This is a genomic window from Protofrankia symbiont of Coriaria ruscifolia (genome assembly GCF_900634745.1).
GTDB classification, from domain to species: domain Bacteria; phylum Actinomycetota; class Actinomycetes; order Frankiales; family Frankiaceae; genus Protofrankia; species Protofrankia californiensis.
Genome location: NZ_CAAAFR010000015.1, coordinates 1 through 53306, shown reverse-complemented (window position 1 = coordinate 53306; position 53306 = coordinate 1). Strand labels below are relative to the sequence as shown.

Genomic DNA, 53306 nt, shown 5'->3' with positions numbered 1-53306 from the left:
CCGGGTTGGCCGTGAGCACTGCCTGCCCCCACCACTTGTCGACTACTGCGGCGATCGGGTCGAGGTCGAGGGTGTCATCGGCCTCTGCCAGCGCGATCCGCAGTTCCGCCACGAACACGTCGCGGTCGTCCGGACGGAGCGCGTCACGGATCGCGGGTCCGTTCTTCTCGATGCGGTTGCGGACTCCATAGATCGGGATGGTGTCGGCCATGCGATCCATTGTCCCTACAGCCCACATCCTCGACAACGACGACAGCGCGTGGCGTGGCTGTCGGCTCGGCGCCCGCAGCTCGTGGGGAGACGAGCCACGGTGGTGGTGACGCATGCGCGCGTAGAAGCTGGACCTAGTTGCGGCTCTGTGGTAATCGCGCGCACGTGGCGGTCAACACGGGGGACCGTCCGAACCCTCCGGAGAATGTCGTCCCGGAGAATCATTTCTCGGGTGGTGCAGCCCATCCTTTGGCGTCGGGGTTCCATATAGGCGTTCAGGTAGACCTGCGTCGTTTCAATGGACTCGCGGCCGGGCCGGAGCGCGATGCTGGTGATGTCGACGCCAGCATGGAAACCGGTTGCGAACGGGTGCCGCAGACGACGCGGGTCGACGTAGACCTGGCCGTCACCGAATCGAGTACGAACCTCGTGCGCCCAGCGGGTTGCCGAGGCGGACTTTCCGGCCCCGGGCATGCCCGTCACGACCACCGCCCGCGGCATACCCGCCACGGCGACCGTTCGGAATCCACGGCGGCTGTCCGGTATGGAACGTCCGGCAGCTGCCTATAGTGGGCGAGGCGGGTCGCCGGTTACGGCGAGAACTCGCCAGATCATGGTCCGGGTGGGGGTCCAACCATGCAGCCACTGAGGTCGGACGATCCCGCTCAGGTCGGCCCGTACAAGCTGGTGGGGCGGTTGGGCGCCGGCGGAATGGGCCGCGTCTACCTGGGACGCTCACCGGCCGGGCGCGCCATAGCGGTGAAGGTCGTCCGGCCCGAGCTCGCCGACGACCCGGAGTTCCGGGACCGGTTCGCCCGAGAGGTGCAGGCCGCTCAGGCCGTCAGCGGCGCGTACACGGCCGCGGTCATCGACGCCGACCCGACAGCCGACCGCCCTGGCTTGCCACCGCCTACGTCCCCGGACTGTCCCTCGCCGAGACTCTCCGCCGGACAGGCCCGCTCCCCCAGGCGTCGGTGAAAACGCTCGCCGCCGGGCTCGCCGAAGCACTCGCCGCCGTACACAGGGCCGGGCTCGTCCACCGCGATCTCAAACCGTCGAACGTGCTGCTGGCCACCGACGGCCCGAAGATCATCGACTTCGGGATCTCCCGCGCGGCCGACGCCACCGGGCTCACCCAGACCGGCGGCGTTCTGGGCTCACCCGGTTTCATGGCACCCGAGCAGATAACTGGCGGTGAGATCGGCCCGCCATGCGACGTGTTCGCCCTCGGCGCGCTCATCGCCTTCGCCGCGACCGGTAGAGAACCGTTCGGCACCGGCCCCACCCCGGCGCTGGTCTACCGGCTGGTCCACAGCGAGCCGACGCTTGACGGCATCGACGGCGACCTGCGCGAACTCGTCACCGCCTGCCTGGCGAAGGACCCCGCCGCCCGGCCAGGGCTGGCGGACGTTCTGGCGCGGCTCACCGACCAGGATGAGGAAACGACCGTCCTGCGGCCCGGCCCGGGCTGGCTGCCACCGCCGGTGGTCGACGTTCTGCTTACCCACGCGGCGGCCACCGCCGCGGCCCACCCGTCCGACGCCGGCCAGCCGCCTCCAGTTGTGCCCACGCCTTCAGCCCCAGCCGCGTCTGCGTCCGGGGACGACCGAGGTCGCGGGAGTGATGAGGCTGCCGCGCCCGCGCCCGCAGCCGCATCCGCGCCCGGAACGAGCGAGGACGGGCCCCACGCACACCTTGGCCCCGGTGACGTCGGGCCATCGGCCGAGGCAGCCACTGCCCAAGCCGAGGCAGCCACCGCCCGACCCGTAACGCGTGGACCCGCCGCGGCAGCCGCGACGTCGCAGACCCGGCGCCGTCGCAGGACCCCGCTGGCGATTGGGGCCTGCGCGCTCGTCGCAGCCCTTGTCGCAATCAGCATCGGCCTGGCCATAGCCACGAGCGGACCAGGTCGGCAGCTCGCAGCAGCCGGCGACGCACAGCCGGGACCCACGACGTCCGTCGCGCACCCCGCCGCGACTGCCGGCTCGCCGCTGCCGGATCCGTCAGCGAATATATCCGCGGGTGCGTCCCCGGATATGTCCCCGACGGCAGCGACCGCACCGGGGGCCCTGGCAGGCGGCGAACAGCCGGCCACCGCAGACGGCAGAGCAGCAGGCCAACCCGCACCGGCAACAACGCCCAGGGCGGGCACCGACCGTGGCTCCCCGGGCGGCAACATGCCGCCACCACCGCCGGTGGCCAGCCAACCGCTACCGGCCGCCCACTCGTTCAGCTTCGCCGGGAACCTCAGCCGGTACTCGTGTGCGGACGAGGGACGCCTGGCCTCCGCCCGCACCACGGACGGCGTCCAGGTCACTTTCGACGACCAGAGCCCCGAAACCGTACAGATCTACTGGCTGGACTTCGACGGCTCCCGAGTGGCCTACGCCCCGTCCCTTGCGACGGGAAACGCCTACTCGAGCAACACCTACGTCAATCACCTGTGGCTCGTCGCCAACTCGAACGGCCGCTGCCTGGGTATCTTCACGGCCGGCAACACGGGCGGAAGAATCACCGTGTATTAGCTCACCGAACAACCACGGAGCACGCGAAACACATCGGGCAAGAGCGTGCGCAGCACGATGCTGTGACGCAGTACCCAAACCGGCAACATGATTCGCAGCGTCTTTTCCGCCACGGCGGCATATCGTCCACATTTAGGGACCCCGCAGGCCCAATATCTGGCGCCCACAAGGTGTTTCGGTAGAGGTCATTCGTCCGTGCCAGCGGACTCATCGTCCAGGTGCTGACTCAGCCGCCTGACTGCCTGTTCCAGGTCGGGCAGATCGCGGTCGACGGTGGCCTGGAGGATCGCATGAGAGGTGTCGAAGTAGCGGTGGGCCAGGTGGTCGCGCATCCGTGCGATCTGCTTCCAGTAGGTCACAGCGCCACCTGTTCGCGCTCAACCCGCGCGCGGACCTCGGGCTTGAGGTCCCATGCCGGGACCAGGTCGACCCGGACACCGAGGATGGTCTCCAACCCGTCCTGCACGCGACCGAGTCCGAGCAGTCCCAGGTCGGCAGGCAGGTCGGCAAGCAGGTCCACATCACTGTCGGGGCGGTCCTGGCCGCGGGCCACGCTGCCGAACACCCGCAAGTTCGACACCCCATGCGCTGCAGCCGCCGCAATCAATTCCCTCCGGTGGCGACGGACCGCACGCCCGACCGGCCCGGACAACATCTGTAGCCGGCACGGCAGCGGACGAACTCCCACGGTGAGCTCGAACCCGGTCGCCTCAATCAGCGCGGCCAACGTCGACACAGCCGGCTGCCGGCGCCCGGACTCATAGGCACTGATCACGCTCTGCGGCACTCCCGCGCGGGCGGCCAGCTCGACCTGAGTCAACCCCGCCCGGCGACGCGCGTCCCGAAGCACCGTCGCCGCCACATCACCGCCAGGGAGCACGTCCTCGACGATATCGCGCATCGTCGATATTGAACAAGCATCCGAAACGCTGTTGGTGCCTAAAACTTGGTCTGGGATTGTGACTTGGGACTTCTCGCGGGTGCGGGATCCCGGTCCATGTCTGACAGGGTCGGCGACACAGCCAGGGCCGGATGCGGACGATGCTGTGGCCGGATCCAGACGAGTGAGCAACCTGTTGGAGATCGTCGTCCTGCTCCTGGACGACGGCACAGATTTGATCATCCATGCGATGCGGATACGGTCGAAGTACCGAGATCTCCTATCTTGATCATCAAGAGGCGTGTCATGGCAGGACAGCAGTGAAGACGTCTACATCGAACAGCGTGCTGGCGATCGACGAGCCGGTGGATCGACTGAGGCCGGTCGAGGTCGGACATCCACGGCTGTGACCTGCCTTCCAGCCGCCGGAAGAAAATCCCGCGCACCCTACCTTCCTGACATCCGACCGGTCACAGACGGCTGGCATGCTTCATTCGACCAAAAAGCCGATGGGGTCCGGCTGAGCAGGGCGTGGCGTGGCGTGGCGGATCAGCTACTCGTCGGGCGATTCGTCCGGTTTGCGGATCGTGACATCGCCGGGACGAGGCTCCCGACCGAGGACAAGGCGGTGATGCTTTCGGCCATGCTCGACACAGGTCGGGAGGCGTAGATGTCCGTCGACAAAGGACCGGTCACCGGGCAGCGGGCTGTCTGCCGGTACAGAACCGAACGCTGCCTCCCCGCACCTGCTCACGCCGCACTCGCCTTCATCAGTCATCGATACCCGATCCTTCTGCGACTGAAGTCCCTCAGACCAGGCGATGGCGCACTCCACGGAGTCTGCCATCGCCTGATGGTAGCTATCCCGCCCAGGTGAGTCCGAGCTTTTCCCATGCGTGGAACGGGGACGTCCCCTGAAGATCAACCAGGAATGAGGCTGCCAGCGGTCAGCGGCGTAGTTTTCGGCAGCGCTATGTGGCGCTGTAGTGTGTCGTAGACGGCAGTATACGGGGGATCCTGGCGTTCTCACCTCCAGACAGCGATATATGTCTCGATCATGTTTGCGCGATCTGCCACCTCCCCTCGCGGGATATCCACCAGTTCATAGCCCAGCGCGAGATAAACCTCCTCGTGCAGACGTTCGAACTTCAGAGCGTCCACAAATGTGATCTTCCGGGCGGCGGTAGGCTCAATGAATCCGATGTTGCGGACAAAGAACACCCGGCGGTCATAGACGCGCTCACGCGTGATCCTGTCGATTTCTTCGGTGAGCACCGCCGATGGCGGGTAGCCGAGATACAGGCTCAGCGCGAGGGTACAGACGGGAGAGCGGTCGAAGACCTGTAGCCCAAGTCGGGACGAACCGATCCGACTTGCCACTGTCGCTGCAGGCCGACGACCTTATCGATGAAGGTCGACCGCACCCACGGCTCAGTATCACCCTGCGCCTGCTCTGCCGCGATGACAGCTGTTGCCGCTTCATCGACCACTTCGTGGCCGCGATCCCATAAGGTTCGCAAAATTGTGGTCTTCCCAGCGCCGGGAGCCCCCGTCAGAATGTACCGCTTCATCAATGAAGTCGTACTACGGTTTGACGGGTTCGGATTGGTTCGATCACCTTGGGATACGCCAGGCGATTCACCGGGGGACCGGCAACAACCGGAAGAAGGCTCGGACCTCGTCCACGAAGATGGCTGGCTGCTCGAACGCCGCGAAGTGGCCGCCGCGGTCCGGCTCGTTCCAGTAACGGAGGTCCCGGAAACGGGTCTCGACCAGGCGGCGGGACAGCCGGAACAGCTCCCGCGGGAAGATCGAACATCCGGTCGGGACGGTCACCAGCCCCTCGGGACGGTTCCGGAAGCTCTCCCAGTACAACCGTGCCGAGGACGCGCCGGCGGCCGGTAGCCAGTACATCATCACGTTGTCGAGCAGTTGGTCCCGGGTGAGGACCTTCTCCGGATGCCCGTCACAGTCCGTCCAGCCGTGGAACTTCTCCACGATCCAGCCGGCGAGCGCGGCCGGTGAGTCCACCAGGCCGTACCCCACGGTCTGCGGCCGGGTGGACTGCTGGGTCGAGTAGCCCGCCTCTTCCTTCCGGTAACGCCTGCCCGCATCAAGCGACACCCGGTCCCACTCGTCCAACTCCCCCAGCTCGGCCATGGCCACGCGGATGTTCACCGACGGCAGTGTCAGGTGCAGGCCGAGCACGGCGCCCGGATGGCGGACGGCGAGCGCGGTCGACACCATCGCTCCCCAGTCACCACCTTGCAGCGCGTACCGGTCGTAGCCCAGCACGATCATCAGTTCCGCCCACGCATCAGCGATCCGCGGCACCCCCCAGCCGGTGCCGGTCGGCTTGTCGCTGAATCCGTATCCCGGCAGGGACGGCAGGACGAGGTGGAACGCGTCGGCGGCCGAACCGCCGTGCGCGACCGGGTCGGTCAACGGCCCGATGACGTCCAGAAACTCCACGATCGACCCGGGCCAGCCGTGCGTCATCAACAGCGGCACCGCGCCGACGTGCGGCGACGTCACGTGCAGCACGTGGATATCCAGCCCGTCGATACTGACCTTCACCTGGTCCAGCGCGTTCAACCTGCGCTCGGTAGCCCGCCAGTCGTACTCTTCCGCCCAGTAGGAGACAGCTCGCGCAGGTACCCCAACGGGATGCCCTGGGACCAGTCGGGCACGGTCTCGCGGTCGGGCCAGCGGGTCCGGCGGAGCCGGTCACGCAGGTCGTCCAGGTCGGCGTCTGGGATCTCGATGCGGTACGGGGTCACCTCGGCCATGAGGTTCTCATCCCTTCGTCGGCCCGTCTGCTCGTCACGCGGAATGTGGTTCACGATGCTGGACACGGTGTCGGGAAGGAGTCGGCGACCGGTCTCGACAATACGCGTATTCGGTATCCCGACGCCGGACGACGACGGCTGGATGAACGACGTGCAGGTTCCCGGTCGCCCGCCACAGACAGGAACGTCGATCATGATGTGTGACGATCGATTGACGCGGAAACCTCCGCCCAGCCTTACTTGATCTTTGTCCGGCGAAAGTGGTCCTTTCTCACCGAGGTGCCCCCGGCCCGATCGTTCAAGCCGGGGTACGAGTGGGAAGATGGACCGTATGCGCATGATATTGAACCTGATATGGCTGGTGCTGTGCGGGTTCTGGATGGCGCTGGGCTACGCCCTCGCCGCACTGATCTGCTTCATCCTGATCATTACCATTCCGTTCGGGGTCGCCTCGCTACGCATCGCCAACTTCGCATTGTGGCCATTTGGCCGCCGGGTGATCGATCGCCACGACGCGGGCGCGCCATCACTGATCGGAAACGTGCTGTGGATCGTGTTCGCCGGCTGGTGGCTGGCGCTCGGTCACCTAACGACCGGCCTGCTGCTGTGCCTCACGATCATCGGCATCCCACTGGGGCTCGCGAACTTCAAGCTGATCCCGGTCTCGCTGCTGCCGCTGGGCCGGGAGATCGTCCGGATCGACGACCCCTACAACGCCGACCGCCTCGCCTTCCGCTGAGCGTCCGGGACGGACCTGGGTCTCCGGGTAGATCAGCGCGGCAGTGGTGTACCGCGGCCACGAGGGCAGAGATGTCACCAGCGATGATCATACGGCGTTGCCGGCCGAGTTCTTCTTCCGCTTGACCGCTTCGTCGACCGCTTCGCGGACGTCGTCCTCGGTCACCGGACTGCGATCACCGGGCTGCCGAAATCGATATCTGGCCGGACACATCCTCAATGCCTGGCCATTCACCATCATTAAGATATAAAGAAGATTGTCAGATTCAGCCCAACGATCCCGGACGGGTGCCGCTGCTGGTACGCGCAGGGGGAAAGCGTGAAGAGCCCTCGTCGCTCGGTCAGCCCGGTGGGAATCGGTGTCGACCCACCGGTCCGGAATGATCTAGAACACGGTATACCGGTCATCGACGGCAAGCCGAGGGCACGGGTCTCCTGCCGGCAAACCAGAGTGGCAACCCACAGTAGGGAGACCATGTGAGGGCACGTGGGCCGACCAGCGGAACCCGGCTCACGCTACGCTCGGTCGCACAGAGGCTGCTGGCGGACATCTCCCCCCTGCGGGCCTATCCGACCTACCGCCGCATGTGGGCCGGTGAAACGGTCTCCGCGCTCGGCTCCCAGATCACCGCCACCGCGGTTCCCCTGCAGGTCTACGACATCACCCACTCGTCCTTCCAGGTCGGGCTCGCCAGCCTGGTGGCGCTGGTCCCACTGGTCGCCTGCGGGCTGCTCGGCGGCGCGATCGCTGACGCCGTCGACCGGCGGCGCCTCGCCCTGGTCACCTCCAGTGGACTGGCCGCGGTGTCGGCCGGGCTCCTGCTGTTCGCGCTTGTCGCCGGCGGCGCCGGCCCCGTCTGGCCGCTGTTCTGCCTGATCGCGGTGCAGTCCGCGCTGGTTTCCGTCGACGGGCCGGCACGGCGGGCGATGACTCCGAATCTGGTGCCGCTGCGGGAGCTGCCGGCCGCCACGGCCCTGCAGCAGATCGGCTGGAACACCGCGCTGACCGCTGGACCACTCATCGCCGGGATGAGCGTGACCGCCGGCGGCTACACCCTGGCCTACACGCTGGATCTGGCGACCTTCGTCGCGGCGCTGTACAGCTTGGCCCGCCTCCCGCCGATGCCACCGCAAGGTGGCGGGCGGCGCGCCGGGAGGGCCAGCATCGGGGAGGGGCTTGCGTTCCTGGGCGGGCAACCGGTCGTGCTCATGACGTTCGTTGTGGACATCATCGCCATGATTTTCGGGATGCCACGGGCGCTGTTCCCGGAACTGGCCCGGACCCAGTTCGACGGCGGGACCACCACGGCCAGCATGCTGTACTCGGCGGTCGCGGCAGGGGCGCTGCTCGGTGCCGGTCTGTCCGGCCCGCTCGGCCGGATCAACCGTCAGGGCCTGGCGGTGGTAGTGGCGATCGTCGTCTGGGGCGGCGCGATAGCGGGATTCGGGCTCACCCACACCCTCGCCGTCGGCGTGCTGCTCCTGGCCCTGGCCGGCGCGGCGGACATGGTCAGCGCGGTCTTCCGCACCTCCATCCTGAACGTTGCCACCCCGGACGCGATGCGCGGCCGGCTGCAGGGGGTGTTCCTGGTCGTCGTCGCCGGCGGCCCCCGGCTGGGTGACCTGGAAGCGGGTAGCGCCGCCGCCCTGGTCTCGCCGGCCTTCTCCGTCGTCAGCGGCGGCCTGACCTGCATCGGCGGGCTCCTGCTCGCCACGGCTGCCGTCCCGGCCCTGCGGAGATACGACGCACGGGAGGCGATCGCCAAGGCGGAAGCGACCACCTCCGCGCACGTCCACGAGCAGGCGTCCCCGGACGCCGCCGCCTCCACCCGGCCGAGCAGGCTCGAAATATCTCAACAGTAGGACGTAGGACCAGTCAGCCTGCCATGTCCTACCTCCGCTCAACGCGACTGTTCCTCTGTTCGCAGATCCCGGTACGAACAGATCCCGACCCGCGCGGGTGTCGTCGACGAACCACCGGTCTCCCGGTACGACCATGCGTAACGCAGATATCAACGTACCGCCAGGACGATCACGTCGGGAGGCAAACGGTCAGGAGAACAGCATCCGGATGTCGTCGGCGTCCAGAGTCGTGTTGAAAACACCACCCTCGTCCATGACGCTGGAGAACAGCTCGGCCTTCCGCTCCTTTAACATCATCACCTTCTCCTCGATGGTGCCCCTGGCGACAAGACGGTAGACCATGACATTCCGCGTCTGCCCGATGCGATGGGTACGGTCGACCGCCTGCGCCTCCGTCGCCGGATTCCACCACGGGTCGAGGAGAAAACAATAGTCCGCCTCGGTGAGGTTCAACCCGAATCCGCCAGCCTTGAGGCTGATGAGGAAGACCGGGGCCGACCCCTCCTTGAACTGCTCCACCACCTTGGCCCTGTTCCGCGTCCTGCCGTCAAGGTAGCAGTACTCCACGCCCGCCGCGGACAGCCGCTCACGCACCTTGCCGAGAAATCCGGTGAACTGGCTGAAGACCAACGCCCGATGCCCGCCGTCAACCACGTCGACAAGCTGCTCGAGCAACGCGTCTATCTTGGCGCACGGAAGATCACCTTTTGCGTCGTCGACAAGCCCGGCATGCAGGCTGAGCTGGCGCAGCAGCGTCAGCGAACGCAGAATGGTGAACCTGTTCCGGTTCATGTCGTCGACCAGGCCGAGGACCTTCTGCCGTTCCTTCTGCAAGTGGGTCTGATATACCTTGCGGTGTCGTGGATGCAGCTCGACCTCGAGGACCTGCTCCTGTTTCGCGGGAAGATCGGTGGCCACCTGTTCCTTCGTACGCCGTTTGACCAGCGGCTTGATCCGTCGCCGTAACTGCGCGAGGAGATCGCTGTCGCCCTGCTTCTCGATCGGCCGGGCATAGTAGTCACGGAAACGGGTCGGGTGCGGGAACAAACCCGGCACGGTGATCGACAGCAGCGACCACAGCTCCATCAGGTTGTTCTCCATCGGAGTACCGGTGATGGCGAGCTTGAACGGCACGGTCAACGACCGCACACACTGGTAGATCTTCGACTGGTGGTTCTTGACCGCCTGGGCCTCATCCAGAATCAGCCCCGACCAGGTGACGCCGGAATAGGTGTCGAAGTCGAGCCGGAGCAGCGTGTACGAGGTCACCACCACGTCCGCGCCAGCCACGATCTGATCGAGGCCCTCCCCGCGGCGGCGCAGTGTGTCGAAGATCGATACAACCCGCAGGTCCGGCGCGAAACGGGCGGCTTCCGCCTTCCAGTTCGCGACGACACTCGTCGGCGCGACGATGAGGAACGGCGGGAGCTCCGGATCGGCCTGTTTGGCATGACAGATCAGCGCCAGCGACTGCACGGTCTTACCGAGCCCCATGTCGTCGGCGAGAACCCCGCCGAGCTGGAACTCCCACACAAACGCCAACCACCGGAAACCCTCGGCCTGGTAGGGGCGCAGCCGCGCCGCGAGCGTCGCCGGTGGCTCCTTCGCGTCGACGGACTCGATCGACCGCAGCCCCGCCACCTGCCGCCGCCACGCCTCCGTCTGATGGTCGACGACACCGAGTTCGACCAGATCATCCCACAGCCCGACCTGAAACCGGCTGATCCGCGGGGGCCCGTCGGATACGTCCCGCAGCGCCCGCGCCTCCTCTATCAACGTCCACAACGTGCGCAGTTCGGGTTTCAACAAGGAGAAGAAGGTGCCATCGGGCAGAAGCATGTGCGACTGTTCCCTGCTCAACGCCAGGAACACCTCCGTGAACGGAATATCGCGTCCCGCCACGCTGATAGTCACCCCGAGATCGAACCAGTCGGTCTCACCCACCACATCGTGGGCCGACACACCGATACGCAGCGAGTTACTTTCCTCGCGATAGTCGGCAGGGCTCCCGCTGACCTCGACAGTGATCCCGGGCTGGTCCTCCGCCCACGGCAACAGTTCCGTGGAGAACCGCATCGTGTCGATGCCGCTAAGCCGCGCGCGCGACACCGAATTTCCTTCCCCACCGGCCTCACCGGCCGACAACAGCCCGAACGTCTCCAGTGGAATATCAAGCCTGTCCAGGATCTCCTGCTCCTGCGCCCTGTCCCGATATCCGGGATGCGGCGCGCTGTCGTGCAGCGACACCCGCGGCCGTGCATCGCCGACGGTGTACTCCCACCCCCAGTCGACGTCGAGGTCATGATCGGCGCCGTAGGAGGCGTGCAGCACCAGTGTGGGCGGCACGATCGTCGGAGGCACGAAGGAGTCGTCGCTGGAGATCACCGGGGCCAGTCGCCGCAGCCGCGGATAGAACTCGTCGCGGAAACGCTCCTCCTCGGCCGCCGGGATCTCCAACTGCCTGTTCTCCTGCGCCATCCGTTGCAGCTCCGGCGGCACCGGCGTGACGAGTCTGGCCAACCGCAGCCGCCAATCACCATGATTAGCCGAGGCCTGGATCTCCGCACGGTCGACGTAGACGACACCGTGACCTTCCTGCCCGATGAACGCGAACGGCGCGGCATCCGCACCCGCCCCCTCCACCCGTAACACCGGGGTGATCACAAGCGTTTCGGATCCTTCGGCGGGTCCTGTGCCGCGGGTGACGTCCAGGAAGAGTTCAGCGGAGCCGTACCGATCCACATCACCGAGCCGCTTCTTCCCGTGCACCAAGCGGAGACCGATCGCCTCGGCGTCGTCGAGCATCCGCCAGAGCAGAACACTACCGAACATGGACAGATCGATCGACTTATCCTCAGGATAAGAATAGGAGGAATAGGAGGAATAACTTGCGTAATCCTTACCCGACCGGTAAACAGCGTACATCTCCCGCAATAACCGTACATGCGAGGCAAGGTACTCGCCGTGATAGTAAGGCGAGTTCAGCCTCGACCACGACAACGCGCCGACCCAGCCGTTCCTCCCCGGCCTCACCAACCGAGCGAGAACACGCAGTGCCAGCCCACCCGCTGCCGAGCCACGTGGCGGCGGACCCGAGGACAAGGTCAGCTCGACAGCCAACGGCGTCACGCTCGCGCTGCTCTCAACGCCCTCGACCGGGGAACCCAGCAACACGTCCAGAGACCGCCGCCAAGACGACGACGGAAGATTCCGGTTCACAGCCGCCTGCGAATATTCGACTCTCATCGCCGTCCACCCCGACACCACGACACACCAACAATTGATACCCACACGACAGCCGTACCAGCCCGCGCGTGAAGACCGGCCCGACCGAGACCCTGAAACACCACAGGCAACATATGACTACGCTAGCAGCCGCATACCAGCACCTCATTCCAGCTTTATACGCGGTCAGCCTTACATAAGATCATCATTACATAAAGTAGCGAGATGTGGGGCTGGATGCGAAGAGCAGTCCGAGCCCACCCCGCCCACCAGGCACGACGGTTCATAGCCGGTCACTGGGCCGCTGAACCCTCAACTACCCTACGTAGTCGATTGCTATGGAGCCAAGCGGGGCTTGAAGCGCTCGCCGACGCCTTGGCCTACATCAATCCACACAGTTGCACCAGGGGGAGCAAATCGTTCATCGCATTCGCCCAGCTCGTCAGTTTCATCAGTTCAGCCATGAAACATCGATGCCGCCAAGCAGCCGTCCAGGACCCTGACAGTCAGATGGACGTCGGGGTCAGGGGCCATCCGGGCAGGTTGCGCACGGCCATCCAGACGAGCGCGGCGCCGGCCAGGCCGTAGGCAAGTGGTCTGGGGACGCGCGCCTGCTCGCCCAGGCTGACCGCGCGCGCCTGCCGCCAGATCAGGTACATCAGCACCGGGCTACAAAGCAGTACGAAGAGGTTGTCGTGAACCGCGGCCCGCGCATGACCGTGAAGCAGGTCGTGAACCAGACGAAGGCCTCCACACGCCGGGCAATCGAGCCCGGTGACAATCTTTGTCGGACAGACCGGCATGACCGTATTCGGATCGTGCGGGTCAGCAACGACAAGGTAGCCGACGCCCAGCGCGCACGCCGACGCGCTGAGCATCAGCCACTGGCGGCCGATGGTCCTGCCAGTACGGTTCTTCTGACTAGAGTTGCGCCGCCAGGTCGCCCGACCCCAGCTCTGCTGGGCCAGCCGTGCCATCCTGGCCGGACTGGCACGGCTGCTCCCGCTGGCGTCACGGCCGATCCTGCTGGTAAGGCCGGAGCGGGCCGCGCGGTTCCGGTTTCTCATCCGCGATCGCGATACGAAGTTCACCGCCGCGTTCGACGCCGTCCTCACTCACGAATACCGGCAGACAGCATGACCCGAACCAGGTACCTGACACCCACACCCCAGCGACTTGCCCGCGGGTATTCGACGAGCAGCTGCCCGCCTCCCACCACATCGACGCCCCGTATGCGAACAACCCGATTGAATCGGATCACAGCCGGTTGAAGGCCTCCGCCCAATGCAACCGAGCCGCCACGCCGAGATGGAACTCGGCATGGCGCCGAATCAACCAGCAGGATCACCGGTGGCCGGCGTCAAAACGACGATCAATGTGGTGGGCAACGCGCTGCTATATCCATTCGCAATATCATCACCCGCGACGGCGCCGGACTGCCCGCCGCGTGAGGAGCAGGACGACCCCGCCAGCAACCGCCCCGCCAGTGGCTCGGGGATGCCGACGGGTTTGCTGGCCCGCCGCACGAGCGGCCTTGCCGCCGGTGGCCACGGTCTTCTCGGCAGCCGCGGCAACCTGCGGATGATGATCGGCCTGGTCGCGAAGGGTCCCGACGGCCTTGTCCCGAATACCCAGCGTCTTCTCGGTCGCCGTGGCGACCTGCGGGTTCTGGCGTACCTTCTCCCGGACCGTACCAGCCGCCTTCTCAGCGGCGTCGCGGGTCCGGCCAGCGGCTGCCGCGACGTGCGGCGCGAGCCCACTTGTCGCGTCTGCGGCCTTCCGTTGGAGGTCGACGGCATTCGCGTCTTCAGCACCCGTTCCACCGATGGAAGCGGCGTCTGCCCCAGTGTCGGCGGCAGCGGGTGGAAGCACGTCCGCACAATCCGGTCGCGAGGGTTCGGACTGTTTGACCATTGAAGTTTCCTCCCAACGAATCAGCGATCTGTCGTGGTCGAATGCCACGAACAGATTGGTCTTGTGTCTACTACCCGAGTTCCGTCGTCGATAACCGGATGATTCCAACTATTGCTCTGATAGCGCTCGTAGTTCCAGCTATCCGGCGTGACAGTGAGCAGAACCTGACATGAGCGTGGAGAACCTGGCAATCAAAGATTGCTAGGACGGCGGCTGGCGCGGGCCGTGCTCGTCGGTTTCGCTGAACGCCCGGGAGCGCTCAGCCGCGTCCGGGCTACCCCCGAACAGGCGGGCGTCCGCGTGGGCCTCCTCGGGATGTGCGGGGAGGTCCAGCCGCGTACCGATGGCCGGATCGGTGGCCGGGGCCCCGGCGGTGGTCGGGTCGGACTCGCGCCGCTGTGCCGGCCCGTGCAGCCCCTTCCCATGGCCGTCATGCTCGCCGTCCCACGCCGAGCCGTCCCGCCCGTGTTCGAGCCTTGTCCTCGGCAGCGCCGCCGGGTGCTGCTGCCGCAGCCATCGCACGAGCGACTCCCGGACGTGGCAGCGCAGGTCGAACACGGTCGGTCCGTCGCTACCGCTGACCAGCACCCGGACCCGGACGCATCCGCCGACCGCGTCGGTTACCTGGAGCACCGAGACCCGGCCGTCCCAGAGGGCGGTGGCGTCCAGGATCCGGTGCATCTCCGCCCGCATCTCCTCTACCGGCACCGACCAGTCCAGGTCCAGCTCGACTACGCCGAGCACGGCCGCCTCCCGGCGCGTCCAGTTCTGGAACGGCGTGGTGGTGAAGTACGTCGATGGTAGGATCATGCGTCGGTCGTCCCAGATGTGGACGACTACGTAGGTCAGTGTGATCTCCTCGATACGCCCCCATTCCTCCTCCACGACGACCACGTCGTCCACCCGGATGGCATCGGTGAAGGCGAGCTGCAGCCCGGCGAACACGTTCGCCAACGAGGTCTGTGCGGCGAGGCCGGCAACGATGGCGACGATTCCGGCGGACGCGACGATGCTGGCACCGGCGATGCGCACGCTTGGGAACGTCATCAGCATTGAGGCCACGGCAATGACGGTGATGACGGCCACCGTGATGCGACGCAGCAGGGTCACCTGCGTATGCACCCGGCGGGCGTGCCGGTTGTCGGCGACGTCCATCCGGTAGCGGGCCAGGGCCAGGTCCTCGAGGAGGAACGTGAGCACCGCCACCAGCCAGGAGACGCCGCCGATGAAGACCAGGCCGAGCAGCCGGACGATGGCCCCGGTCCAGGTCTGTTCGGGCATGGCGTTCAGCGCGACAAGCAGGGCGACGAGGACGAGGGTGAGACGGGCCGGGTGTCGCCCGCGCTGGGCCAGGTCGGCGGCGGCTATCGAACGGCGCCCGACCCGGCAGGCTATCCGGTCGACGACCAGCGCGACCACATAGCCGATCGCGACGGCCACGACCAGCACGACCAGCACGGCGGGTGTCGAATCAGCCTCCGGTAGGGACATCTCGGCTGCATTGCGAATGACCACGCCGGACTCCTCGGATCAGTCTGGTAGCGGCAGCCCGGGCAGCGCCTTGCGCCGGGCGGCGCGCCTGTGTCCAGGGATGCCTTCCCGTGGTGGGGCGCTATAACGTGAGAGGCCCGTCACATCTGGAAGTGTCCTGAGATCTCTCTTGAGCGAGGTTGATCTGGCCCCGTACCCTCGATCCTGAGCGTGACAGGAGGGTCTGTTGCATCCGAGAGATTTTTGATCATTCATGGTGGATAGATGCGCCGACGCCCTGCCCGTTCACCAGGTTCCGCCTCCCGTCCGAGGGGACGCGTACTGGCGGCCCGCTGGCATCTCCGCTACGCCCTGTCGTATCGGGACGTCGAGGAGCTCCTCCGCGCCACGCCGAACAAGGTCTCATGGTCGATCACGTCACGGTCCACCGGTGGGTGCGGCGGTTCACCTCGCTGCTGATCGATGCAGCCCGCCCCTGCCGGCACGCCCCTGGGGACAGGTGGTTTGTCGACGGGTGTGCGAGGTGCGGCGGCGACAGCCTCGGCGACGGTGTGCTGCCCGGCCAGGCGCCCCTGCCCGGGTACCGAGCCGCCCACGCCTCGCCGCGGACCACGCATCCACGCATCCGCCGAGGTCGGGGTGGTCAGGCGGCAAGCCCGTGCTGCGCATCGGCCGCCTGGTAGCTGACGGCCAGCTCGCCATCGTGTGCGTCGACCTGCACCACACCGCCCTCGGAGACCTCGCCGCGCAGCAGCGCCCGCCCGATGCGGGTCTCGATCTCGTGGGAGATGTAGCGGCGCAGCGGCCGGGCCCCGTAGACCGGGTCGAAGCCGGCTTGTGCAATGTGGCGGCGGCCGGCGCCGGTCAGCTCCAGGGTGATCCGCCGCTCCGCCAGTCGTCGGCGCAGATCGTCGACCTGCAGGTCGACGATCTTCTCGAGCTGCGTCAGGGACAACGGCCGGAACAGAATGATGTCGTCGATCCGGTTGAGGAATTCCGGGCGGAAGTGCCCACGCAGCTCCGCCATCACCCGTGTCTCCGCCTCGGGCCTGATCCGGCCCTCGGTGTCCAGGCCGTCGAGGAGGTACTCGGAGCCGATGTTGGAGGTCATGATGATGACGGTGTTGCGGAAGTCGACCCGGTGCCCTTGGGCGTCGGTGACGCGCCCGTCGTCCAACACCTGCAGCAAGACGTTGAACACGTCGGTGTGCGCCTTCTCGATCTCGTCGAAGAGCACCACCGAGTACGGCTTGCGCCGGACCGCCTCGGTGAGCTGCCCACCTTCCTCGTAGCCGACGTAGCCGGGGGGAGCGCCGACGAGCCGGCTGACCGTGTGCCGTTCCTGGTACTCGCTCATGTCCAGGCGGATCATGCTCTCCTCGGTGTCGAACAGGGCCGCGGCCAGCGTCCTGGCCAGCTCGGTCTTGCCGACGCCTGTCGGCCCGAGGAAGACGAAGGAGCCGATGGGGCGGCGGAGGTCACGGATCCCGGAGCGAGCCCGGATGATCGCGTCGGCGACCAGGGCGACGGCCACGTCCTGACCCACCACCCGCTCCCGCAGGATCTCGTCCAGGCGCAGCAGCTTGTCCCGTTCGGTCTCGCGTAGCCGGGCGACCGGGATGCCGGTCCAGACCGCGACGATCTCGGCGATCTCCTCCTCGGTGACTACCTCACGCAGCAGCCGGTGCTCGCCCTGCTTGGCGGCGAGCTGTTCCTCCTCCGCCGTGAGTCGCCGTTCCAGCTCGCGCAGCCGGCCGTAGCGCAGCTCGGCGGCCCGGTTCAGGTCGTAGGAGCGCTCGGCCTCCTCGGCCTCCCGGCGCACCCGCTCCAGCTCCTCGCGCAGTTCCTGGACCCGCCGGATCGCCTGGCGTTCCGCGTCCCACTGGGCGCGCTTCGCGTCGGCATCGGCCCGCAGGTCGACGAGCTCCCGGCGCAGCTCCTCCAGACGGGCCCTGCTGGCCGGGTCGGTCTCCTTCGCCAGGGCGGCTTCCTCGATCTCCAGCCGGGTCACCCGCCGGGTGATCTCGTCCAGCTCGGCGGGCATCGAATCGATCTCGGTGCGCAACCGGGCGCACGCCTCGTCGACCAGGTCGATCGCCTTGTCCGGCAGGAAACGGTCAGTGATATAGCGGTTGCTCATCGTTGCCGCGGCAACGAGCGCGCCGTCCTGGATCTTCACCCCGTGGTAGATCTCGAACCGTTCCCGCAGGCCGCGCAGGATGGAGATGGTGTCCTCCACGGTCGGCTCGTCCACCATGACCGGCTGGAACCGGCGCTCCAGCGCGGCGTCGGCCTCGACGCGCTTGCGGTACTCGTCCAACGTCGTGGCGCCGATCATGTGCAGTTCGCCGCGGGCCAGCATGGGCTTGAGCATGTTGCCGGCGTCCATGGCACCTTCACCGGCGCCGGCGCCGACCACGGTGTGCAGCTCGTCGACGAACAGCAGGATGCGGCCCTGCGCGGCCTTCACCTCGGCGAGCACGGCCTTGAGCCGCTCCTCGAACTCGCCGCGGTACTTGGCGCCCGCCACCAGGGAACCGAGGTCGAGCGCGAAGATGCTCTTGTCGCGCAACCCCTCCGGAACGTCCCGGCGGACGATCCGCTGGGCCAGGCCCTCCACGATCGCGGTCTTACCGACGCCGGGGTCGCCGAGCAGCACCGGGTTGTTCTTCGTCTTACGGCTCAGGATCTGGATGACCCGGCGGATCTCGGCGTCCCGGCCGATCACCGGGTCGAGGGTGCCGGTCCGGGCCTGGCCGACCAGGTCCCGGCCATACTTCTCCAATGCCTCGTAGGCGGCTTCCGGCGTCGTGGAGGTGACCCGCTGGTGACCGCGCACCCGGGTGAGCGCGGACAGGAACGACTCCCGGGTGATTCCGTGCTCCGCCAGCCGGCGGCCGGCCGCGGTGCTGGTGCTCTCCTCGGCCAAGGCGAGGAGGAGGTGTTCCACCGAGACGTACTCGTCCTTGAGGCGCCCAGCTTCGCGTTCGGCCGCGTCCAGCAGCCCGGACAGTCGCTGGGTGACGAACACCTGTCCCGGCTGGGCACCCGGCCCGGTGACCTTCGGCCGCCGAGCCAGGTCGGCCTCGACCGCGGCGTGCAGCGTGGCGGTGTCGGCGCCGACCTGCCCGATCAGGCGCGGGACCAGCCCGTCGGGAGCCTCCAGCAGAGCGATCAGCAGGTGCTCGCCATCGACCTCGGTGTGCCCGAGCGCGGTCGCCTTGGCCTGGGCGGCGGCCAGCGCCTCCTGGGACTTCTGGGTCAGCCGGTTCATGTCCATGGTGGTGTGCTCCTCGCGGCTGTCCGCGGCCGAGCGGGTGTGCTGCTGCGCAGCGCGGCTTCCAGCGCATCGATGCGGTCGAGCAGGTCGAGGACGAGGCCGATGGCGGCGTAGTTCAGGCAGAGGCCGGCCCGCAGCCGTTGGATCCTGGCGATCGTCGCCGGGGCGTCCGGGGCGAACCACAGCGTCCCGGTGGCGTCGCGGGAGGCGTCCAGCAGGCTGAGCGCCACGAACCGGCGGAGCAGGTCGGGGTGCAGCCCGCTGCGGCTCGCGACCGTCTCCAAGGTCAACCTGCGGGTCGGCGCCAGCGGATAGCGAAGCCCGGCGGCGGGCGGCGGCGCTGCCCGCCGCTCCGACGGGGATCGGATGTTCATCCTCGGGATCCCCTCCTCGGATCAAAGGTCGACACGGCCGCCAGTTCTGCGAACAGCGCCCGCTCCCGGTCGGTCAGCTTCGGCGGCACCGACACGCTGACCTCGGCGTAGAGGTCGCCCGGCCGTCCGGAGGGATTCGGCAGGCCCTCGCCGCGCAGGCGCAGTCGGCGACCACTCGACGAACCCGCCGGGACGTGGACCTTGGCCTCGCCACCGGGGGTGGTGATCGGGACCGTTGCGCCGAGCGCCGCCTCCCACGGGGTAACCGGCAACGTCACGTAGATGTCCCGGCCGTCGGGCCGGTAACGGGGGTGCGGAGCGATCCGGACCCGCAGGTACAGGTTGCCGGGCTGGCCGCCGGCACTGCCGGTGCCGCCCTGCCCGGCCAGCCGGATGCGCTGCCCGTCAACCACCCCGGGTGGGATGGCGACCTGATAGCTGCGGGGTCCGTCCGGGCCGGTCATGGTCACCCGGCGCCGGCCACCCCGATAGGCCTCCTCGACCGTCAACTCGAGCTCGGCTTCCTGGTCTGCGCCGGGGATCGGCCCGGCCGCGCCGCGGGCCCCGAAGATGTCGCCGAACAGATCCTCGAATCCGGCTCCGCCGAACCGCGCGCCGAAGTCCGTGCCGAAGCCGGGTTCGACCCGGGCATCCCGGGACGGCCCCCGGCCGCCGCGTGCCCAGCCCCCGCCGACGCCCGCGCCGGCGGCCACCCGCTCCTCGTAGTCCTCGGGGATCCGTCGGAAGTCGTCGCCGAACCGGTCGTAGCGCGCCCTCGTCTTCGGGTCGGACAGCACGTGATATGCCTCACCGACCTCCTTGAACCGCTCCTCCGCCGCCGGATCGGAGTTCACGTCCGGGTGGTAGCGGCGGGCGAGCCTGCGGTAGGCCTGCTGCACCTCCTCGGCGCTCGCGTCGCGCCCGACACCGAGAACCTCGTAGTAGTCCCGGGCCACCGCTGGTCACTCCACGGACCCGCTGGCGTCGCGCCCGCCCCGACCCGGCTCCCGCTCCCTCGCGGACCCGCGCGTGCCTGGGGACCCCTGCCTACCGTCGTCGGCGTCGTCGGCGGGTGGCCGGCTGACGGCGACGCCGACGGGGCGCAACTGCCGGCCGCTGTCGCCGTAGCCGGGCCGGACCACGGCCACCACCGTGCCCGGCGGCATGCCGGGCTCCTCGACCACGCTCAGCACGTCGTGGCGGGCCGGGTCGAACGGCACCCCGACCTCGTCATGGCGCGGGTAGCCGAGCCGGTCGAGTACGTCGACGGCCTGGTCCCGCACGGCCCGGACGCCCGCCACGATCGAGCGGGGGTCGGCGTCGGCGTGGGCCAGCGCGAGTTCGAGGTGGTCGAGCACCGGCAGCCAGGCGCCGGCCGTACGGTCCCGCTCGGCCTCGCGGTCCCGCTCCAGGTCGCGGGCGAACCGTTTGCGCAGGTTCTCCAGATCGGCGGCGGTCCGCCGCCAGCGGTCCTCCCACTCGTCGATCCGTCCGGCGGACGCCGAGTCCTCGTCGTGGGCCGCATCGCCGCCCGGAGTCCCGGCGGCGCGCGCTTTGGTGCCGGCGAAGGCGTCCTGCGGGCCCTGATCCTGATCGGTCGACATCATGCGATCAGCCCCGGTCGAAGTCGGCGTCGATGACATCGTCGGCACCGGTCGGTCCGCCGGCGCGCGGCGGCTGTCCGGGCCCGCCCTGACCTGTCCCAGACCGGCCGGTTGCACCGGGTTGGCCGGTTGGAGCAGTCCGGCTGGCCGCGAGACTGTGGTAGACCTGCTGCAGATCCGAGGTCAGCGACCTGACCCGGTCCAGCGGCGCCTCCTCCTTGATCGCCTGACGGGCGTCGGCGACCAGCATGCCGGCACGCGCCTTCTCATGCGGCGGTGCCGCGTCGCCGACGTCGGCCAGCAGCCGCTCGACCTGATAGGCGACCGTGTCCAGTTCGTTACGGGCGTCGATCGCGGCGCGCAGCGCCTGGTCCTCGGTTCGGTGCCGTTCCGCCTCAGTGATCATCCGTTCGACCTCGTCCTTCGGCAGGTTCGAGGTCTCACTGATCGTGATGGACTGCTGCGCGCCGGTGTCCTTGTCGCGAGCGGTGACGTTGAGGATGCCGTTGGCATCGATGTCGAACGTCACCTCGATCTGCGGCCCGCCCCGCGGGGCCGGCCGGATGCTCTCCAGGCGGAAACGGCCGAGCACCCGGTTGTCCGCGGCCCGTTCCCGCTCACCCTGCAACACCACGATGTCCACAGCCGGCTGGTTGTCCTCCGCGGTCGAGAACACCTCCGACCGCCGCACCGGGATCGTGGTGTTCCGTTCGACGATCTTCGTCATGAGGCCGCCACGGGTCTCGACACCGAGCGAGAGCGGGGTGACATCCAGCAGGAGCACGTCGGAAACCTCGCCCTTGAGCACCCCGGCCTGGATCGCGGCCCCCAGCGCCACGACCTCGTCCGGGTTGACGCTCATGTTCGGTTCCTTGCCGCCGGTCAACCGGCGCACCAGCGTCTGCACCGCCGGCATCCGGGTCGCGCCACCGACCAGGATCACCTCGTCGAGGTCGTCGGCGGTGACCTTGGCGTCCTCCATCGCCTGGCGCACCGGCCCCATCGTCCGCTCGACCAGATCGGCGGTGATCTGCTCAAACGTCGACCGCATGACCGCGGTGGTCAGATGCCGCGGCCCGGACGCGTCGGCGGTGATGAACGGCAGGTTCACCTGGGTCTGGGTGACCGAGCTCAGCTCGACCTTCGCCTTCTCCGCAGCCTCGAACAGACGCTGCAACGCCTGGGCATCCTGGCGCAGGTCGATGCCCTGCTCGCGCTGGAAGGCGTCGGCGAGATGGTCGACCAGCCGGCGGTCGAAGTCGTCCCCGCCCAGATGGCTGTCGCCGGCCGTCGCCCGGACCTCGACGACCCCGTCGCCGACGTCGAGGGTGCTGACGTCGAAGGTGCCGCCGCCGAGGTCGAACACCAGCACGGTCTCGTGGCCGTGCTTGTCCAGCCCGTAGGCCAGCGCCGCGGCGGTCGGCTCGTTGATGATCCGCAACACCTCCAGACCGGCGATCCGACCCGCGTCTCTCGTCGCGGTGCGTTGCGCGTCATTGAAATAGGCGGGCACGGTGATGACCGCCTCGGTAACCTTCTCGCCGAGGTTCTTCGCGGCGTCGTCGGCGAGCTTGCGCAGCACCAGCGCGCTGATCTCCTCCGGCGAGTACAGCTTGTCCCGCACCGTGAACCGGACGGCGCCACCGGGACCGGACACCACGTCGAAGGTGACCGCCTTGGCTTCTTCACTGATCTCGTCGTAGTGCCGACCGATGAACCGTTTGGCCGAGTAGATCGTGGCCTTCGGATTGAGGATCGCCTGCCGCCTCGCCAGCTGACCGACGAGCCGTTCACCACTCTCGGTGAACGCGACCACCGACGGCGTAGTCCGCGAACCCTCCGTGTTCGGAATGACCCTGGGTTCACCGCCCTCCCAGGCGGCGATCACCGAGTTGGTCGTACCCAGATCGATACCTACTGCCTTCGCCATGACCTGCTCCCATCAGGAGCGAGCGGAACGGCCAGAAGCCGAACGCGCCCAAACGGGCCGTCCGAACCACCCGGGCTGGGAGGACCGTCCCGACTGAGCCAGCCGGACGCAGTCGGCCACACCACCCGATATCGGCCCAACGGGTATCACCCGCCGAGTGTTACGTCACCCAACCCGGTTCCCGATCCGTGCGCCTCAAAACCACGCGCGGAAATCCCTCCACGCCGTTCGACATGTCCTACCTGTCACATCGCCGCGGCTGCGGAGAAAGGGGATCCGGAGTCCTTGACGATCCCGTCCGACCTGCAACGGGCTGCGATGAACGTGCGGGCGTGGGCGGAGATGCCCTGTCAGGGGTCACCGTCGCTCTCCAGCCAGCGGGGCAGGGTGCGCAGCGTCCAGCCGTCCGGCCTTGTCCGGGCCTGCTTGAACCCCCGTCTCGGACGCTCACGTTTCGCCGTCCGGACGTTCGTGAGTAGCTGTGTGACACCGTGGTCCGTGGTGAGCGGGTTGTGGTGGGACGAGGGAGGACGCGGAGTACATCCGCCACCATTGCGACCGCTACCGCGGGGCGGCTGGCATCGAGCCGGAGGGGACGGTGGAGGCGGCTGCGGATCCTCGCCGGGTCGTCCGCAACCCCGATCCCAGGAGTCAGACCGGAGCGATCCGGCTCGTCGGCTACTCGCCGAGCGCCGGGTTCGTACTCACGGTGATCATCGATCCGGTGGACAAGGCCGGGATCACCGCATGGAAGATCCGCGAGCCAGCGCTCGGGTGAGGAGCCTGCGGGCTACGACCAGGTCGCGGTGGTCGGAGGGTCGAGAACGCCGATGACCTGGCCGTCCCGGTCGACCGCCCGGCGTCGGTCAGGCTGACGGATTCGCCCGGGCGAACGACTCCTCGGCGTCCAGCACGGACGACCCGTTGAATTCGGCCCAGGTGGTAAGCACCCGGATCGGTTCGATCAGGGTGCGGCCGAGATCGGTCAGGCCGTACTCGACCCTTGGCGGCACCTCCGCATAGGCCTTACGCCAGACCAGCCCGTTGCGTTCGAGTTTCCGCAGGGTCTGGGTGAGCATCTTGCGGGAGATGCCGCCGATGAGGTCGACCAGCTCGCCGTGGCGGCGCGGGCCGCGGGTGAGCGCATAGACCACGACGACGGTCCAGGTGTCCGCGATGATCTCGACAGCCGCCCGCGCCGGGCAGTCCGCGAGGAAAACGTCGCCAGGCGCGCTGAAATCTCCCATGGAACCAAAGGTACCGAGAAGACCTCCTGTTACCCGTGGTTCCTTAGGAACCACCTGGTTCCGATAGGGCTTCCTACTCTCACGAATGACCCTGGAAACCATAAATTCAGGGACCGTGAACTCGGGAAACGAGGAGCAGCGCTGATGACCGATCAGGCGACGACGGAGCACGCGGGCGAGGAAGGGACGCCGGCGTTGCCCGTGAGTGCCCGCCGGCTGTTCGCATCGGACCGGGAGGCGACCATCGTGACGATCGACCCTGATGGTGCGCCGCAGGCCTCGCTGGTGTGGATGGCCTTCGACGGGGGCGACCTCGTCTTCGGCGTGGAGGAGCATCGCCGGAAGGTTCGCAACCTGCGCCGGGATCCGCGAGTGACGGTCGTCGTCCACGACGACGAGCGAACCGCCGACGGGGTCGCGGACGGCCTCGTCCAGTACCTCACCGTGCGAGGCCGAGCGACCCTCCTCGGCCAGGGATCCCGGACGAGTTCACCTCGCTCATGGACACCCTCGCTCGGCGCTACCTCGGCACTGACGTCTACCCCTTCGGGAACCGCGGCTCCGAAACGGGGATGATCGTTCGGATCGCGGTCGAGCGGGTCGGCGGCGTCGGCCCGTGGGTGGCCTGACGCCCGCCCCCACCAAGATCATAACGACGCCAGGAGTTCGAAGCGGAGCTCGCCGGGTTCCGGTTCCCACCGGAGGTGGTTGTGCTTGCGGTGTGCTGGTATCTGCACTATGCCTTGTCCTACCAGGATGTCATCCTACCGGGACGTCGAGGAACTGTTTGCGGAATACATTCCGGTCATCGACCAAATGACCGTATACCGGTGGGTGTAGTGCTTCACCTCGCTGCTGATCGTCGTGGCCCGGCCCCGCCGGCACTTTCCCGGGGACCGACGGTGGCATTGTTGCATTCGCCGATTATCGGTGATCTTAACCGCAGATCTTTCCGTCGACGGAGCTCACGCGACCGCCGCACGGAGGTTTCAGACGCCCCGGAACGATTTTGGCGGACGCCTTTACCGGAGGATTGACGATCAAGATCGACTGGTCCTGAAGATAACAACAATGCTCCACGACCTCGTGCCGCAACACCAGCAACACCAGCAACACCAGCAACACCAGCAACTCCAGATCTTTTGGCGCTCTGATTACCGCTTCGGCGGGGCCTGGCATATCTTGCCTCCGCTGAACGCGACAGACCCGAATTCCCTTCCTTCCGTTGGGCTTACCCAATCGCGTCGGCCAGAAGGTCAACCTGGCCCGGTTCCGGGTTACACGGAAACAGCACCAACTCGTCGCACCCCGCCTCGGCGAAGGCGGCGACAGCATCGCGGACCGCCTTGTTATCGGTGAGCGCGCCCGCCACCACCTGTTCGGCGTACGCCCCGGCGAACGCATAATAGTGCCGGAGGTAGCTGTCAGCATGCGCGTGTGCCTCCGATCCCAGGGAGAAGTAGCCGAGTGCCGCCAGCCGTGGCCGGCCCTGGCGGCCGTGGGCTTCCCACGCAGCCTTCACCTGCGCCGCGGCAGGCCCGAACGCCTCCGGCGGCGCCCCACCGGCGATCCATCCGTCCGCGTGCTCGGCGGCCCGCTGGAAGGACCTCGGTGACTGGCCTCCGATCAGCAACCCGGGACGTACCGGTGGGGTGGGCCCGATCGCCCCCGCGTCGCCCCGCGGCTCGCCGGACCAGACTCCAAGCGCGTCCACCAACATCTTTTCGAATCGTCGCCCCCGGCCGGCAAAAGGAACACCGCCGGCCTCGTAGTCGTCCTCCCGGCCGCCCAGGCCGAGACCCAACACCAACCGGTTGCCGGAAAGATGCTGGATACTCGCGGCCTGCTTGGCGAACAACGCTGCGTTGACCCGGTATGGAAGGATCGCGATGGCGGTCAGGAGTTTGATCCGCTCAGTCGCCGCCGCCGCGGCCGCGAGCGTGATCAGAGGCTCGTCATTGGAGTAGACAAGACGATCGATGACACCGAGTGACAAGAATGCGGCGCGGTCCGCCCGTTTGGCCCACTCGAGGATCTGGCTGCCTTCGGCACCGGGAATGGTAGAGGGCAACCCAATCGAGACGTCCATTTCCTGTGCTCCCACTCTGGCGATTGCGGGTACTTTCCGGTGTCGGACATTTTGTGCGCGGCTAGGTAATCATTCGTCATCCGGAATATCCATGGGGACGCTGGCGTCAGCGTAGTGGGCGGTGACCGCATGCACAAGCGGTCGCCAGGTTCAACGCGACGAGCAGGATCGTGGTGCCGTGCCGGACGTAGTCGTGGGTGCGTTTTTCGCAGGAGTTGAACTCGATCGGCAGCAGCGGCTGGGTGCGGTCCAACGCCTGGGAAACAATGGGTATTGTAAGCTCATTGCGGGTGCGGACGTTGCGGAACTTCCTGACGGCTATAGCTGCTGCTGCTCCAGCAGCCATGACTGCTACGATCCGTATTTTCAGGCATTCTTGGATACCGGCGAAAATGTTCCGACGCGTGTTCCATGGGTCTTTTAGAGCTTGTTTCACAAAGACTGGTCAACTGCGGCGTGCTGTAACCAGTTATGCTTAGAGCATGCAGGACAGGCTGGTAGATCTCGCCGTCATACGTGATGAGGTGTTAAGCGAGGAGCTGTGGGAACGTCTGGTGTCGCCGCTCCCGGTGTGAGCCCGGCGATTCCGCCATTCGGGTCGGTTGCCGGTGGACAACCGAGCAGCGCCGGAAGGGATCCTGCGGGTGCTGCGGAACGATGTGCCGTGCTGGGAGTTGCCGACCTCACTGTTCGGAATGTCGGGGGTGACCTGCTGGCGCCGGCTGCGGGACTGGCGGGAAGCCGGAATCTGGCAGCGTCTGCACGAGGCGTCGCCGACCGAGTGCCATACCGCCGGGCTCCTCGACCTGCACCGGACATTGGTCCGCTCTTCGCACGTGCATGCACTCAAAGCGGACAGACAGGTTCGAACCCGGTCAACCGCGGCCGTCCCGACAGCACCATGTGATCACGGATGCTACCGGGGTGCCGCTAGCCGCGATCGTTACCGGTGGCAACCGGCGCGACGTCACCCAGTTGATCCCGCTGGCGCATACCACCTCGTCCACGAACCAGCGGTCCGCGAGAGAGGGCCGGCAGGGCCGGGCCGTCAATCAGCAGCGGGGTGATCCGCTGCACCCACCGCTGGATCGTGAGGTGGTCGACGACCAGGCCGCGTTCCGCGAGCAGCTCTTCGACATCCCGGTAGACAGTGCGTAACGCAGATACCAGCGCACCGCCAGCACACTTCCCCTCGGGTGGGAACCGGAACCCGGTGAACTTCGAGGCGGGGACCGGCGGACGGACGAAGCGTCGACGCACCCACCATGCCTGATTTAGAGCCCCTCGGATGCAACAGACCCGGTTCGGGGGTGTTGTCGCGGCGGGTTCGGAAAACGGGTACGTCCCCGGTTCCGAGTCTGGTAGGATTCGAAGAGTACTCGATGGTCACGCAGCGTCGTCATTGAAGGTGACGGGGTCGGGAGCCCGCGCTGGAGTGCGTGGACAGAGGATCAGTTTTTCTGTCCTCATGGTAGGCGGTTCTTGGTACAGCCCTTGCAGAGATAACCGCTTGATCGTGTACACAGACGCCGAGTAACGCATGAGGTCTGCCGGCGGGATCAACTGTGACATCGGTTGCCGGTGTCGACCGGGTATGAATTTCGAATGAGGGAGTAGGCTTATGGCATCACGTTCGCTTTTTTCATCACCACAGACTGCAGGGAAGTCAAGCACGTTGCGTCGTGTGAAGGTGACCGGCCTACCGCTGTTCCAGGAACCGGTGTACCCCCCGGGGGCTATCGTGGAGCCCGACGGTGACGAGCTCCACGATAGCCAGACCTCTTCCGTGTTCGTCGTCCCGGCGGACTCGACCGCGGATGCGCACGTTGTGGGGAAGGGAAGGCGCCCGATGGCGCCGCGAACGGGTCACACTGGCCGAACAGGCCGCATGAGCCGTCATAGCTGATCTCGCCGTGTTGGTGGCGGAAACTCGGTTCGTGCCATGCTGCCTGCCGGTGTTCGTGGATGAGTCCGCCGAGTCAATCACGTCGGCCGGCGCCTGCGCAAGCGTCCGCGATATCTCGATCGTGTTGGCGGTGAAGACGGCGTCGGGCACTGTTGTGTTCGCCGATTACCGGCGATCCTGACTGCAGATCTTCCCGTCGACGAGACTCATGTGCCCGAATCGCGGAAGTTTCAGACCCCTGATGTGGCCCGACGGGCCGTCAGGAGACCGCTTCCGCGCTGACGGTGCGTCGCTGCATACCGGAGTTCTCGCGCTCCAGGCCCCAGGTAAGGATGCGACGGGGATGGATACGGATGAGCTCACTGCTGAAGTGCGGGTCCGACGGATTGTGTCCGTGGATCGCCTCGGCCCGGCCGCGAATTTCGATACCCCGTACGGTCCATGGGCGGGGCGTGACCAGGTCGTCGATGACAAATGCCACCTGTGGGTTGACGAGGATGTTCTTGAACTTGCGGCTTTCGGCGAGGTTGCGCCCGCCGATGTCGAAGGTACCCAACTCGGTGTTGAAGCGGTACGAGACTGGGTTGTTCTACGGTGCTCCCGAGCTGTCAACGGTGGCCAGGCGCCCCAGGAACTGGCTGGTGACGTAGGTCAGCTCGATGTCCGGTCAGCAGCATGGATGTTCTTCCCTCATTTCCTTTCTGGACCTTCGTTCCTTCCGGAAGCACCATTCCCCACCGACACCCTGGATCGCACGGAAGGCGATCAACTGATCCGGCGATTGGGCGGCGCCGCACAGCGCGGAGGCGGCGGTGAACAGCACCACCGCGCCGAGGATCATCACGGCGGCGACCGCTGCGGCGCCGGGCGGCCGCCCTGGACGAGCGCCGATACGACCCGGAACGCTCACGGCGGCAGCTACTGGCCGCGGCCCTGGACGAGTTCGCCGCCAAGGGGTACTCGGGAGCCCGGGTGCAGGACATCGCCGACCGGGCCGGCGTCAACAAACAGCTCATCAACTACTACTTCGGCGGCAAGGAAGGCCTCTACCAGGGGCTCCGCGAGTAGCGGCGGGTGTCAAACCGGGTCTGACCGGGTCTGTTGCGTTGAGCGGGGTCAAGACATGGCAGGCCCTACCGGACCGGTGATCAGATCGCCAGGGTACGCTCAGTGAAGGCAGCGCCTACGTATCTGCACCCAGGCCAGCCGGTAGACGGCGGGCTGCACCGAGTCAGCGCGGTCGGTGCCCGTCTTCCGGACGACCACCCCACCGACGGGTCGTCTCCAGGGTGAACCCTGACACGCCGGAGATACGACGTCACCCAGGAGCCCCGACCTGCGGACAGCACAGTATGGGAAATTAATGTTCTGGGTAGCAGAGGAGACTTCACGTGACATCGACGCAGGATGCAGCCCGCGCGGCGCAGGCCCTGGGGCGGTCATTCACGGTCGGTAGCCTGGCTGTGGCGAACCGGATCGTCATGGCTCCCATGACACGCCAGTTCTCTCCCGACGGCGTGCCCGGCGACGATGTCGCGGCCTATTACGCCCGCCGGGCGGTAGGTGGGGTAGGGCTGATCATCACCGAGGGCACATACGTCAACCACGCTTCGGCCGGCAGCAGCGAGCGAGTTCCCCGGTTCCACGGTGATGTCCAGCTGGCCGGCTGGGCTCACGTGGCGGAAGCCGTTCACCAGGCCGGCGGTCGGATCATTCCGCAGCTGTGGCATGTCGGCGCGACACGCGTCGCGGGAGCCCCACCCGTCCCGGATGCTCCGCCGGTCAGCCCTTCCGGGCTGGCTCTGGACGGGACCCCGACGGGTCGCGCGATGACCCAGGCGGATCTCGACGATGTGGTACTGGCCTTTGCCGAGGCGGCGGCGGACGCCGAACGTCTCGGCTTCGACGGCATCGAGCTGCATGGCGCCCACGGGTACCTCATTGACCAGTTCCTCTGGGACAGCACCAACCAGCGGGACGACGCATACGGCGGAGACATCGTCTCCCGGACCAGATTTGCCGCTGAGATCGTGGCGGCCTGTCGTCGGGTGGTCTCGCCGGGTTTCCCCGTCTTCTTCCGCCTGTCCCAGTGGAAGTCCGGAAGCTACGACGCCAGGATCGCTGAGAGCCCCGAGGACCTCGATCGCCTGCTCGTCCCGCTGGTCGATGCGGGGGTGGACGTCTTCCACGCGTCGACGCGCCGGTACTGGCTGCCGGAATTCGAGGACTCGCAGCTCAACCTGGCCGGCTGGGTCAAAAAACTCACCGGCAAGGCTACGGTGACGGTCGGCTCCGTCGGCCTGGACAACGAGTTCGGGCAGGCCTTCGTTCCGAATGGCCGGTCCGGCGTCGACGACATCGACGCCTTGCTGGAGCGGATCGAACAGGACGAGTTCGACCTCGTCGCGGTCGGCCGCGCGCTGCTGGCCGACCCCGAGTGGACCACGAAGATCTTGAGCGGACGCGCGGACGAACTTGTGCCCTTCCGCACCGAGATGCTCGGGACTCTGCGGTGAGGACAGCACCGCCGTCCCTGGCGATGCTGGGGTCCGGTACTGGTTAGGAGTCTGTGATCAGGTGGTCGGTGTTCCCTTAGTTGACAGCGGCACTGTTGCATCCATCAAGACCGGCCGATCTTGGCTGTAAACCTTCCGGTGGAGTCGCCATCCAGAGGCGTTCCGGGGTGTCTGAAGCTTCCGTGATTCGGGCACATGGGCTCCATCGACGGGAAGACCTACAGTCAAGATCATCGATAATCGGCTAAACGCAACAGTGCCGTGCGACTACCGGAACGCACCGGCTGGCTTGGCGGCTTGTAGCAGCCTGTTGTCATCGGCCAGCAACTCCCGGACGAGCCGGCGGATCTTCTCAACGAGCTCGGGGGGATGCTCGGGTGACCATTCGTCGAGCAGCTCCAGCAGCCCCTGCTGGCGAGCGGTTGCGAGCCGGTCGATCGTGTCCCGCCCCGCGGGCGTAACGGTGTAGAGCGCCCCGTCAGCGGCGCCGTCGGATGGGTGGAGGTCGATCTGGCCGCAGCGGGCGAGCGCATCGACGTGGGGCCGGAGGCGCTTCTCGGGCAGGCCGAGCCGCCGGGCCAGCGCACCGACAGTCCCGGACGGGTGCGCCTCGAGCCGGTAGAGCAGCCAGCAGGTTGGTGGGTCGACGTCGAGGTGGGCCCGCGCCGCGAGCCGTTCGTACAGGCCGGCCCGGTTCTCGCGGCGGGCCAGCACGCAGAGCGCGCGCTCGACTTCCTGCAGGGAGGTTCGCTGCTGGGGCATCCCGAAGGTGTGGCCGGGTCGATTGCGCCGGTCGTCCGGCGCAGCCGGACCTCCGGAATCAACCAGGACAGTACGAACGCCGCGAAGGCGATCGGGATCGCAACCCGGAAGACGGTATGCGGGGACGCGGCATACGCCCTGATGAAACCCTTGTGTACGGCAGGTGGAAGCTTCGCGAGGGCGCCCGGGCTGGCGCCGGCCTGTCCGGAGAAACCCGCCGGCAGCCCCACCCCGGCGAGGTAGTGCCGCAGGTTACCGACGAGCGTGTTGGTGAAAATCGTGCCGAACACGGCGACTCCGAAACTTCCGCCTATCGACCGGAAGAACGTCGCCCCGGAGGTGGTGGTGCCGAGATCGCGGTATTCGACCGCGTTTTGCACCGCAATCACCAACACCTGCATGGTGGCGCCCAGGCCGAGGCCGAACACGAACATCGCAGCCGACATCTCCAGTCCGGTCGAGCCCACGCCCAGCATGGAGAGCAGGAACAGGCCGACGGTGGTGAGCGCGGTCCCCACGACGGGGAAGACCTTGTACCAACCGGTGCGGCTGATGAGCTGACCGCTGCTGATCGAGGTCAGCAGCAGGCCTGCCATCAGCGGCAGGAGCCGCAGTCCGGAGCCGGTCGGGTCGATGCCCTTCACGATTTGGAGGAACTGCGGGAGATAGGTGATCGCTCCGAACATCGCGAACCCGACGACGAACCCAACCGCGCCGGTGACACCGAACACGCGGTTGCGGAAAAGTCGGAGCGGTAGGACCGGTTCGGAGGCACGGCGCCCGACCTCGACGAACCCGACGGCGAGCACCACCGCCGCAACACCCAGGCTGATGATCTCCGGCGAGCCCCACGGGTAGGTGGTACCGCCAAGACTGGTCAGCAGGACAAGGGCGGTCGCCGTAGCGGCAAGCAGCATGGTGCCGAGGTAATCGACGACACTATGGACCCGCTCGCCGCCGGCCGGGAGCGCGACGGAGGTCACAGCGAGCACCAGGGCGCCGACCGGCAGGTTGACGTAAAAGACCCATCGCCAGCTCAGACTGTCCACGAAGAAGCAGCCGAGCAGCGGCCCGATCACGCTCGTGACGCCGAAGACAGCGCCCAACCCCTGGTAGCGGCCCCGATCGCGGGGAGCGACGACGTCGCCGACGCTTGCCTGAGCCGTCACGATAAGGCCGCCGCCGCCGAGGCCCTGAAGGGCACGGAAAACTATCAACTCGGCTATGGACCTGCTAAGGCCCGCGAACGCGGAGCCGGCGAGAAAAATGACGATCGCGCCCTGGAACAACCGCTTGCGTCCGTAGAGATCGCCGAGCTTGCCCCACAGCGGCGTCGACGCGGTCGAGGCGAGCAGATAGGCCGTGACCACCCACGACAGGTGCGACAGGCCACCGAGGTCGCCCACGATCGTCGGTAGCGCGGTCGAGACGATGGTCTGGTCAAGCGCGGCCAGGAACATGCCGAGCAACAGCCCGACAAGGATCAGCCACAGCCTCGTCAAGACCGAGCGCTCGCCGGCTGATCGGCCGGAACACGTTAATCATCAACTGCACGACCTGGAATCACGATCACACCCATCAACCGACCAGCCACTTTCTCAGGTCGAAGTAGCTAGGCGTTACGGCTGTGACGACGCGTCGATGGGTCCGGATTCCTGACGGCATCGGTTTATCCGCCTCCGACCGGGTAGAGACCTCGGCGTACCTGGCCGACAACGGCGAGTTGGGTCGTCGAGTGAGCTGAATAGGTGGAGGGGAACTCATGGCACTCCCCGTACGAAGCGTTGAACGTCCCGCCACGATGGTCAGGTGGGACCCGTTCCAGGAGATCGAGGACGCCTGGACTCGGATGGGCAGCCTGCTCGGTGATGTCGTCGGCCGTCCATGCAGATCCGGGGTCTCCGCCGGCTGGGATGTGCCTGCCGTGGTCACGGCGGCCTCCCTGCTCGAGGCCCGGTTGTCCGTGCCCGGTCCGAGCACCATTTAGACGTAGGATTCGTCGACATAACACCAGCGCCAGTTCTCGCCTGGTTCGAACGACGCGACGATCGGATGCCCCACGAGGTGCGCGTGGCCACGGGCGTGGCGAAGCGGCGAGGAATCACAACACCCGATATGCCCGCAGATCAAACATAGCCGAAGGTGCACCCAGGGCGAACCGATACGTAGACACTCCTCGCAGCCCTGCGGGGTTCGGGGCTGAACGGGCTGTACCAGCGCGAGATGCGGATCGGCACTAATAGTTGCCATGGGGACCTCCCGTTTCTGGCCGCGGCCTCCGGACGCACGGGTAAGGCGCAGGAGCACGGATTATGATATTGAAAACGCCCTTTGCGACATTGAACGGCACCCCGATCCGGGTTCGCCACGGAGTTGGGCGGATATTCCCCGGCCAGGCACTGACGAGCGCCCCGCCATGACACATCCAAATTTAGGTACTATGCTGCGATCTTCGCCGATAGGGGCCGCGCGGAACAGGGATCAGTCCGAGCCTCTGTTGCGGTAGCCATCAGCCCTCGCTTTCCTTAAGCAATCCAGTACCTCTGCATCCGAACTGATGTCGATCTTTTTCGGGGCCATGTCCGTTGCCGCACGACACAGTCAGTGACCGGGCATCTGGCATCTGGCATCAATGGATACAGGTCGCACATATCGCTATATATCGCCTGTCTCTGGAAAATGAGACCCGGCGTCCCGCACGATTGCCGAGCCACGCAGGTAATGTCACGGCTCCACCCTCCCTCCCCGCCGAAAGTCGGCTTGGTACCATCAGGGGGATCTGAGTCGATTACTTTCGGCTCATACCCGTGTTTGGCTTCGGGAAACGGGGCAGCCAGGTACACATAGAGCTGTCCCGCTTCGGGTTGCCGCGGAGCGGGAACCAGCCACTGGCAGTATCGGCTGCAGAGCGCAGAGCTCGGTGGTGTGCGGCGGCAGCCGGCGGTCCGGGTTTCGGTGAGGACGCTGCCCACCACGACGACCCGCAGCCGCCTGGTGGAATCAGGTTCCCTGTCGGGTCACCTGGCAACCCGGCGGCGAACTGTCGTTTTCGTCGCCTCGAACCGGGCGTCAAACACCTTCTGCCGCCGAGCATTCCGAGGGCAGCACGATGTGGAACCGTCTGTTTCGTGACCGAAGGAATGCCGGCCGGTTTCTGGCCGGTCTTCTCGGAGACTACCGAGGCCGTTCCGATGTGCTGGTCTTGAGACTGTCCCGAGGCGGGGTGCCCGTGGCCTACAAGGTGGCCCGGGAGCTTGATGCCGCACGTGATGTCTTCGTCGTACACAAGCTCGGCGTCCCGGGTCAGGACGAAGTTGCGATAGGCACAATCGGGCACTGTTGTGCTCGCCGATCATCAACAACCTTGACCGCGGGTCTTCCCGTCGACGGGGCTCATGTGCCCGAATCACGGAGGCTTCAGATGCCCCGGAACGGCTCTGGATGACGACTCCACCGGAATACTTACGATCAGAATCAGCTTGTCCTGCACGAAGACGTTCCATTCCAGCGCACGGATTGCTGCCGCCGCGATATCGGCGTCTGTCCGTTCGGCAGAAGCCGGCAGACGAACCTCGATATCGTTGGCGACCGCCCTCACCCCACGCACGCGCTTGGCCGCCTTCCCAGCCATCCACTTCTTACTGTAGGCGTCCACCCATCCGGTGAGCGTCACGACGCCGTCTTTGACGATGACGCCGATCTCGTTCGGCTGCGCCGGAACGTCCCATCTCAGTTCTTCGAGAACATCCCGCTGAAGACGTCCTCCAGAGCCGTTCCGGGTGTCTGAATCCTCCGTGATTCAGATCAGGCGGACAGCGCACGTTCGGCCAGCATGATGGGCAGTCCGCCGGTGGCTGCGAGGCGGTCGTGGAACTCCCGCAGGCTGCCGCGTTCCGCGGCCAGCCAGGCGTCCCGCATACGGGCGATCTCCAGAGCCCCGGTGAGGTAGGACGCCGCCTGGGTGGGCCATGCGCAATAGCGGGCCACCTCGGCGCGGGCCACATCCGGCGTCAGGGACGCGTGGGTGGACATGTACTCGACCGCCTGCTCTACCGACCAGCGGCCGGTGTGCAGGGACACGTCGGCGACGATGCGCGCGGCCCGGAACAGCCGAAAGTCCACCTGGCGCAGCGCTGCCCGCGCATCGGTGAAGTAGCCGGCGTCGGCGAGCAGCTGCTCGGCGTAGAGGGCCCACCCCTCGACGAAGTAGGGCGTCCGCAGCAGGCCGCGCACGGGACGCTGGTTCGTCACGGCCAGGTGGGCCAGGTGCCAGTGGTGACCCGGGTACGCCTCGTGGACGGCGACGGTCGGCATCGCCGAGTAGCTGTTGGCCGCCAGCCGGTCCCGGACAGCCTCCGGTGAGGCGTCCGACGGCGGGTACGGCACGAAGAAGTGTCCGGCGAACGAGGCCCCGGCCGACTCGCCCGGGGTGGCCTGGCCGCTGGCGAAGGGCCGTGGTGGGAAGTAGAACGCCACGGCCAGGGTCGCCCGCTGGAACTCCTCCGCCGGCTCGACCTCGCACCGCTCGCCCGGCGGTTCGGTCACCAGGCCGGTCGAGTAGATGAACCGGCGGGCGCGTTCGGTCGCCTCGCGATATCCGGCCAGCATGTCCTCTGGCGTGGCCGGGGCGTCGGCATCCAGTTCCCGCAGGTAGGCGCGCCAGTCGTCATGGCCGGCCAGCTCCCGGGCCCGGTCGCGAACCTGCTCGACGAGGGCGGTGTGGGCAGCCCGGCCCCGTTCGAGCAGGCCGTCCGCGCCGTAGGAGAGTCCCTCCTTCTCGCGCAACAGCGCCGAGTAGCGGGCCTCTCCGATGGCGAACCCCCCGGTGGCACGGGCCGCGAGCGCCTCGAGGAAGCCTGTCCACTCCTCATAGGCGTCGGCCGCGGCCCGGCAGGCGGCCACCAAGCCCGGCGCACCGGGCAACAGCGTAGGCACCACGTCCCGGCAGTAGGCGACCCCGCCGCGGGCCTGCATGGCTGCCCGGCGCAGGAGCAGCGGGGAGGCGAGTTCCGCGTCGAGCTGGGCACGCCCGGCGGCGAGCAGGTCCCCGACCGCGGACAGGCGCGCGGTGACAGCCCGGACCAGCTCCTCCGGAGGCAATGGACGGTACAGCAGTAGCCCGAACACCCCGGACAGCCCGGCGCCGCCGTACAGTTCCGCGTCCCGACGGTGGCGCTCCCAGTCGCGCATGACCGCCCGTCCGCGCAGCTCCGCGAGTACCAGGTCACGGTCGATCAGTTCGTCCGGGCGTAGCTGCGCGTCGTCGAGCGCCCCGAACCGCTGTGCCCAGTCGTCATCGGCCTTCTCCCGGCGGATGACCGCCTCCGTGGTGAGCTCCGGGAGCAGATGGTCGTAGCCGTCGACGCCGAGCAGGGTGGCGCTCGTCGGGGCGACGGCCATCTGATCGGCGGCGAACCCGGCGACCAGCCGGTCGAGGGGACGGTCGGAACGCGGGACGCGCGGGTCGGTCAGCACGCCTGGACATACTGCCCGCCCGAGCCGGGGAGGGCCAGCATCGGACCGAAACGCACGCCAATCCCGTTCCTCACCGAGGCACTGTTGCATTCGCGTGCGCCTGCAGATCTTGACCGCAAGTCTTCCGGAGCTGAGCCTCGCCACCGCGGCTTCGGGCTGCCGGGAATCCCACCGACCGGGCACATTGGTACGTCCGACAGGAAGATCTACGGTGAAGATCGCCTGCGATCGGTGATCGTAACAGTGCCCCTTGTACTCAGGTGTCAATGCCCGGCATGTCGCACCCATCTCTCATACTCCCGATGAATCGGGCGGCTACACCGGGTATCCGCCAAAGCGGGAAAGGTCCAGAGTGCTCAATCGAAGTCGTCGACGTGGTCGGTTGCCCACTCACGGAAGGTGCGTGCCGGCACTCCGGTAATCTCCTCCACAGTGGACGTCATGGGGCCTGGTTCGGTCACCATGTGGGCGTACCCGTCGAGTACGACGTCAACGACAGAGCTGGGCAGCCAGGAGAGCATCTGTTGCCGTGCGGCGTCCGGTGGGATTTCTTCCCAGAGCAGCGGGCGGCCGATCGCGTCACCGAGGATGTGTACCTGCTCGACCTGAGTCAGGATCTCTGGGCCGGTGAGGACGTATCTGCGTCCGACATGATCGTTCTCGATCAGTGCGTGTACCGCCACGGACGCGATGTCCAGCTCGTGGAGCAGAGTCATGGCCGCCGCTCCATAGGCGCCACGCACGATATCGCCGGCGCGGATCTGTGGTGCCCACGAAAAAGTATTAGTTGCGAATCCGTGCGGCCGCAGGAATGTCCATTCCATCCCGGACCGCTCGATCGACCGCTCCACGTCGGCATGGCGTCTGCCGATCGAATTGGCCTGCTTGTCCAGGTCGTCGCGGACAACCCCGGACGACAGGAAGACAATCCGTCGTGCGTGCTCCTTGAGAGCGTCCAGCACTGAGGGCGCGGACTTGGCCGTCGGGAAGGGCCACATCAGGAACACGGCTTCCGCACCGTGTATGGCGGTCGCCACCGTGTCCGGTGTGAGAAGGTCACCACGCACGATGTCAACGCCATGTGGTAGCCGGGCGGAGTCGGGATCGCGGGTCAACGCCCGCACAGGCACTCCGGCGTTCAGGAGCTGGGACGTCACCTGTCGACCGACGTTGCCGGTCGCACCTGTCACCAGAATCATGGGTTTGAACCTGCCTTTCCTGCAAGACGCCCGACGATCACCAGCGGGATGTCCCGGCCGGCTTGAGCCTGGTAGGTTTTCGTAGAGTGGAAAGATCGATGTCAATCGCCGTCCTGCCCGTAGAGCAACGCGGTACGCCAGAGTCTTCCCGATTTTCGGCCGCGGGTGGTGAGTAGCGGCGTTGGCCAGCCTGGTACAGGTAGCCGCTCTGGCCGTTGGTTTCGACGTAGGTGCGGACGTGCTCGGCCACCCGGTCCGTCGGGCTGTCCAGCACTTCCTCCTGCTAGGACGGTTCCGTCGACGGAGCTACGGAAAGACTGCGCAGCAGGTGGTATCGCCGGAACCCGCTGCTTCTCACCCCAGGGAAGTCCAGGACCCGCTGCCACCCGGGTGACGACCCCACCGTTCCCTGGTTGGATTTTTCGAGGGCGTTGCGATGCGCCTGTTCATCGGTCCACTCCGCGTAGTTGAGTACCCGGGTGCTGTCGGTGCTCACGTGGAAGTGGGCCGAGATCCTGCCGGGATGTGGCTCGGTTTCGCCCGCCATCGCGTCGAACACGGTGTCGACCCAGCGCCGTTGCCGCTGCTGATCGGGTCCGTCGAACTCGACACTCACGACGACGATGCACCCTGGGACCGGTGGATTCGCCCGCACGCTGCTGCGGTACAGCCGATACTCGACCGGCTCGGTGTCTGTGAGCCCGGCCACGAACTCGTGATCGGGTTCGCGGTTCGCCCACTGAGTGTAGGTCAGCATCCTATCGCCGTCGGTACTCACGAACGTGTTGAACGAGATGAGCCCCTTCGACCTGGGCATGTGCTCCACCTCGGCAAACGCCTCCGCCGGCGTGGTGTGTCGGTGTGCGGGCGATTCGGCGATCAGGACGGCGCCGGCATCGGGACGGGTGATGTCGGGCAACAGGCTGTGGCTGGCGCTCATTCTTTTCTCTCCTCTGCCACGTGCCGGTAGATCAGGCGGCATACCGGAGGTCTATTGCATCCGCGAGTTCCTTCGTCGTGGCCACTACGAACTCGGCGTCGAGGTCGAACCACGGCTGCGGGTGTCGGCTGCCTTCACCGAGCTCACCCAGACCGTCTGATCAACATTCGGGTGGAGTCTGCCATGTCCTGCTTTCCCATAACGCAACAAACCCGGATCATTACCCGTCAGTCGATCCGCCGCGGCGCCTTTACCTCCGTCAAGGTACTCGTCAAGCGGATGCGGGACTACATCGCCCACTGGAACGCCAACCCTGAACCATTTGCCCGGACCGCGACTACGGACGAGATCCTCGCCAAGGTTCGTATCGTCCAGGCCAACATCAAGAAACTGGTCGACAACAACGGGAAGTAAAGAGATTGGAATCACGAGACATCAGGCGACGCGAAGGATGTTCTTGCCGTGGGTGGCGGCGTTAGCCAGCCGCGCAACCGCGGTGCCGAGGTCGGCCAGGTCGTATTCGGCGGTGATGTCCACGCGTACCTGGCCGCTGATGAGGAGCTTGAGCACGTGGCGGGCCGTGTCGGCGAGCCGCTCGGGGTGGGTCTGACTGAGAAGGCTGCTGTTGTAGGTCACCAGGGACTTGCCCTCCGCGAGCAGGTCGTTGACGGAGGCCAGAAAGGGCTCGTAGCTGCTGATGTTGCCGTATACCGCCAGCCGGCCGTGCGGTGCGAGCTGGTGCAGGTTGGCGTGGCGGGTCTGGCCACCGACCGGGTCGAGGATCACATCGAACCGCTCGTCTGCGAGCGCGGTCGGGAACTCCGCACGGGTCACGATCTGGTCGTAGCCGAACTCGGTGGCATACACGGCCCGGGCGGCGCTGCCGACCACGCCGACGACGCGACCCGCTCCCGCCAGTCTGGCGAACTGTGCGGCTGGGATGCCGACCCCGCCGGCAGCGGCGTGGATCAGCACGCTGTCACCGGGCCGTACCCAGGCGACGGCGTTGACCAGGTCGTAGGCAGTGGGCGTGCCCCAGCCGAACCCCGCGGCGGTGCGAAGCGGAAGCGTCCCGACGTCCAGCGTGAGCACGGCGGATGCCACGACGACCTCGGCGTAGGCGCCGGCGGTGGTCAGCGCAGTGACGGGTTGGCCCACGCGGTTCACGTCGACGCCCTCGCCGACCTTCTTGATGTGCCCGGATGCCTCGAAGCCGGGGACGAACGGGCGGGGTACCTGGAAATGGCCGTCCCGTACCAGCACGTCTCCCCACTGGATCCCGGCGTAGGCGACCCGGATCGTGACTTCGCCGGGACCGGGGGTGGGCTCAGCGACGTCCGTGAGCCGGTAGTGGTCATCGATGTCGAGGACGACAGCCTTCATATTTCATGCTCCTGTGTTGACTCAGTATCCTGACAGTCAACACGGTAGCCTGTATAAGGTTACTGTGTCAATACAGGTATCTGTGAAGTGGAGCGAGCGTATGACGGATGTCCCGGTCGAGGAGTATCTCTGCACCCGGATCAGACAGGCGGAGCAGGCACTGATGGCGCACCACGAGGCGGTGCTGCGCGGCTATGGGCTCACCATGATCCAGTACACCGTGTTGCTGGCCCTGTCGCGTCAAGGCGGCATGTCCGGCGCTCAACTGGCCCGCTCCTGCGGGGTCACCCAGCAGACCATGGCCAGCGTCCTGACCAACCTGGCGGCCAAGAACCTCATCCACCGCGAGGCATCCGCGGTGCACGCCAAGGTGCAGATCGCCACGTTGACCGACCAGGGCAGATCCCTCCTGGACCGTGCCTACCAGGAGGTGATCGTCCTGGAACGGGCACTCACGGACACGTTCTCACCCACCGAACACGCCTCGCTCTGCACACTCCTGGAACGCGCCACCACTGTCCTCGTTGACCAGACGGCATCGATCCGGTCCCGCTGAACCCCAGTCCACCATGCCGGCAACACAGACCGCGACTGTTGCGTTGGCAAGGTCCGTCGCCCTGGCATCCGGCCAGGCATGATCGAGGAATGCGTCGACGTCCCGCCCGGCCACCGGTCCCGGCCTCTCCAGTTCGCCGGGTGCCGCTTCCCCCGGAAGGGAAGCATGCTGGCGGTGCGCTGGTACCTGCGCTACGCACTGTCGTACCGAGACGCCGAGGAACGCCTCCCGGAACGCGGTCCCGTCGTCGATCATGTGATCGTCTACCAGTGAGTGCAGCGCTTCACCCCGCTGCCGATCGTGGACTGAAACGCCTCCGCTCTGCCCAGGTGATCGGTTCTGGGCATGCGTCTGTCCAGAACATCCGCCGCGGCCACTGCTCAGCGGCCAGTCGATCTGCCGTTTCAGGCGCTCGGCCGCTTGGAGATGGGCGCCTTTCGGGTGCCCTCCAGCGTGCTGCCCTGAAGACGCCGAGTTCCATGGTGGCGTACTGGATTCCGTTCGAATCGGTGGCGTACGTGTTATAGGTGTACGTGTTGTAGGTATAGGTCGTGCCACAGCCGGTCGTGTAGCCGTACCAGGGCCAGTAGTACTTGGCGCCGCTGTTGGTGGCGGTCATCAGCCGAACGCCGATCTTGTAGCCGTCGCATCCCTCGTCGGTCCCCTTCAGGATGACCGCGGTGAGGTTGTTCGTGGGGTGCGGCTCTTCCTGAAGTCCGGCCAGACCGGTTCCTGGCTGGGCGTTGTGGGCGTTCCGGGAGAGTCGGTACTTTGACCGCGTAGCCGTCCACCGTCAGACGAGAAAGCGCAGGTAGCCGGTTTGCGGCCCTGATGCGTGGTCCCGAACGGGACAGCCGGTCATCGACCGGGTGCGGGCATGGAAAAGCCACCGTCTCCAGTCTTTGTGGCGACTTGGATCACTCAGAAGGAGACGATGGCCATGCACACCAGCATCCCAGACTCCACCCGCGACGCTCAGAGCGGCACGCACCCCGCGCACGCTGACCTTGAGGACGTGTTCGCTCCGCTGCGCGCGCACGTGGAGAAGATGATCGCCTGGGCGGGGTCAGGTGAGGCGCACCGGCTTGAGCATGCAGCGCTCGAGGAACGCGCCTGGACCGACGCGCTCGAGGGCGCGCGGCTGCTCACCCAGGCCCATCTCGACCAGCGGGCCCGCGCCGAGCGGCGCCGCGACGACGTCCGCGACACCGACGGTCAGCACCGGACCGTCCGTGAGGCAGGACACCGACGACACCGCACCACGATTTTCGGGGAGGTCGAGACATCCCGGCTCGCGTACCGTGCCGAGGGGAAGAACAACCTGTACCCGCAGGACGCCGACCTGGCCTGGGGTGCGCGCAGCTACTCGGCCGGGATCGAGAAACGCGTGGCCGAGGCCGCGGCGGTCGTGCCCTTCGAGCAGGTCGCGGACACTGTCAGCCAGGCCGGGGCGATCCGCCTCGGTAAACGGCAGGCCGAACAACTCGCCGTCGAAGCGGCCGCCGACTTCGAGGCCTACTACACGGCGCGCCGCCCGGAGAACTGCCCGCAGCCGACCGGGTTGCTGATCAGCTGTGACGGGTCCGCGTTGCCGGTACGACCCGACGCGCCGCGCCCGGCCACCGCGAAGGCCCACGCCACCCGCGCCTTGGCCGCCGCCGAACACGGCTGGCCCGACGATCCGGCCGACCTGCGCCGTTCCCGGACCCGGACCGCGGAACTCGCCGCCGTCGCGGACATCCCACCCGCCCCGCGTACCGCCACAGACGTCCTCGGCGCGCTGTTCGGTCCACGCACCGGCCCGGGGCCGGCGAACCCCCCGCCGCGCGCGGCCGGGCGCACCGTGTTCGCGTCCGTCGCCCGGCCCGCCGCCGCCGTCATCGCCGACGCGTTCACCGAGGCCGACCGCCGCGACCCCGACCACGCCCGGCCCTGGTTCGCGGTGATCGACGGGAACAACCACCAGATCGAGACGATCGAGACCCTCGCCGCCACCCGCGGCAAGAACATCCCGATCCTCCTCGACCTGATCCACGTCCAGGGCTACCTGTGGAAGGCCGCGAAGGTGTTCTTCTACGACAAGGATCCCGCCGCCCGCGCATGGGTCCGCGAGCAGACCGGCAAGATCCTCGACGGGCGGGCCCGGGACGTGTGGGTCGGTATCCGCCGCCGCGCGACCCGGTTCGGCTACACCGCCACCGAACGCACCGGCGCCGACGAGTGCGCCGGCTACCTGGAACGCAAACGGAACCACCTCGACTACCCGACGTTCCTGGCCGCCGGCTGGCCCGTGGCCAGCGGCCTGATCGAGGGCGCCGCCAAATGGATGATCAAGGATCGGATGGAGATCAGCGGCGCCCGCGGGGGACTCGACGGCGCCGAAGCTGTCCTGCGCCTGCGCGCCCTACGCGGCAACGGCGACCTCGACGACTACTTCACCTTCCACCGCGAACAGGACAGGCAGCGTAACCACGACACTCGCTACCAGCCCAAAGACACCCCTGACCAGCAACCCGAAGCCCTCGCCGCCTGAACCCCGGCACGCCCGATTTGCCGGACCTCTAAACGAGCCGCACCCGGGACCGGGGTGATTCGGCGCGACGTGGCTGGTGGCTACGCCAGCCGTGGATCGGCGGTCAGGCACATGTAACGGGCCCGGAGTTCGGCCGGCACTGCTGCATTCGCCGATTACCGGCGATCTTGACAGCGGATCTTCCCGTCGACGGAGCTCAGGTGACCGCCTCACGGAGTGTTCAGGCGCCCGAAACGACTGTGGAGGACGTCTCCACTGGAAGATTTACGATCAAGATCGGCTGGTCCGGGCAGATGCAACAGTGCCCCACAACGGACGGCGCCCGCACCGCATGCTCCAACTCCAACCGACCCGACTACCCGATCGCCCACGTCACGACGGAACGGATCAAGCGCTGGCTCGTCCTCGGTGGCCTGGTCAACGCATACGAACGAGCCGCCTACAAGCCCAGGTCAACGTCGGTGGTCGAGTTCTGACACCCCACAGGCCCGCATCAGGGACGGTCCTGGAACTTCCCGGCGGCGAAAAGTTGGCGATCATGCGCGGGGTGCCAGTTCCCTGCCCCTGAAGCTCTGGTTGGTGTCGTCAGCTCTGGTTGGTGTCGTCGTGGAGCGGGACGACCAGACCGCTGATGTCCTGCGGATGGCGGCACGCACCTCGGCCCCGAGGCGGACGTGGTGCCTGCGCTGTGCGTGGATGATTTCTCAACCGTCCGACGTCGGGCCGGGCCTGGGACTGCCGCGGTCGACGCCTTGCCGTGGCGCCTGACCGACATCGGCGTCGACAGCGCTCGGTGTGGGTGCAGCCGCTGTGGCGACTCTCCAGCTGCACGGACAGTGTCGCCCATCGACGCCGCAGGAAGTATCCGGTCATGCTGCTCCCCGCCCACTCGACCCGATGCCTGTCGACGGCCGCGTCAACGTCGGCTCCAGCCTGTCGCCACTCGCGCTGATCGAGTTACGCCGCCGGCGCCCAGTTGCCTCTGACTCCACGTCCGGCCACGGAACCTGGTAGGTTCGACGTGTTGCAGTTGGAGTTTCCTCGAACGTTTCAAACGCCCGTGGAGTCTGACAGCGGGCATTTTTCGTTTTCCGGTCCTACCCGACATGGGGACGATCACACCGCGGCAACCCGGGACCCGCAGCAGGCGGCCCGGTACGGCCCCCACGAAGGAAAAGAACACATGGCTCAGGGCACTGTGAAGTGGTTCAACGGCGAGAAGGGCTTCGGGTTCATCGCCCAGGACGGCGGCGGTCCCGACGTCTTCGTTCACTACTCGGCCATCGACAGCGCCGGCTTCCGCAACCTGGAGGAGAACCAGCGCGTGGAGTTCGACATCACGCAAGGCCAGAAGGGTCCGCAGGCCGAGCACGTCCGCCCGGTCTGATCTGACCGGCACTGTCGCATCCGCCAGAATCGGTCGATCTTGACCGTAAATCTTCTGGTGGATGCCTCCTCCACAGTCGCCCTGGGGCGTCTGAAGCCTCCGTGAGGCGGTCACGTGAGCTTCGCTAACAGGAAGATCTGCGGTTAAGATCGCCAATAATCGGCGAATGCCGCAGCGCCCGCCGGGCTGGCTGCCACCATGGACGTGGTCGTCTGGGGTGGCCGCTACACCCGGCGGGTCTATTCCTGACGGCTGCCCACCTCGTGGACGAAGCAGGACGAGCTGGCAACGGCCCACGGCACCGACGGGTTCGCGCTGCTGACTGCCATGTACGCACCCGGCATACCGGGCTGGCTGCGCTGCCCGCAGTTGGCTTGCTGCGCTGTGTGCTGGTGCAGAACTACACCCGGACCATCACCAGCGGCGGCAGGCGGGAAGTGATCAAACGGCGGGAGGCGGACATAGACGGTCTCCCACCTGGGCAGAACGCGGCTGACCTTCCCGGATGACCTCAACGCCCGCTGGGGTGTCACACGTGACACGTCCTGGAAGGGCTACACGATCCCATCAGTGAGACCTGCCGTCCTGGCGGTGACACCGCCCCGGCCGGCGGCGGCGAGCCTGAGCCCCGGCTGCGCAGAGCCGCACCCTCCCGAACATCATCACAAATGTGGCGACCACGGACGCGGCCGTGACCGACTCGGCCATGACCGAACTCGTCCACCAGCAGCCCGCCCGCCGGGGCCTGCTGCCCGCTGAGCACTACCCCGACTCCGGTTACCCGTCCACCGACATGATCGTCGGATCCTGGCGGACGTTCGGTATCATTCCCGGTCACCCCCGTCCTGGCTGACACCTCGGCACAGGCCAGAGCCGGGGCCGGGTGCGACCGCTCCGCGTTCACGATCGACTTCGACCGCCACCCGGCCATCTGCCCGCACGGACAGACCAGCAGCTCCTGGACCCCGGCCAGCCAACGCGGCATCGACACCATCATGATCAAATTTGCTGCCGGGACCTGTGTACCGTGCCCCGTCCGCGGCCAGTGCACCACCTCGAAGAAACGGCGCCGGCAGCTCACCGTGCACCCCCGCGACGTCTACCAGGCCCAGTACGGCGCCCGAGCCGCCCGGACAACCACCGACTGGCAGGCCGACTACGCGCTACGCGCCGGCGTCGAGGGCACCATCCGCCACGGTGTCGCCGTCACCGGCCTGCACCACACCTGCCTACGCCGACCTGGCCAGTGGGAACCGGAACCCGGCAAACTCCGAGACGGGCACCGACGGATGGACGGCACGCCGACGCATCCCTCCACCACGCCCGATCAAGGACCCCGCGTATGCAACAGCCCCGGCCGGATTTCCTACGGCCGATGCCGTTATGCGCGGTTACTTGCGCGACCCATTCGCATCGTCGTAGCCGTGTTTTCATCGCTGCTTCCCGGGTAGCCCCGTATCAGGATACCGGCGAAAACGGATCTATCAGCTCCTCCTCCATGCCGGGAGGAGAGAACCAGCCGGGGCCCACGGGAGTCCGACAACCGTTCGTCGCAGACAAGCACGCCAACCGATCTTATACGGATGTCCATCGGCGCATCCGCCGGCCAGAAAGGGAAGCCGAATGTTTGTTCAGCAGATCGCGCTCATACCGTTCGACCCGCAGGACGAGGAAGCTGGGCGGGCGACCCCCGTCGGCAACGAGGCCGGCGACATCGAAAAGGTAGCCGCAGCCATCCAGAAGCAGGTGTCACGCGACTTCGCCCCGATCTGGGAGGTCTCCGCGACCGTCGACGTATTTCCCAGTCTGTCGGACAAACCACTCGGCTACTGGCCAATCCTGATCGTGAACAGGGACATCCCGGGCGCCGCCGGCGTCCACCAGGACGAGCATGGTCAGCCATACGCCGTCGTCGAGGTGGGACCAAGCTGGTCACTGACCGCGAGTCATGAGGCGCTCGAGATGCTGGCCGATCCGTTCGGCAGCCGCCTGGTCCCCGCCAGGTTCCCGGAGCGGGCGAAGGAATTGATCGGCGAGGATCATGGCTGGGTCGAGTTCCTTGCGGAGACGTGCGATCCACCCGAGTCCGCGGAGTTCGCCTATTCGGTGGACGGTATCCTCGTCTCCGACTTCTACACGCCGCATTACTTCGACTCGTCGAAATCGTCTGCCAGGTACAGCTTCGGGGGCCACATCGAGGAGCCGCGGCAGGTACTTCAGGGCGGATATCTCAGCTGGCACAATCCCGTGAACGACGAGTGGTACCAGCTGCGGTATTTCGACAACAAGGAGCACGTCGAGGAGCTTGGCAAGCTGAACCGCAACGGGCAGAGCTGGCGCTCGGTCATCGACGCTGCGACGACGGACCTCAATGGCGTGCCACATCTGTCCAAGCTGTCGCACCTACCGGAGAGGACCCCGAAGCTCAAGGACGCGATCGCCAGGAAAGCCGCGGTGCAGGCAGCGAGCAAACGACGGGCAACCGTCCTCCGGGAACAGATCCTCGCGCAGGCTGATCGATAGTGGATCTGTTGCATCGGCGAGGTCCGTTGTCTCGGTGTACGTCCAGGCATGATCGAGCGATGCGTCGACGTCCCGTCCGCCAGTTCTTGCCACGGATCAGGCTGCGGTCTACCCGCGGGTCCTGGACGAGTTGCTGCCGGATGCCTGTCATCTCGATGCTCGACGGGCGAACAACCGGATCAAATCCGATCACAGCCAGCTGAAAGCACGGCTCCGGCCGATGCGCGGACTGAAACGCCTCCGCTCTGCCCAGGTGATCGGTTCTGGGCATGCGTTTGTCCAGAACATCCGCCGCGGCCACTACGAAATCAGCGCCGACGCCGAACCCGATCCGCGGCTGTCGGCTGCCTTCACCGAGCTCACCCTGGCGGTCTGATCACCGATCCGGCAGGAGCCCCTCGCGTCCTGCCCCGCTCAGCGCAACAGACCCCCTCGCCAACGCAACAGATCCCGCTCGGTCCAGGTCGTAACAGTAGGCTCACGTCCCACCGTCGGCTCCGGTCAGAAAATTCATACGCTTCACAAATTTGTGAAATTTGCGTAGCGTGCCGATCCATGACGACCGCTATCTCGATCTCCGGTCTGGTGAAGTCGTTCGGCCGGAGCCGCGCGCTGGACGGGTTGGACCTGTCCGTCGACTCCGGTGAGGTGCACGGTTTCCTGAGACCGAACGGAGCCGGCAAGTCGACGACGATCCGTGTTCTGCTGGGCCTGCTGCGCGCGGACGCCGGTCAGGCGCGCCTGCTCGGCGGGCACCCGTGGCGTGACGCCGTGGAGCTGCACCGGCGGCTCGCCTACGTGCCGGGAGATGTGAACCTGTGGCCGAACCGGCGGCGAGTCGATCAACCTGTTCGGGGCGCTGCGCGGCGGGCTCGATGGGGCGCGCCGAGATCAGCTCGTCAAGCGGTTCCAGCTCGACCCGAGCCGGAAGGCGCGGACGTATTCCAAGGGCAACCGGCAGAAGGTCGCCGTGGTGGCCGCCTTCGCCTCCGACGTCGAGCTATACATCCTGGACGAGCCGACCTCCGGGCTGGACCCGCTGATGGAGGCGGTTTTCCAGGAGTGCGTCCGCGAGGTGAAGGAACGCGGCGCGACTGTCCTGCTGTCCAGCCACATCTTCGCCGAGGTGGAGGCCTTGTGCGACCGGGTGAGCATCATCCGGCGGGGCCGGACCGTGGAGTCGGGGACGCTGACCGACCTGCGCCATCTGACCCGAACCTCGATCTCAGTGGAGACCGCCAAGCCGATCATCGGACTGACCGGCCTCCCCGGCATGCACGACGCGGACGTGCGCGACATCACGGCCGACGGCGCCAGCACCCGCGCGACGTTCGACGTCGACGCCGACGAACTGGATGCCGTGCTCAGGCACCTGACCCGCTTCGGGGTGCGGGCGCTGACCAGCCCCCGCCGTCGTTGGAGGAGCTGTTCATGCGCCACTACGACGACGAGATGGCGGACGCGCGATGAGATCGGTGACCATGACGACGCCCTCCGCCCCGATGACCTCGTTCGCCGGCACCGCCCGGCTTACCCGGTTCACACTGCGCCGCGACCGCGTCCAGCTGCCGATCTGGGTCGCGGGCACGACGGCCATGCTCGCTGTCTCCCTGTCTGCGACGAGGGAGCAGTACCCGACCGAGGCGACCGCATCGGCGCTCTGCGCGGCGTCGTCGACAGCCCCGCACTCCTCCTGCTGCGCAACGCCCCCACCGGGGCCAGTACCGGCGCGCTGGGCATGTTCCAGATACTGACGTTCCTAGCCGTGCTCGCCGGTTTCATGAGCACCCTCGCGATGGTGCGCCACACCCGGCGTAATGAGGAGACCGGCCGCGCGGAGATGATCGGCGCCACCATGGTGGGGCGGTATGCCGGCCTGAGCGCCGCGATCCTCGTCACCGTCTGCGCCAACGTCGTGCTGGCGGTGTTGCTCACGCTCACGCTCGTGGGCGCCGGGGAACCCGCTGCCGGCTCGGTCGCGGCGGGTGCAGCGGTCGGCGCCACCGGCATGGCCTTCACCGCGATCGCGGCTGTCGCCGCGCAGGTCGCGCAGACCTCACGCGCAGCCAACGGGATCGCGGCCGTCGCTGTCGGGGTCGCGTTCCTCGTCCGCGGCTTGGGCGACGCGTTCGGCGAGATCGATCCGAATGGCTACACCCTGACCAGCGCCTGGCCGTCGTGGGTGTCCCCGATAGGCTGGACCGTCCAGGTACGTCCATTCGCCGGGGACAGGTGGTGGGTGCTCGCGCTGCCCCTCGCACTGTTCTGCGCGGGCGCCGCCGTGGCTTTCGCCCTGACCGCGCACCGCGACGTGGGTATGGGCATGATCGCGGCACGCCCGGGACCGGCCCAGGCCGCCCCGAAGTTGCTCAACCCGCTCGGGCTGGCCTGGCGGCTCCAGCGTGGGATCCTGCTCGGCTGGGTCGCGGCCGTCACAGTGCTCGGCATAACAATAGGATCACTGAGCGACACGGTCGAGAAAGCGCTGGAGGACAACAGCAGCGCCGTGGAAACCATCACCAGGCTGAGTGGTGGGGGTGGCGGGGACCTTGTCGAGGCGTTCTACGCGGCGATGATGGCCGTGATCGGCGCGATGGCATCCGCGTTCGTCGTCCAGGCCCTGCTGCGCCCGCGCGCCGAGGAGACGGAGGGACGCGTGGAGGCGGTGATCGCCACCGCGATCGGACGGGTGCGCTGGCTCGGCGGCCACCTGGTCGTCGCCGCAGCCGGTGCGGCGGTACTCCTGGGGTTCGCCGGCGTCTCGGCGGGCCTTGTGTACGGGCTCAGCACGGGCGACGTCGGCGAAAAGCTCGCCGAGCAGGTCGCCGCCGCGTTCGTGTGGCTGCCGGCGGCACTGATCCCGGGCGGGCTGGTCGTGGCGGTGTTCGGTCTTGCGCCGCGGCTGACGATCGGCGTGGGGTGGGCCGGTTTCGTGGTGAGCCTCCTCCTCGGCCAGCTCGGCGATCTATTGAACCTGCCCCAGCCGGTCCGGGATGTCTCCCCGTTCAGCCACGTCCCGGCGTTGCCGGCCGCCGAGGCCACCGCGATGCCGCTGGTGGTCGCCGTCGCCGTCGCGGTCGCGGTCGCGGTGGGGGCGGCCGGGACGGCTTTCTTTCGGCGGCGCGACATCGTGACATGATCGTACCGAATCGTGATCGTGCGCCGACACGACCCGCGGCGTGTCGGCGGGTCCGTCGACCCCTCAGGCAGGGATCTTCACAAGGTGATGAAGGATGACGACGACGGGAGCGGACGGCGCACGTGACGAGGAGGCGGTCCGCCGGTTCGTCGAGCGCTTCGCGATGACCTTCAACGACCTGGGCTTTCCCCGGATGCCGGCGCGGGTGCTCGGCACGCTCATGGTGGCCGACGAACCCGGTCTCACCGCCGGGGAGATCGGCGAGCGCCTCGGCGTCAGCGCGGCGGCCGTCTCCGGTGCCGTGCGCTACCTGACGCAGATCGGCCTGGTGATCCGCGAACCCGTCCCCGGCTCGCGGCGCGACATCTACCGCTTTCCCGACGGCACCTGGTACGCGGCCAGCATTCAGGGCCGGCCTTACCAGAAGGTCGCCGACATCGTGCGGGAAGGAGTGCGTGCCGTCGGCGGCGACGCCTCGCCGTCGGGAGGCCGGCTGGCGGACGCCCGGGACTTCTTCCTCTTCATCCAGGACGAGATGGATGCCCTACTGGACAGATGGGAGGAAGTCCGGGAGCGGAAAGGGCCGGTACCGTAACATTCGGGCGGGTCGGCCACGCTGCGCGGTGACTCGTGCCGCCCTTGGCGAGGAGGGCGGATCCGGGCCGGGTTGTCGAAGCCAGATTGTCGAACGAAGCGGTGTGCATGACAAGTGCGCTACCGCCGACCGAACCCGGTGTTCCCGCCAGTGGGCCAGTGCGGACCTCCGCAGTGACGGACAACGACATGTCCGGGCTGCGGCCAGGTCGCGATGGTCGGAGGCGAACACGTCGATGACCTGCCCGAACCGGTCGACCGCCCGGTACAGATAGATCCACCGGCCGGAGACCTTCACATACGTCTCGTCAACAAACCACCTGTCCCCGGGAGTGTGCCGGCAGGGCCGGGCTGCGTCGATCAGCAGCGGAGTGAACCGCTGCACCCCCCGGTAGACGGTCACATGGTTAACGACGAGGCCGCGTTCGGCGAGTAGTTCCTCGACGGTCCCGGTAGGACAGGGCGTAGCGCAGGTAGCAGTGGACCGCCAGCACGCTTCCCCTCAGGCGAACCGGAACCCGGCGAATTCCAAGAGTGAGACCGGTGGACGGGCGCCACGTCGGCACATCACTCGATCATGCCTGGTCAGACGCCGAGACGGCGGACCTCGCCGATACGACAGGCCCTCCGCCTGCGCCCCGGGTGGGCGGGCGTGAGTGCGTTGTCCGGCTGTCCGGGTGGTCACCTTTACGGTGAACCTCCTGTGACTTTTAGTCGTCAACTTACAAGATCGGTAACAGTAGGTTATCGGCCAACAGATCGTTCCGGTGTACTTGGAGGAGGTCAGCGACGGTGAGAGCGGGTTCGGTCGCGGCTGTGGTGGTCGGTACCCGGCCGGAGGCCGTGAAGCTTGCGCCCGTGGTCGTCGCCCTGCGCGCACAAGGATTGATCATTCCGGTGGTCGTGGCGACCGGTCAACAGCGGGATGCTGTGGACGAGGTCCTCGATGTGTTCGGGTTGGCGACCGGGACGGAGCTGGCGCCGGTCGGGCAGGGCCGGTCGGTGACCGAGTTGACGTCTCACCTGCTGCACGAGCTGGACGGCGCGCTGGAGGGGATCCGCCCGGACCTGGTGGTGGTGCAGGGTGACACCGCCTCGGTGCTGGCCGGGGCGCTCGCCGGTTTCCTGCGCGGGGTTCCGGTGGCGCATGTGGAGGCCGGCCTGCGCACGGGTGATCTCGCCGCGCCGTTCCCGGAGGAAGGCAACCGGCGGATGGTCAGCCAGATCGCCGCATTACACCTCGCGCCGACCACCGGGGCGGTGACGAACCTGCGCGCCGCAGGGGTGCCGGACAACCGGATTGTGCTGACGGGTAACACGGTTGTCGATGCGCTGCAGGCGGCCCGGGCCGCGACATGCAAGGGCGCTGTTCCGCCCCAGGGCGGCAGCCACAGCGGGGGCGCGCCACGGGTGCTGGTGACGGCGCACCGGCGGGAATCGTGGGGGGAACCGATCGCGCAGGTCGGGCGGGCGGTCGCCCGGCTGGCGGACCGGCACCCGGACTGGGAGTTCGTCGTCGCCTGCCATATGAACCCCGCGGTCCGCGCCACCCTCGACGCGGTGATCCCGCGGCGGGACAACGTCACGCTCGGCGGGCCGGTGGGCTACGCCGCCTTCGTGCGGATGCTGGCGGACGCCGCGGTGGTGCTGACCGACTCCGGCGGGATCCAGGAGGAGGCGCCGGTGCTGGGGGTGCCGGTCCTGGTGACACGGGAGATAACCGAGCGTCCCGAGGCGGTGGCCTGCGGAGCGGCTCAGCTGGTTGGCACCGACCCGCAGGCCATCGTCGCCGCGGTCGAGGCCCTGCTCGGCGGCGGCTCCGCGCACCGCCCGGCGGTGCCGCACAGCCCGTTCGGCGACGGCCGCGCCGGTGAGCGGTCCGCGGCGGCCTGTGCCTGGCTGCTGGGCCTGGGACCGCGTCCGCACGACATGCCCGCGCCTGCCGCCCTGCTGCACCAGAACGTACCGGTCACCGGGCTGCTGAGGGTACCGCGTCAGTCGGCCGGCGATCCGGCCGACGCATTCCGCACGGCCACCGGGCCGACGCCCAGCTGACCTGACCTGACCTGGCCCGAGCACGGCCGGCCTGGGCGGCCGGCTTCGGCGGTGTACCCAGAACCTTGGCAACGAGTGGAGGTAGCAACAGATGTACGGACGGATCGTGGGTGGCGGCGGCGGGATCGGCATCGGTATTGGCATCGGGGCCGGGATCGGCGGGGGTGTCGGCGGAGGCG

Annotated in this window: 48 protein-coding genes and 12 pseudogenes; 28 read left to right on the top strand and 32 right to left on the bottom strand. The window is 67.2% G+C overall.

Annotated features, from left to right (window positions below):
* On the bottom strand, positions 1–211 hold a 211-nt coding region (locus CV1CTNOD_RS01735; protein WP_242606282.1), incomplete at its 3' end, for a DUF6247 family protein.
* A 635-nt stretch (positions 212–846) separates the two neighbouring features.
* Here CV1CTNOD_RS01735 and CV1CTNOD_RS27575 point away from each other — a divergent pair.
* Positions 847–1188 (top strand): hypothetical protein, encoded by a 342-nt coding sequence (locus CV1CTNOD_RS27575; RefSeq protein WP_347402875.1) that lies wholly within the window; start codon positions 847–849, stop codon positions 1186–1188.
* Positions 1134–2735, top strand: coding sequence for a protein kinase domain-containing protein (locus CV1CTNOD_RS26175; RefSeq protein ID WP_347402873.1), 1602 nt, complete (start codon positions 1134–1136; stop codon positions 2733–2735). Before CV1CTNOD_RS27575 ends, CV1CTNOD_RS26175 begins: the two co-directional genes overlap by 55 nt.
* A 185-nt stretch (positions 2736–2920) precedes the next feature.
* Here CV1CTNOD_RS26175 and CV1CTNOD_RS01720 read toward each other — a convergent pair whose 3' ends face one another.
* The 6 genes and pseudogenes from CV1CTNOD_RS01720 to CV1CTNOD_RS26160 form a co-directional block, all read right to left on the bottom strand.
* Positions 2921–3094 (bottom strand): HepT-like ribonuclease domain-containing protein, encoded by a 174-nt coding sequence (locus tag CV1CTNOD_RS01720; RefSeq protein ID WP_207386114.1) that lies wholly within the window; start codon positions 3092–3094, stop codon positions 2921–2923.
* Positions 3091–3636, bottom strand: coding sequence for a helix-turn-helix domain-containing protein (locus CV1CTNOD_RS26170; protein ID WP_131784424.1), 546 nt, complete (start codon positions 3634–3636; stop codon positions 3091–3093). The genes CV1CTNOD_RS01720 and CV1CTNOD_RS26170 overlap by 4 nt, the downstream gene beginning before the upstream one ends.
* Before the next feature lie 1005 nt (positions 3637–4641).
* A complete protein-coding gene (locus tag CV1CTNOD_RS27230; protein ID WP_207386113.1) occupies positions 4642–4995 on the bottom strand; it encodes an AAA family ATPase in 354 nt (117 codons plus the stop codon).
* Positions 4920–5186 (bottom strand): AAA family ATPase, encoded by a 267-nt coding sequence (locus tag CV1CTNOD_RS27570; RefSeq protein WP_207386112.1) that lies wholly within the window; start codon positions 5184–5186, stop codon positions 4920–4922. The genes CV1CTNOD_RS27230 and CV1CTNOD_RS27570 overlap by 76 nt, the downstream gene beginning before the upstream one ends.
* 67 nt (positions 5187–5253) lie before the next feature.
* Entirely contained in the window at positions 5254–6114 is an 861-nt protein-coding gene (locus CV1CTNOD_RS01700) for an alpha/beta fold hydrolase (protein ID WP_242606288.1), read from the bottom strand.
* Positions 6115–6138: 24 nt separating this feature from the next.
* Positions 6139–6404 (bottom strand): annotated as a pseudogene (locus tag CV1CTNOD_RS26160) (epoxide hydrolase N-terminal domain-containing protein); the annotation flags it as partial.
* Positions 6405–6735: 331 nt separating this feature from the next.
* Between CV1CTNOD_RS26160 and CV1CTNOD_RS01695 the strand changes: the two are divergent.
* Together CV1CTNOD_RS01695 and CV1CTNOD_RS01690 are read left to right on the top strand one after the other, a co-directional pair.
* A complete protein-coding gene (locus tag CV1CTNOD_RS01695) occupies positions 6736–7143 on the top strand; it encodes a YccF domain-containing protein (protein WP_131784422.1) in 408 nt (135 codons plus the stop codon).
* A 476-nt stretch (positions 7144–7619) separates the two neighbouring features.
* Positions 7620–9005 carry an MFS transporter gene (locus CV1CTNOD_RS01690; RefSeq protein ID WP_131784421.1) on the top strand — a complete coding sequence of 462 codons (1386 nt, stop codon included), beginning with the start codon at positions 7620–7622 and terminating at the stop codon, positions 9003–9005.
* 189 nt (positions 9006–9194) lie between these two features.
* On the opposite strand, the gene CV1CTNOD_RS01685 is transcribed toward CV1CTNOD_RS01690, so the two are convergent.
* Both CV1CTNOD_RS01685 and CV1CTNOD_RS01680 read right to left on the bottom strand, forming a co-directional pair.
* Positions 9195–12059: a DEAD/DEAH box helicase gene (locus CV1CTNOD_RS01685; protein WP_431607053.1), complete on the bottom strand. Its 2865-nt coding sequence runs from the start codon at positions 12057–12059 to the stop codon at positions 9195–9197.
* Positions 12060–12736: 677 nt separating this feature from the next.
* Complete coding sequence (locus CV1CTNOD_RS01680) at positions 12737–13297, bottom strand: DUF2752 domain-containing protein (protein ID WP_242606279.1); 561 nt, start codon at positions 13295–13297, stop codon at positions 12737–12739.
* A gap of 104 nt (positions 13298–13401) precedes the next feature.
* Between CV1CTNOD_RS01680 and CV1CTNOD_RS26155 the strand changes: the two are divergent.
* Positions 13402–13506, top strand: a pseudogene (locus CV1CTNOD_RS26155) (IS6 family transposase); the annotation flags it as partial.
* Positions 13507–13646: 140 nt separating this feature from the next.
* On the opposite strand, the gene CV1CTNOD_RS01665 reads toward CV1CTNOD_RS26155, so the two are convergent.
* On the bottom strand, positions 13647–14102 hold the full coding sequence (locus CV1CTNOD_RS01665) for a hypothetical protein (protein ID WP_131784418.1): 456 nt from the start codon (positions 14100–14102) through the stop codon (positions 13647–13649).
* A 243-nt stretch (positions 14103–14345) separates the two neighbouring features.
* Positions 14346–15659, bottom strand: a complete 1314-nt coding sequence (locus CV1CTNOD_RS01660) for a mechanosensitive ion channel family protein (protein ID WP_131784417.1) — start codon at positions 15657–15659, stop codon at positions 14346–14348.
* A gap of 240 nt (positions 15660–15899) precedes the next feature.
* Here CV1CTNOD_RS01660 and CV1CTNOD_RS01655 point away from each other — a divergent pair.
* A pseudogene (locus tag CV1CTNOD_RS01655) lies at positions 15900–16072 on the top strand (IS6 family transposase); the annotation flags it as partial.
* Positions 16073–16278: 206 nt separating this feature from the next.
* Here the strand turns inward: CV1CTNOD_RS01655 and clpB are convergent.
* From clpB to dnaK, 5 genes are read right to left on the bottom strand one after another with little or no spacing between them, the layout of a single operon-like run.
* On the bottom strand, positions 16279–18915 hold the full coding sequence (clpB, locus tag CV1CTNOD_RS01650) for an ATP-dependent chaperone ClpB (protein ID WP_131784416.1): 2637 nt from the start codon (positions 18913–18915) through the stop codon (positions 16279–16281).
* Positions 18906–19289: a chaperone modulator CbpM gene (locus CV1CTNOD_RS01645; RefSeq protein WP_131784415.1), complete on the bottom strand. Its 384-nt coding sequence runs from the start codon at positions 19287–19289 to the stop codon at positions 18906–18908. The genes clpB and CV1CTNOD_RS01645 overlap by 10 nt, the downstream gene beginning before the upstream one ends.
* Positions 19286–20245, bottom strand: coding sequence for a DnaJ C-terminal domain-containing protein (locus CV1CTNOD_RS01640; RefSeq protein WP_131784414.1), 960 nt, complete (start codon positions 20243–20245; stop codon positions 19286–19288). Before CV1CTNOD_RS01640 ends, CV1CTNOD_RS01645 begins: the two co-directional genes overlap by 4 nt.
* A 6-nt stretch (positions 20246–20251) precedes the next feature.
* Positions 20252–20896: a nucleotide exchange factor GrpE gene (locus CV1CTNOD_RS01635; RefSeq protein WP_207386111.1), complete on the bottom strand. Its 645-nt coding sequence runs from the start codon at positions 20894–20896 to the stop codon at positions 20252–20254.
* A gap of 4 nt (positions 20897–20900) precedes the next feature.
* Positions 20901–22823 carry a molecular chaperone DnaK gene (gene dnaK, locus CV1CTNOD_RS01630; protein WP_131784412.1) on the bottom strand — a complete coding sequence of 641 codons (1923 nt, stop codon included), beginning with the start codon at positions 22821–22823 and terminating at the stop codon, positions 20901–20903.
* A gap of 598 nt (positions 22824–23421) precedes the next feature.
* Here dnaK and CV1CTNOD_RS25255 point away from each other — a divergent pair.
* The gene (locus CV1CTNOD_RS25255; protein ID WP_207386110.1) at positions 23422–23601 is read left to right on the top strand and encodes a hypothetical protein; all 180 of its coding nucleotides are present in this window, start codon (positions 23422–23424) and stop codon (positions 23599–23601) included.
* Positions 23602–23689: 88 nt separating this feature from the next.
* Here CV1CTNOD_RS25255 and CV1CTNOD_RS01620 read toward each other — a convergent pair whose 3' ends face one another.
* Positions 23690–24070: a winged helix-turn-helix transcriptional regulator gene (locus tag CV1CTNOD_RS01620; RefSeq protein ID WP_131784411.1), complete on the bottom strand. Its 381-nt coding sequence runs from the start codon at positions 24068–24070 to the stop codon at positions 23690–23692.
* 144 nt (positions 24071–24214) lie between these two features.
* On the opposite strand from CV1CTNOD_RS01620, the gene CV1CTNOD_RS01615 reads away from it, so the two are divergent.
* Both CV1CTNOD_RS01615 and CV1CTNOD_RS26150 read left to right on the top strand, forming a co-directional pair.
* On the top strand, positions 24215–24646 hold the full coding sequence (locus tag CV1CTNOD_RS01615) for a TIGR03618 family F420-dependent PPOX class oxidoreductase (protein WP_207386109.1): 432 nt from the start codon (positions 24215–24217) through the stop codon (positions 24644–24646).
* Between the two features lie 128 nt (positions 24647–24774).
* A pseudogene (locus CV1CTNOD_RS26150) lies at positions 24775–24970 on the top strand (IS6 family transposase); the annotation flags it as partial.
* A gap of 36 nt (positions 24971–25006) precedes the next feature.
* Here the strand turns inward: CV1CTNOD_RS26150 and CV1CTNOD_RS01605 are convergent.
* The 3 genes and pseudogenes from CV1CTNOD_RS01605 to CV1CTNOD_RS26145 form a co-directional block, all read right to left on the bottom strand.
* Positions 25007–25249 carry a hypothetical protein gene (locus tag CV1CTNOD_RS01605; RefSeq protein ID WP_131784410.1) on the bottom strand — a complete coding sequence of 81 codons (243 nt, stop codon included), beginning with the start codon at positions 25247–25249 and terminating at the stop codon, positions 25007–25009.
* Positions 25250–25301: 52 nt separating this feature from the next.
* Positions 25302–26159 (bottom strand): LLM class flavin-dependent oxidoreductase, encoded by an 858-nt coding sequence (locus tag CV1CTNOD_RS01600; RefSeq protein WP_131784409.1) that lies wholly within the window; start codon positions 26157–26159, stop codon positions 25302–25304.
* A gap of 145 nt (positions 26160–26304) precedes the next feature.
* Positions 26305–26418, bottom strand: a pseudogene (locus CV1CTNOD_RS26145) (IS630 family transposase); the annotation flags it as partial.
* A gap of 343 nt (positions 26419–26761) precedes the next feature.
* On the opposite strand from CV1CTNOD_RS26145, the gene CV1CTNOD_RS28050 reads away from it, so the two are divergent.
* On the top strand, positions 26762–27226 hold the full coding sequence (locus tag CV1CTNOD_RS28050) for a transposase (RefSeq protein ID WP_431607051.1): 465 nt from the start codon (positions 26762–26764) through the stop codon (positions 27224–27226).
* Here CV1CTNOD_RS28050 and CV1CTNOD_RS01585 read toward each other — a convergent pair.
* The 3 genes and pseudogenes from CV1CTNOD_RS01585 to CV1CTNOD_RS25245 all read right to left on the bottom strand — a co-directional run.
* Positions 27213–27419 (bottom strand): annotated as a pseudogene (locus CV1CTNOD_RS01585) (IS6 family transposase); the annotation flags it as partial. The gene CV1CTNOD_RS28050 and the pseudogene CV1CTNOD_RS01585 overlap by 14 nt on opposite strands.
* 905 nt (positions 27420–28324) lie before the next feature.
* Positions 28325–28642: pseudogene (locus CV1CTNOD_RS01580) on the bottom strand (PPOX class F420-dependent oxidoreductase); the annotation flags it as partial.
* Positions 28643–28732: 90 nt separating this feature from the next.
* Positions 28733–28909 carry a hypothetical protein gene (locus CV1CTNOD_RS25245; RefSeq protein WP_207386107.1) on the bottom strand — a complete coding sequence of 59 codons (177 nt, stop codon included), beginning with the start codon at positions 28907–28909 and terminating at the stop codon, positions 28733–28735.
* A gap of 11 nt (positions 28910–28920) precedes the next feature.
* Here CV1CTNOD_RS25245 and CV1CTNOD_RS26135 point away from each other — a divergent pair.
* Both CV1CTNOD_RS26135 and CV1CTNOD_RS01570 read left to right on the top strand, forming a co-directional pair.
* Positions 28921–29124 (top strand): annotated as a pseudogene (locus CV1CTNOD_RS26135) (TetR family transcriptional regulator); the annotation flags it as partial.
* A gap of 332 nt (positions 29125–29456) precedes the next feature.
* Positions 29457–30581: an NADH:flavin oxidoreductase gene (locus CV1CTNOD_RS01570; protein WP_131784407.1), complete on the top strand. Its 1125-nt coding sequence runs from the start codon at positions 29457–29459 to the stop codon at positions 30579–30581.
* Positions 30582–30811: 230 nt separating this feature from the next.
* On the opposite strand, the gene CV1CTNOD_RS01565 is transcribed toward CV1CTNOD_RS01570, so the two are convergent.
* Positions 30812–32845, bottom strand: a complete 2034-nt coding sequence (locus CV1CTNOD_RS01565; protein ID WP_242606276.1) for an MDR family MFS transporter — start codon at positions 32843–32845, stop codon at positions 30812–30814.
* A 260-nt stretch (positions 32846–33105) separates the two neighbouring features.
* Here CV1CTNOD_RS01565 and CV1CTNOD_RS26130 point away from each other — a divergent pair, with 260 nt between their 5' ends.
* On the top strand, positions 33106–33330 hold the full coding sequence (locus tag CV1CTNOD_RS26130; protein WP_242606275.1) for a hypothetical protein: 225 nt from the start codon (positions 33106–33108) through the stop codon (positions 33328–33330).
* Here the strand turns inward: CV1CTNOD_RS26130 and CV1CTNOD_RS01555 are convergent.
* The 6 genes from CV1CTNOD_RS01555 to CV1CTNOD_RS01525 form a co-directional block, all read right to left on the bottom strand.
* Positions 33327–33593: a UBP-type zinc finger domain-containing protein gene (locus tag CV1CTNOD_RS01555; RefSeq protein ID WP_131784406.1), complete on the bottom strand. Its 267-nt coding sequence runs from the start codon at positions 33591–33593 to the stop codon at positions 33327–33329. The two genes, CV1CTNOD_RS26130 and CV1CTNOD_RS01555, sit on opposite strands and share 4 nt — an antisense overlap.
* 1156 nt (positions 33594–34749) lie before the next feature.
* Positions 34750–35142 (bottom strand): BON domain-containing protein, encoded by a 393-nt coding sequence (locus CV1CTNOD_RS01545; protein WP_131784405.1) that lies wholly within the window; start codon positions 35140–35142, stop codon positions 34750–34752.
* A gap of 5 nt (positions 35143–35147) precedes the next feature.
* The gene (locus CV1CTNOD_RS01540; RefSeq protein WP_207386106.1) at positions 35148–36818 is read right to left on the bottom strand and encodes a DUF885 domain-containing protein; all 1671 of its coding nucleotides are present in this window, start codon (positions 36816–36818) and stop codon (positions 35148–35150) included.
* Positions 36819–37174: 356 nt separating this feature from the next.
* A complete protein-coding gene (locus CV1CTNOD_RS01535) occupies positions 37175–38017 on the bottom strand; it encodes an SDR family oxidoreductase (protein ID WP_131784404.1) in 843 nt (280 codons plus the stop codon).
* Positions 38018–38118: 101 nt separating this feature from the next.
* Positions 38119–38403, bottom strand: coding sequence for a nitroreductase/quinone reductase family protein (locus CV1CTNOD_RS27560; protein WP_207386105.1), 285 nt, complete (start codon positions 38401–38403; stop codon positions 38119–38121).
* Complete coding sequence (locus CV1CTNOD_RS01525) at positions 38301–38957, bottom strand: antibiotic biosynthesis monooxygenase (protein WP_207386104.1); 657 nt, start codon at positions 38955–38957, stop codon at positions 38301–38303. The genes CV1CTNOD_RS27560 and CV1CTNOD_RS01525 overlap by 103 nt, the downstream gene beginning before the upstream one ends.
* A 183-nt stretch (positions 38958–39140) precedes the next feature.
* Here CV1CTNOD_RS01525 and CV1CTNOD_RS01520 point away from each other — a divergent pair, with 183 nt between their 5' ends.
* A complete protein-coding gene (locus CV1CTNOD_RS01520; RefSeq protein ID WP_207386103.1) occupies positions 39141–39371 on the top strand; it encodes a hypothetical protein in 231 nt (76 codons plus the stop codon).
* A gap of 21 nt (positions 39372–39392) precedes the next feature.
* On the opposite strand, the gene CV1CTNOD_RS01515 is transcribed toward CV1CTNOD_RS01520, so the two are convergent.
* Positions 39393–40340: a quinone oxidoreductase family protein gene (locus CV1CTNOD_RS01515; protein WP_131784402.1), complete on the bottom strand. Its 948-nt coding sequence runs from the start codon at positions 40338–40340 to the stop codon at positions 39393–39395.
* 100 nt (positions 40341–40440) lie between these two features.
* On the opposite strand from CV1CTNOD_RS01515, the gene CV1CTNOD_RS01510 reads away from it, so the two are divergent.
* From CV1CTNOD_RS01510 to CV1CTNOD_RS01455, 13 genes and pseudogenes are all read left to right on the top strand, one after another.
* Positions 40441–40896, top strand: a complete 456-nt coding sequence (locus tag CV1CTNOD_RS01510; protein WP_131764853.1) for a MarR family winged helix-turn-helix transcriptional regulator — start codon at positions 40441–40443, stop codon at positions 40894–40896.
* 89 nt (positions 40897–40985) lie between these two features.
* Positions 40986–41166: pseudogene (locus CV1CTNOD_RS01505) on the top strand (IS6 family transposase); the annotation flags it as partial.
* 670 nt (positions 41167–41836) lie between these two features.
* A complete protein-coding gene (locus tag CV1CTNOD_RS01500; RefSeq protein WP_165485266.1) occupies positions 41837–43429 on the top strand; it encodes an ISKra4 family transposase in 1593 nt (530 codons plus the stop codon).
* A gap of 200 nt (positions 43430–43629) precedes the next feature.
* Positions 43630–43905 (top strand): hypothetical protein, encoded by a 276-nt coding sequence (locus CV1CTNOD_RS01495; protein ID WP_242606274.1) that lies wholly within the window; start codon positions 43630–43632, stop codon positions 43903–43905.
* Positions 43906–44612: 707 nt separating this feature from the next.
* Complete coding sequence (locus tag CV1CTNOD_RS01490) at positions 44613–44816, top strand: cold-shock protein (RefSeq protein ID WP_131764847.1); 204 nt, start codon at positions 44613–44615, stop codon at positions 44814–44816.
* A 691-nt stretch (positions 44817–45507) separates the two neighbouring features.
* Positions 45508–45669 (top strand): hypothetical protein, encoded by a 162-nt coding sequence (locus CV1CTNOD_RS24315; RefSeq protein ID WP_165485265.1) that lies wholly within the window; start codon positions 45508–45510, stop codon positions 45667–45669.
* Entirely contained in the window at positions 45662–46267 is a 606-nt protein-coding gene (locus tag CV1CTNOD_RS01485) for a transposase (protein ID WP_131784400.1), read from the top strand. Before CV1CTNOD_RS24315 ends, CV1CTNOD_RS01485 begins: the two co-directional genes overlap by 8 nt.
* Before the next feature lie 172 nt (positions 46268–46439).
* Positions 46440–47339: a hypothetical protein gene (locus CV1CTNOD_RS01480; protein WP_131764844.1), complete on the top strand. Its 900-nt coding sequence runs from the start codon at positions 46440–46442 to the stop codon at positions 47337–47339.
* 73 nt (positions 47340–47412) lie between these two features.
* Positions 47413–47715: pseudogene (locus tag CV1CTNOD_RS01475) on the top strand (DDE-type integrase/transposase/recombinase); the annotation flags it as partial.
* Between the two features lie 179 nt (positions 47716–47894).
* Positions 47895–48809, top strand: a pseudogene (locus CV1CTNOD_RS27555) (ATP-binding cassette domain-containing protein).
* Between the two features lie 5 nt (positions 48810–48814).
* Positions 48815–49093 carry a hypothetical protein gene (locus CV1CTNOD_RS27550; RefSeq protein WP_207386102.1) on the top strand — a complete coding sequence of 93 codons (279 nt, stop codon included), beginning with the start codon at positions 48815–48817 and terminating at the stop codon, positions 49091–49093.
* Positions 49078–50478, top strand: coding sequence for an anibiotic ABC transporter (locus CV1CTNOD_RS27545; protein ID WP_165485264.1), 1401 nt, complete (start codon positions 49078–49080; stop codon positions 50476–50478). The genes CV1CTNOD_RS27550 and CV1CTNOD_RS27545 overlap by 16 nt, the downstream gene beginning before the upstream one ends.
* A 94-nt stretch (positions 50479–50572) precedes the next feature.
* On the top strand, positions 50573–51073 hold the full coding sequence (locus CV1CTNOD_RS01455) for a GbsR/MarR family transcriptional regulator (protein WP_131784398.1): 501 nt from the start codon (positions 50573–50575) through the stop codon (positions 51071–51073).
* A gap of 192 nt (positions 51074–51265) precedes the next feature.
* On the opposite strand, the pseudogene CV1CTNOD_RS01450 reads toward CV1CTNOD_RS01455, so the two are convergent.
* Positions 51266–51640 (bottom strand): annotated as a pseudogene (locus CV1CTNOD_RS01450) (IS6 family transposase); the annotation flags it as partial.
* Positions 51641–51864: 224 nt separating this feature from the next.
* Between CV1CTNOD_RS01450 and wecB the strand changes: the two are divergent.
* The gene (gene wecB / locus CV1CTNOD_RS01445; protein ID WP_131784397.1) at positions 51865–53127 is read left to right on the top strand and encodes a non-hydrolyzing UDP-N-acetylglucosamine 2-epimerase; all 1263 of its coding nucleotides are present in this window, start codon (positions 51865–51867) and stop codon (positions 53125–53127) included.
* The last annotated feature ends 179 nt before the right edge of the window (positions 53128–53306 follow it).

Coding starts and splice junctions, on each gene's coding strand:
- CV1CTNOD_RS01600 (WP_131784409.1), bottom strand. CDS start 26,159: ATGGACGTCTCGATTGGGTTGCCCTCTACCATTCCCGGTGCCGAAGGC.
- CV1CTNOD_RS01615 (WP_207386109.1), top strand. CDS start 24,215: ATGACCGATCAGGCGACGACGGAGCACGCGGGCGAGGAAGGGACGCCG.
- CV1CTNOD_RS01700 (WP_242606288.1), bottom strand. CDS start 6,114: ATGACGCACGGCTGGCCCGGGTCGATCGTGGAGTTTCTGGACGTCATC.
- CV1CTNOD_RS26130 (WP_242606275.1), top strand. CDS start 33,106: ATGGCACTCCCCGTACGAAGCGTTGAACGTCCCGCCACGATGGTCAGG.
- CV1CTNOD_RS01500 (WP_165485266.1), top strand. CDS start 41,837: ATGCACACCAGCATCCCAGACTCCACCCGCGACGCTCAGAGCGGCACG.
- CV1CTNOD_RS01635 (WP_207386111.1), bottom strand. CDS start 20,896: ATGATGTCGACCGATCAGGATCAGGGCCCGCAGGACGCCTTCGCCGGC.
- CV1CTNOD_RS01680 (WP_242606279.1), bottom strand. CDS start 13,297: ATGAGAAACCGGAACCGCGCGGCCCGCTCCGGCCTTACCAGCAGGATC.
- CV1CTNOD_RS01455 (WP_131784398.1), top strand. CDS start 50,573: ATGACGACGACGGGAGCGGACGGCGCACGTGACGAGGAGGCGGTCCGC.
- CV1CTNOD_RS01555 (WP_131784406.1), bottom strand. CDS start 33,593: ATGGCAACTATTAGTGCCGATCCGCATCTCGCGCTGGTACAGCCCGTT.
- CV1CTNOD_RS01520 (WP_207386103.1), top strand. CDS start 39,141: ATGTCCTGCTTTCCCATAACGCAACAAACCCGGATCATTACCCGTCAG.
- CV1CTNOD_RS01535 (WP_131784404.1), bottom strand. CDS start 38,017: ATGATTCTGGTGACAGGTGCGACCGGCAACGTCGGTCGACAGGTGACG.
- CV1CTNOD_RS01695 (WP_131784422.1), top strand. CDS start 6,736: ATGCGCATGATATTGAACCTGATATGGCTGGTGCTGTGCGGGTTCTGG.
- CV1CTNOD_RS01490 (WP_131764847.1), top strand. CDS start 44,613: ATGGCTCAGGGCACTGTGAAGTGGTTCAACGGCGAGAAGGGCTTCGGG.
- CV1CTNOD_RS01510 (WP_131764853.1), top strand. CDS start 40,441: ATGACGGATGTCCCGGTCGAGGAGTATCTCTGCACCCGGATCAGACAG.
- CV1CTNOD_RS26170 (WP_131784424.1), bottom strand. CDS start 3,636: ATGCGCGATATCGTCGAGGACGTGCTCCCTGGCGGTGATGTGGCGGCG.
- dnaK (WP_131784412.1), bottom strand. CDS start 22,823: ATGGCGAAGGCAGTAGGTATCGATCTGGGTACGACCAACTCGGTGATC.
- CV1CTNOD_RS27575 (WP_347402875.1), top strand. CDS start 847: ATGCAGCCACTGAGGTCGGACGATCCCGCTCAGGTCGGCCCGTACAAG.
- CV1CTNOD_RS01645 (WP_131784415.1), bottom strand. CDS start 19,289: ATGAACATCCGATCCCCGTCGGAGCGGCGGGCAGCGCCGCCGCCCGCC.
- CV1CTNOD_RS01515 (WP_131784402.1), bottom strand. CDS start 40,340: ATGAAGGCTGTCGTCCTCGACATCGATGACCACTACCGGCTCACGGAC.
- CV1CTNOD_RS27570 (WP_207386112.1), bottom strand. CDS start 5,186: ATGAAGCGGTACATTCTGACGGGGGCTCCCGGCGCTGGGAAGACCACA.
- CV1CTNOD_RS27545 (WP_165485264.1), top strand. CDS start 49,078: ATGTTCCAGATACTGACGTTCCTAGCCGTGCTCGCCGGTTTCATGAGC.
- clpB (WP_131784416.1), bottom strand. CDS start 18,915: ATGGACATGAACCGGCTGACCCAGAAGTCCCAGGAGGCGCTGGCCGCC.
- CV1CTNOD_RS01620 (WP_131784411.1), bottom strand. CDS start 24,070: ATGGGAGATTTCAGCGCGCCTGGCGACGTTTTCCTCGCGGACTGCCCG.
- CV1CTNOD_RS01525 (WP_207386104.1), bottom strand. CDS start 38,957: ATGAGCGCCAGCCACAGCCTGTTGCCCGACATCACCCGTCCCGATGCC.
- CV1CTNOD_RS01605 (WP_131784410.1), bottom strand. CDS start 25,249: ATGCCAGGCCCCGCCGAAGCGGTAATCAGAGCGCCAAAAGATCTGGAG.
- CV1CTNOD_RS01480 (WP_131764844.1), top strand. CDS start 46,440: ATGTTTGTTCAGCAGATCGCGCTCATACCGTTCGACCCGCAGGACGAG.